The sequence below is a fragment of the Paenirhizobium cremeum genome, assembly GCF_022884085.1.
In the GTDB taxonomy this organism is placed as follows: domain Bacteria; phylum Pseudomonadota; class Alphaproteobacteria; order Rhizobiales; family Rhizobiaceae; genus Allorhizobium; species Allorhizobium cremeum.
Genome location: NZ_JAGGCS010000003.1, coordinates 272957 through 329074 on the forward strand (window position 1 = coordinate 272957; position 56118 = coordinate 329074).

Annotated in this window: 54 protein-coding genes and 1 pseudogene (1 of these 55 running past the window's edge); 37 read left to right on the plus strand and 18 right to left on the minus strand. The window is 60.9% G+C overall.

The features are described 5' to 3' along the window. Nucleotide 1 precedes the first annotated feature (1 nt). The 10 genes and pseudogenes from pdhA (at nt 2) to J5N58_RS07880 (ending at nt 8740) form a co-directional block, all read left to right on the plus strand. Nucleotides 2-1048, plus strand: a complete 1047-nt coding sequence (gene pdhA, locus J5N58_RS07835; protein WP_112830090.1) for a pyruvate dehydrogenase (acetyl-transferring) E1 component subunit alpha — start codon at nt 2-4, stop codon at nt 1046-1048. A 19-nt stretch (nt 1049-1067) separates the two neighbouring features. Next, on the plus strand, nt 1068-2459 hold the full coding sequence (locus tag J5N58_RS07840; protein ID WP_113442829.1) for a pyruvate dehydrogenase complex E1 component subunit beta: 1392 nt from the start codon (nt 1068-1070) through the stop codon (nt 2457-2459). A 15-nt stretch (nt 2460-2474) separates the two neighbouring features. Then, nucleotides 2475-3821 (plus strand): pyruvate dehydrogenase complex dihydrolipoamide acetyltransferase, encoded by a 1347-nt coding sequence (locus J5N58_RS07845; RefSeq protein ID WP_244710349.1) that lies wholly within the window; start codon nt 2475-2477, stop codon nt 3819-3821. Nucleotides 3822-3836: 15 nt separating this feature from the next. After that, the gene (locus J5N58_RS07850; protein WP_112830087.1) at nt 3837-4475 is read left to right on the plus strand and encodes an SGNH/GDSL hydrolase family protein; all 639 of its coding nucleotides are present in this window, start codon (nt 3837-3839) and stop codon (nt 4473-4475) included. 91 nt (nt 4476-4566) lie between these two features. Next, nucleotides 4567-4806 (plus strand): HP1242/YdcH family protein, encoded by a 240-nt coding sequence (locus J5N58_RS07855; RefSeq protein WP_112830086.1) that lies wholly within the window; start codon nt 4567-4569, stop codon nt 4804-4806. 77 nt (nt 4807-4883) lie between these two features. Then, nucleotides 4884-6329 carry a dihydrolipoyl dehydrogenase gene (gene lpdA, locus J5N58_RS07860; RefSeq protein ID WP_113442827.1) on the plus strand — a complete coding sequence of 482 codons (1446 nt, stop codon included), beginning with the start codon at nt 4884-4886 and terminating at the stop codon, nt 6327-6329. A gap of 65 nt (nt 6330-6394) precedes the next feature. Next, on the plus strand, nt 6395-6649 hold the full coding sequence (locus J5N58_RS07865; protein ID WP_112830084.1) for a GlsB/YeaQ/YmgE family stress response membrane protein: 255 nt from the start codon (nt 6395-6397) through the stop codon (nt 6647-6649). A gap of 40 nt (nt 6650-6689) precedes the next feature. Next, a complete protein-coding gene (lipA, locus tag J5N58_RS07870) occupies nt 6690-7658 on the plus strand; it encodes a lipoyl synthase (RefSeq protein WP_113339523.1) in 969 nt (322 codons plus the stop codon). Between the two features lie 53 nt (nt 7659-7711). After that, nucleotides 7712-8281, plus strand: a pseudogene (locus J5N58_RS07875) (P-loop NTPase family protein). A gap of 9 nt (nt 8282-8290) precedes the next feature. Continuing rightward, on the plus strand, nt 8291-8740 hold the full coding sequence (locus J5N58_RS07880; protein ID WP_113339521.1) for a type II toxin-antitoxin system RatA family toxin: 450 nt from the start codon (nt 8291-8293) through the stop codon (nt 8738-8740). 104 nt (nt 8741-8844) lie between these two features. On the opposite strand, the gene J5N58_RS07885 is transcribed toward J5N58_RS07880, so the two are convergent. Next, nucleotides 8845-9342, minus strand: coding sequence for a CinA family protein (locus J5N58_RS07885; protein ID WP_113485949.1), 498 nt, complete (start codon nt 9340-9342; stop codon nt 8845-8847). Beyond that, nucleotides 9339-10547, minus strand: coding sequence for a bifunctional 2-C-methyl-D-erythritol 4-phosphate cytidylyltransferase/2-C-methyl-D-erythritol 2,4-cyclodiphosphate synthase (locus J5N58_RS07890; RefSeq protein ID WP_244710351.1), 1209 nt, complete (start codon nt 10545-10547; stop codon nt 9339-9341). Before J5N58_RS07890 ends, J5N58_RS07885 begins: the two co-directional genes overlap by 4 nt. 165 nt (nt 10548-10712) lie before the next feature. Here J5N58_RS07890 and dusB point away from each other — a divergent pair, with 165 nt between their 5' ends. The 9 genes from dusB to hflX all read left to right on the plus strand — a co-directional run bounded on the left by dusB (nt 10713) and on the right by hflX (nt 22218). After that, nucleotides 10713-11738, plus strand: a complete 1026-nt coding sequence (gene dusB, locus J5N58_RS07895) for a tRNA dihydrouridine synthase DusB (RefSeq protein WP_113442823.1) — start codon at nt 10713-10715, stop codon at nt 11736-11738. Beyond that, a complete protein-coding gene (locus J5N58_RS07900; protein WP_112830077.1) occupies nt 11735-12868 on the plus strand; it encodes a two-component system sensor histidine kinase NtrB in 1134 nt (377 codons plus the stop codon). The genes dusB and J5N58_RS07900 overlap by 4 nt, the downstream gene beginning before the upstream one ends. Next, entirely contained in the window at nt 12868-14319 is a 1452-nt protein-coding gene (gene ntrC, locus J5N58_RS07905) for a nitrogen regulation protein NR(I) (RefSeq protein ID WP_113425780.1), read from the plus strand. Before J5N58_RS07900 ends, ntrC begins: the two co-directional genes overlap by 1 nt. Before the next feature lie 191 nt (nt 14320-14510). Beyond that, nucleotides 14511-16781 (plus strand): sensor histidine kinase NtrY-like, encoded by a 2271-nt coding sequence (locus J5N58_RS07910; RefSeq protein ID WP_113339516.1) that lies wholly within the window; start codon nt 14511-14513, stop codon nt 16779-16781. Then, nucleotides 16771-18135: a nitrogen assimilation response regulator NtrX gene (gene ntrX / locus J5N58_RS07915; RefSeq protein ID WP_112830074.1), complete on the plus strand. Its 1365-nt coding sequence runs from the start codon at nt 16771-16773 to the stop codon at nt 18133-18135. Before J5N58_RS07910 ends, ntrX begins: the two co-directional genes overlap by 11 nt. Before the next feature lie 59 nt (nt 18136-18194). Next, on the plus strand, nt 18195-19571 hold the full coding sequence (trkA, locus tag J5N58_RS07920) for a Trk system potassium transporter TrkA (protein WP_112830073.1): 1377 nt from the start codon (nt 18195-18197) through the stop codon (nt 19569-19571). Between the two features lie 30 nt (nt 19572-19601). Then, complete coding sequence (locus J5N58_RS07925) at nt 19602-20465, plus strand: D-amino-acid transaminase (protein ID WP_113339515.1); 864 nt, start codon at nt 19602-19604, stop codon at nt 20463-20465. Nucleotides 20466-20570: 105 nt separating this feature from the next. Then, nucleotides 20571-20822 (plus strand): RNA chaperone Hfq, encoded by a 252-nt coding sequence (hfq, locus tag J5N58_RS07930; RefSeq protein WP_099057781.1) that lies wholly within the window; start codon nt 20571-20573, stop codon nt 20820-20822. Next, the gene (gene hflX / locus J5N58_RS07935; protein WP_244710475.1) at nt 20818-22218 is read left to right on the plus strand and encodes a GTPase HflX; all 1401 of its coding nucleotides are present in this window, start codon (nt 20818-20820) and stop codon (nt 22216-22218) included. Before hfq ends, hflX begins: the two co-directional genes overlap by 5 nt. A gap of 30 nt (nt 22219-22248) precedes the next feature. Here hflX and mazG read toward each other — a convergent pair whose 3' ends face one another. Next, nucleotides 22249-23085, minus strand: a complete 837-nt coding sequence (gene mazG / locus J5N58_RS07940; RefSeq protein ID WP_112830070.1) for a nucleoside triphosphate pyrophosphohydrolase — start codon at nt 23083-23085, stop codon at nt 22249-22251. A gap of 17 nt (nt 23086-23102) precedes the next feature. Beyond that, nucleotides 23103-23684: a deaminase gene (locus J5N58_RS07945; RefSeq protein ID WP_112830069.1), complete on the minus strand. Its 582-nt coding sequence runs from the start codon at nt 23682-23684 to the stop codon at nt 23103-23105. A 275-nt stretch (nt 23685-23959) separates the two neighbouring features. Between J5N58_RS07945 and cysG the strand changes: the two genes are divergently transcribed. From cysG to J5N58_RS07970, 5 genes are all read left to right on the plus strand, one after another. Then, nucleotides 23960-25399 (plus strand): siroheme synthase CysG, encoded by a 1440-nt coding sequence (gene cysG / locus J5N58_RS07950; RefSeq protein WP_112830068.1) that lies wholly within the window; start codon nt 23960-23962, stop codon nt 25397-25399. Nucleotide 25400: 1 nt separating this feature from the next. Next, nucleotides 25401-25715 (plus strand): DUF2849 domain-containing protein, encoded by a 315-nt coding sequence (locus J5N58_RS07955; protein ID WP_112830067.1) that lies wholly within the window; start codon nt 25401-25403, stop codon nt 25713-25715. A gap of 8 nt (nt 25716-25723) precedes the next feature. Continuing rightward, complete coding sequence (locus J5N58_RS07960; RefSeq protein WP_112830066.1) at nt 25724-27394, plus strand: nitrite/sulfite reductase; 1671 nt, start codon at nt 25724-25726, stop codon at nt 27392-27394. Between the two features lie 10 nt (nt 27395-27404). Next, the gene (locus J5N58_RS07965; protein WP_113339648.1) at nt 27405-27917 is read left to right on the plus strand and encodes a DUF934 domain-containing protein; all 513 of its coding nucleotides are present in this window, start codon (nt 27405-27407) and stop codon (nt 27915-27917) included. A gap of 175 nt (nt 27918-28092) precedes the next feature. After that, on the plus strand, nt 28093-28905 hold the full coding sequence (locus J5N58_RS07970; RefSeq protein WP_112830287.1) for a ferredoxin--NADP reductase: 813 nt from the start codon (nt 28093-28095) through the stop codon (nt 28903-28905). A 62-nt stretch (nt 28906-28967) separates the two neighbouring features. Here the strand turns inward: J5N58_RS07970 and J5N58_RS07975 are convergent, their stop codons facing one another. From J5N58_RS07975 to J5N58_RS07990, 4 genes are all read right to left on the minus strand, one after another. Then, the gene (locus J5N58_RS07975) at nt 28968-29591 is read right to left on the minus strand and encodes a GntR family transcriptional regulator (protein WP_113442820.1); all 624 of its coding nucleotides are present in this window, start codon (nt 29589-29591) and stop codon (nt 28968-28970) included. A gap of 234 nt (nt 29592-29825) precedes the next feature. Further along, nucleotides 29826-30764: a DMT family transporter gene (locus tag J5N58_RS07980; protein ID WP_112830064.1), complete on the minus strand. Its 939-nt coding sequence runs from the start codon at nt 30762-30764 to the stop codon at nt 29826-29828. 57 nt (nt 30765-30821) lie between these two features. Then, complete coding sequence (locus tag J5N58_RS07985; protein WP_113339509.1) at nt 30822-31493, minus strand: DsbA family oxidoreductase; 672 nt, start codon at nt 31491-31493, stop codon at nt 30822-30824. Nucleotides 31494-31604: 111 nt separating this feature from the next. Then, nucleotides 31605-33407, minus strand: a complete 1803-nt coding sequence (locus tag J5N58_RS07990) for an extracellular solute-binding protein (RefSeq protein ID WP_244710354.1) — start codon at nt 33405-33407, stop codon at nt 31605-31607. A gap of 269 nt (nt 33408-33676) precedes the next feature. Between J5N58_RS07990 and J5N58_RS07995 the strand changes: the two genes are divergently transcribed. After that, complete coding sequence (locus J5N58_RS07995) at nt 33677-34312, plus strand: invasion associated locus B family protein (protein WP_112830062.1); 636 nt, start codon at nt 33677-33679, stop codon at nt 34310-34312. Between the two features lie 109 nt (nt 34313-34421). On the opposite strand, the gene hspQ is transcribed toward J5N58_RS07995, so the two are convergent. Both hspQ and J5N58_RS08005 read right to left on the minus strand, forming a co-directional pair. Beyond that, nucleotides 34422-34751 (minus strand): heat shock protein HspQ, encoded by a 330-nt coding sequence (gene hspQ, locus J5N58_RS08000; protein ID WP_112830061.1) that lies wholly within the window; start codon nt 34749-34751, stop codon nt 34422-34424. A gap of 75 nt (nt 34752-34826) precedes the next feature. Further along, a complete protein-coding gene (locus J5N58_RS08005; RefSeq protein WP_244710477.1) occupies nt 34827-35750 on the minus strand; it encodes a DMT family transporter in 924 nt (307 codons plus the stop codon). A 265-nt stretch (nt 35751-36015) separates the two neighbouring features. Between J5N58_RS08005 and J5N58_RS08010 the strand changes: the two genes are divergently transcribed. Both J5N58_RS08010 and J5N58_RS08015 read left to right on the plus strand, forming a co-directional pair. After that, a complete protein-coding gene (locus J5N58_RS08010) occupies nt 36016-37074 on the plus strand; it encodes a coiled-coil domain-containing protein (protein WP_244710356.1) in 1059 nt (352 codons plus the stop codon). A 17-nt stretch (nt 37075-37091) separates the two neighbouring features. Beyond that, complete coding sequence (locus tag J5N58_RS08015; RefSeq protein WP_244710358.1) at nt 37092-38132, plus strand: TAXI family TRAP transporter solute-binding subunit; 1041 nt, start codon at nt 37092-37094, stop codon at nt 38130-38132. Nucleotides 38133-38259: 127 nt separating this feature from the next. On the opposite strand, the gene glnA is transcribed toward J5N58_RS08015, so the two are convergent. Continuing rightward, nucleotides 38260-39669 carry a type I glutamate--ammonia ligase gene (gene glnA, locus J5N58_RS08020; protein ID WP_112830058.1) on the minus strand — a complete coding sequence of 470 codons (1410 nt, stop codon included), beginning with the start codon at nt 39667-39669 and terminating at the stop codon, nt 38260-38262. Between the two features lie 59 nt (nt 39670-39728). Further along, nucleotides 39729-40067, minus strand: coding sequence for a P-II family nitrogen regulator (locus J5N58_RS08025; protein ID WP_006727717.1), 339 nt, complete (start codon nt 40065-40067; stop codon nt 39729-39731). A 347-nt stretch (nt 40068-40414) separates the two neighbouring features. Here J5N58_RS08025 and J5N58_RS08030 point away from each other — a divergent pair, with 347 nt between their 5' ends. Continuing rightward, nucleotides 40415-41905: an NAD(P)H-hydrate dehydratase gene (locus J5N58_RS08030; protein ID WP_244710360.1), complete on the plus strand. Its 1491-nt coding sequence runs from the start codon at nt 40415-40417 to the stop codon at nt 41903-41905. Here the strand turns inward: J5N58_RS08030 and J5N58_RS08035 are convergent. From J5N58_RS08035 to uvrA, 3 genes are all read right to left on the minus strand, one after another. Further along, nucleotides 41846-43528 carry a Na/Pi cotransporter family protein gene (locus J5N58_RS08035; RefSeq protein WP_244710362.1) on the minus strand — a complete coding sequence of 561 codons (1683 nt, stop codon included), beginning with the start codon at nt 43526-43528 and terminating at the stop codon, nt 41846-41848. The genes J5N58_RS08030 and J5N58_RS08035 overlap by 60 nt on opposite strands. 162 nt (nt 43529-43690) lie before the next feature. Then, on the minus strand, nt 43691-44491 hold the full coding sequence (locus tag J5N58_RS08040; protein ID WP_113425792.1) for a DUF72 domain-containing protein: 801 nt from the start codon (nt 44489-44491) through the stop codon (nt 43691-43693). A gap of 23 nt (nt 44492-44514) precedes the next feature. Then, on the minus strand, nt 44515-47436 hold the full coding sequence (uvrA, locus tag J5N58_RS08045) for an excinuclease ABC subunit UvrA (protein WP_244710364.1): 2922 nt from the start codon (nt 47434-47436) through the stop codon (nt 44515-44517). 263 nt (nt 47437-47699) lie between these two features. Between uvrA and J5N58_RS08050 the strand changes: the two genes are divergently transcribed. Next, nucleotides 47700-48224, plus strand: a complete 525-nt coding sequence (locus J5N58_RS08050) for a single-stranded DNA-binding protein (RefSeq protein WP_244710366.1) — start codon at nt 47700-47702, stop codon at nt 48222-48224. A 441-nt stretch (nt 48225-48665) separates the two neighbouring features. On the opposite strand, the gene J5N58_RS25945 is transcribed toward J5N58_RS08050, so the two are convergent. From J5N58_RS25945 to J5N58_RS08060, 3 genes are all read right to left on the minus strand, one after another. Then, on the minus strand, nt 48666-48800 hold the full coding sequence (locus tag J5N58_RS25945) for a hypothetical protein (protein ID WP_280519998.1): 135 nt from the start codon (nt 48798-48800) through the stop codon (nt 48666-48668). Between the two features lie 60 nt (nt 48801-48860). After that, complete coding sequence (locus J5N58_RS08055) at nt 48861-49010, minus strand: hypothetical protein (RefSeq protein ID WP_244710368.1); 150 nt, start codon at nt 49008-49010, stop codon at nt 48861-48863. An 80-nt stretch (nt 49011-49090) separates the two neighbouring features. After that, nucleotides 49091-49264 carry a hypothetical protein gene (locus tag J5N58_RS08060; RefSeq protein ID WP_244710371.1) on the minus strand — a complete coding sequence of 58 codons (174 nt, stop codon included), beginning with the start codon at nt 49262-49264 and terminating at the stop codon, nt 49091-49093. 200 nt (nt 49265-49464) lie between these two features. Here J5N58_RS08060 and coaD point away from each other — a divergent pair, with 200 nt between their 5' ends. From coaD to hpaI, 8 genes are all read left to right on the plus strand, one after another. After that, the gene (gene coaD / locus J5N58_RS08065; protein WP_112830284.1) at nt 49465-49959 is read left to right on the plus strand and encodes a pantetheine-phosphate adenylyltransferase; all 495 of its coding nucleotides are present in this window, start codon (nt 49465-49467) and stop codon (nt 49957-49959) included. 31 nt (nt 49960-49990) lie between these two features. Continuing rightward, nucleotides 49991-50560, plus strand: a complete 570-nt coding sequence (locus tag J5N58_RS08070) for a peptidylprolyl isomerase (RefSeq protein ID WP_113467299.1) — start codon at nt 49991-49993, stop codon at nt 50558-50560. A gap of 30 nt (nt 50561-50590) precedes the next feature. Continuing rightward, on the plus strand, nt 50591-51100 hold the full coding sequence (locus tag J5N58_RS08075) for a peptidylprolyl isomerase (protein ID WP_112830051.1): 510 nt from the start codon (nt 50591-50593) through the stop codon (nt 51098-51100). Nucleotides 51101-51175: 75 nt separating this feature from the next. Further along, nucleotides 51176-52261: a tRNA preQ1(34) S-adenosylmethionine ribosyltransferase-isomerase QueA gene (gene queA / locus J5N58_RS08080; protein ID WP_113442815.1), complete on the plus strand. Its 1086-nt coding sequence runs from the start codon at nt 51176-51178 to the stop codon at nt 52259-52261. Between the two features lie 4 nt (nt 52262-52265). After that, nucleotides 52266-53396, plus strand: coding sequence for a tRNA guanosine(34) transglycosylase Tgt (gene tgt, locus J5N58_RS08085; RefSeq protein ID WP_113442814.1), 1131 nt, complete (start codon nt 52266-52268; stop codon nt 53394-53396). Between the two features lie 129 nt (nt 53397-53525). Further along, nucleotides 53526-54743, plus strand: a complete 1218-nt coding sequence (locus J5N58_RS08090) for an MFS transporter (RefSeq protein WP_244710373.1) — start codon at nt 53526-53528, stop codon at nt 54741-54743. After that, nucleotides 54740-55303, plus strand: a complete 564-nt coding sequence (gene recX / locus J5N58_RS08095; RefSeq protein ID WP_113442812.1) for a recombination regulator RecX — start codon at nt 54740-54742, stop codon at nt 55301-55303. The genes J5N58_RS08090 and recX overlap by 4 nt, the downstream gene beginning before the upstream one ends. A 99-nt stretch (nt 55304-55402) precedes the next feature. Next, nucleotides 55403-56118 carry the 5' portion of a 4-hydroxy-2-oxoheptanedioate aldolase gene (gene hpaI / locus J5N58_RS08100; RefSeq protein WP_113339495.1) on the plus strand. The gene runs 91 nt beyond the window's last position, so 716 of the gene's 807 nt are visible here — the first part of the coding sequence; the start codon lies at nt 55403-55405; its stop codon lies off the right edge, out of view.

Below are 56118 nucleotides of genomic sequence, written 5' to 3' on the forward strand. Positions count from 1 at the left end.
AATGGCGCCGCGCAAATCCGCGACTGCTACCAGCCGCAAGGCCACGGCCAAGCCTGCCAAGAAGGATTTCACCGAAGGGGCGATTGCCGAATTCGACCGCGAGACGGAACTTAAGGCCTATCGCGAAATGCTTCTGATCCGCCGCTTCGAGGAAAAGGCCGGCCAGCTCTATGGCATGGGCTTCATCGGTGGTTTCTGTCACCTTTACATCGGCCAGGAAGCTGTTGTCGTCGGCATGCAGATGGCGCTCAAGGATGGTGACCAGGTCATTACCGGCTATCGCGATCACGGCCATATGCTGGCCTGCGGCATGAGCGCCCGCGGTGTCATGGCCGAGCTGACCGGTCGTCGTGGCGGTCTCTCCAAGGGCAAGGGCGGCTCGATGCACATGTTCTCCAAGGAGAAGAACTTCTACGGAGGCCACGGCATCGTTGGCGCGCAGGTATCGCTTGGCACCGGTCTCGCTTTTGCCAATCGCTACCGTGACAATGGTCTCGTGTCCGTTGCCTATTTCGGCGATGGCGCAGCCAACCAGGGGCAGGTCTACGAAAGCTTCAACATGGCGGAGCTCTGGAAGCTGCCGGTGATCTACGTGATCGAGAACAACCGCTACGCCATGGGGACCTCGGTTTCCCGCGCGTCCGCCCAGACAAATTTCTCTCAGCGCGGCGTGTCCTTCAATATTCCCGGCATTCAGGTCGATGGCATGGATGTTCGCGCCGTGCGCGCTGCAGGTGAGCAGGCTGCCGAATACTGCCGTTCCGGCAAGGGCCCGGTCATCCTTGAGATGCTGACCTATCGCTACCGCGGCCACTCCATGTCCGACCCGGCCAAGTATCGCTCCAAGGATGAAGTGCAGAAGATGCGATCCGAGCACGACCCGATCGAGCAGGTCCGCAATCGCCTGCTGGAAAAGGGCTGGGCAAGCGAAGAAGAGCTGAAGCAGATCGACAAGGATGTTCGCGACATCGTCGCCGACAGCGCCGATTTCGCTCAGGCCGATCCAGAGCCGGATGCATCCGAGCTCTACACCGATATCCTGTTGTAAGTTGGGGGAGGGTAAGCCCATGCCAATCGATATTCTCATGCCCGCCCTTTCTCCGACCATGGAAGAGGGTACCCTCTCCAAGTGGGTCAAGAAGGAAGGCGATGCCGTGAAGTCCGGCGATGTGATCGCCGAAATTGAAACCGACAAGGCCACCATGGAAGTGGAGGCGGTCGACGAGGGTGTGCTCGGCAAGCTTCTGGTTGCCGCCGGCACGGAAAACGTCAAGGTCAACACGCCGATCGCGGTTCTGTTGCAGGAAGGCGAGACCGCATCCGACATCGGGACCGAAAAGCCGGCCGCTCTGCCGAAGGCGGACGCTGCTCCGGCTCCCGCCGCTGTCGAAGCCGAAAAGCCGGCTGCTTCCGCGTCAGTTCCGGCTGCGCTCGTTGCAACCGTCGCCGCCGATCCGGATATCCCGGCCGGCACCGAAATGGTGACGATGACCGTTCGTGAAGCGCTTCGCGAAGCCATGGCCGAGGAAATGCGCGCCAATCCGGACGTCTTCGTCATGGGTGAGGAAGTCGCCGAGTATCAGGGCGCCTACAAGATCACGCAGGGCCTTCTGCAGGAATTCGGTCCGAAGCGCGTGGTTGACACCCCGATCACCGAGCACGGCTTTGCCGGCGTCGGCGTCGGTGCTGCCATGGCGGGCCTTCGCCCGATCGTTGAGTTCATGACCTTCAACTTCGCAATGCAGGCGATCGACCAGATCATCAACTCCGCCGCCAAGACGCTCTACATGTCCGGTGGTCAGATGGGTGCGCCGATTGTCTTCCGCGGCCCGAACGGCGCTGCGGCCCGCGTTGCGGCCCAGCACAGCCAGGACTATGCGGCCTGGTACAGCCATATCCCGGGCCTCAAGGTCATCCAGCCCTACACGGCTGCCGATGCCAAGGGTCTGCTGAAGGCTGCCATCCGCGATCCGAACCCGGTGATCTTCCTCGAAAACGAAATCCTCTACGGTCATTCCTTCGAGGTGCCGAAGCTCGATGATTTCGTCTTGCCGATCGGCAAAGCGCGTATCCACAAGGCCGGTACCGACGCGACCGTCGTGTCTTGGGGTATCGGCATGACCTATGCCACCAAGGCCGTCGAGGAACTGTCCAAGGAAGGCATCGACGTCGAGCTGATCGACCTTCGCACCATCCGTCCGATGGACATTCCGACCGTGCTCGAATCCGTCAGGAAGACCGGCCGTCTCGTCACCGTTGAAGAAGGCTATCCGCAGTCGTCGGTCGGCACCGAAATCGCCACCCGCGTCATGCAGCAGGCCTTCGACTACCTCGATGCGCCGATCCTGACGATTGCCGGCAAGGACGTGCCGATGCCTTACGCGGCAAACCTCGAAAAGCTGGCGCTGCCGAATGTCGGCGAAGTCGTCCAGGCGGTGAAAACCGTCTGCTACAAGTAACGGGAGGGTAGTAACATGCCGATCAACATCACGATGCCGGCACTCTCCCCGACCATGGAAGAGGGCAATCTCGCCAAGTGGCTCGTCAAGGAAGGCGACCAGATCAAGTCTGGCGATGTGATCGCCGAGATCGAGACCGACAAGGCGACCATGGAAGTGGAAGCCGTTGACGAGGGCACGCTTGCGAAGATCCTCGTTCCGGCCGGAACCGAAGGCGTCAAGGTCAATACCCTGATCGCCGTTCTCGCCGCTGAAGGCGAGGATGTTCAGGCAGCGGCTGCCGGCGGCGCTGCCCCGGCTCCGGCCGCGAAGGCTGAGGCCGCACCCGCTGCCCAGCCCGCTCCGGCTGCCGCAGCGCCTGTTGCTGCCGCGTCTCCGGTGGCTGCTGCACCGGCAAAGTCGGATGGCAATCGCGTCTTCGCTTCGCCGCTGGCCCGTCGTCTGGCTAGGGAAGCCGGTCTCGACCTTTCCGTCGTTTCCGGCACCGGCCCGCATGGCCGCGTCGTCAAGAGCGACATCGAGAAGGCTGTTGCTTCCGGCGGTGCAAAGGCTGCACCGGCACCGGCTGCTGCCGCATCGGCCGCCGCTCCGGCTCCTGCCCTTGCCAAGGGTGCGGGCGACGACGCCGTGCTCAAGCTGTTCGAGCAGGGTTCCTACGAAGTTCTGCCGCATGACGGCATGCGCAAGACAATCGCCTCGCGCCTTTTGGAATCGCACCAGACCGTTCCGTCCTACTTCGTCTCGATGGAGTGCGAGATCGACGCACTCTTGAAGCTGCGCGCCGACATCAACGCGTCTGCCCCGACGGTGAAGACGGAGAAGGGCGAAGTTCCGACTTTCAAGCTGTCGGTCAACGACTTCATCATCAAGGCGATGGCGCTTGCACTCCGCGACGTTCCGGCGGCAAACGCTTCCTGGACCTCGACGGCACGCCTCCTGCACAAGCATTCGGATGTCGGTGTGGCGGTTGCCATTCCGGACGGCCTCATCACGCCGATCATCCGCAAGGCCGAGCAGAAGACGTTGTCCGTCATCTCCAACGAGATGAAGGATCTTGCCAAGCGTGCCCGTGACAAGAAGCTGAAACCGGACGAATACCAGGGGGGTACCACTGCGGTGTCCAACCTCGGCATGTTCGGCGTGTCGAACTTCACCTCGATCATCAATCCGCCGCATGCTTCGATCGTCTCGATCGGCGCCGGCATTGAAAAGCCGGTGGTAAAGAACGGCGAAATCAAGATCGGCACGGTCATGACGGCGACCTTTGCCTTCGATCACCGCGTCATCGATGGAGCGCTCGGCGCCGAACTCGCTTCGGCCTTCAAGCGCTATATCGAAAGCCCCATGGGAATGCTGGTCTGACCGGAGAGCGGTTCGATGAAATCCGTTCTCTGCTACGGCGACAGCCTGACCTGGGGATACGATCCGGAAAGCATAGGCCGACATGCCTATGAGGATCGTTGGCCGAGCGTACTGCAAAGTGCGCTCGGAACCGGGGTCAGCGTCATCGCCGAGGGGTTGAACGGGCGAACCACCGCCTATGACGATCATCTCGCCGACTGCGAACGCAACGGCGCGAAACTTTTGCCGAGCGTGTTGGAGACGCACAAGCCGCTGGATCTCGTGATCCTCATGCTCGGAACCAACGACATGAAGCAGGCCATAGCCGGCACGGCGATTGCGGCTTCCAAGGGTATCGACAGATTGATCCGGCAGATCAGGCTGCACGATTGGGGTTTCGATTTCGATGGACCCGATGTGCTGGTAGTTTCGCCGCCGCCGATCTGCGAAACCGCAAACGTTTCCTTCTCTGCCATGTTCAAGGGCGCGTTGGACGAATCGGCCATGCTGGCGAGCCTTTATCGGGATCTTGCCGATGAGAACGGTTGTGGTTTCTTTGATGCCGGTCTCGTGGCGAGGACGACGCCGCTTGATGGAATTCATCTCGATGCGGCGAATACGCGCGCCATCGGGCGAGGTCTCGAGCCGGTCGTGCGCATGATGTTGGGTTTGTAATTTCGATCCGAAAAAAATTGATCAGGATCAAGGAGAAAGACGACCGGGTCACTAGGCTTTGGATATCGACCGACAAAAGAGGAGATATCGAATGTCGAACACCCCGCACGAAATCCAGGACGAGTTTCCGGAATACACGGAGAAGATGCATGCGCTCAAAGCAGGCAATGAGCACTTCGCCAAGCTTCTGGAAGACTATCGCGAGGTGAACCGTGCGATCCATCGCGCCGAGACCGAGGTCGAGCCGGTTGGCGATGTGCAGATGGAAACGATGCGCAAGCAGCGCATGGTTCTGAAGGATGAAATCTACGGGATGCTGACCAAGGCCTGATCGGGCTGGTCTCATCCCTCGGAAGGGCTCCGTCGCAGGATGGAGCCCGCTCCGGACAAAAAGGGAGATGAAGACCAGTGTCCAACGCCTATGACGTCATCATTATCGGCTCCGGCCCCGGCGGTTACATTGCCGCAATCCGTGCTGCCCAGCTTGGCCTGAAGACCGCCATCGTTGAGCGCGAACATCTGGCCGGTATCTGCTCCAACTGGGGCTGCATTCCCACCAAGGCCCTGCTGCGTTCGGCCGAAATCCTGCATTACGCCCAGCATCCGGGTGAATACGGCATCAAGGTCGAGGGTGCCGTCACGCCGGACCTGAAGGCGATCGTCGCCCGCTCGCGCGGCATCGCGCAGCGCATGAACGGTGGCGTCGGCTTCCTGATGAAGAAAAACAAGGTCGACATCATCTGGGGCGAGGCGAAGCTCACCAAGCCCGGCGAGATCGTCGTTTCCAAGACCACCAAGGCGATCCAGCAGCCGCAGGCTCCGCTTCCGAAGAACGTGCTGCCGGAAGGCACCTACACCGCCAAGCACATTGTCGTCGCCACCGGCGCGCGTCCGCGTGCGCTTCCCGGAATCGAGCCGGATGGCAAGTTGATCTGGACCTATTTCGAGGCGATGAAGCCGGAGGAAATGCCGAAGTCGCTGCTCGTGATGGGCTCCGGCGCCATCGGCATCGAATTCGCCTCCTTCTACCGCACCATGGGTGTCGATGTGACCGTCGTCGAGGTCATGAGCCAGGTCATGCCGGTCGAGGACGCCGAAATCTCTGCGCTGGCGAGGAAGCAGTTCGAGAAGCAGGGCATGAAGATCCTGCTGGAGGCCAAGGTCGCAAAGGTCGAGAAGGGCGCAAACTCCATCACCGCCCATGTCCAGAAGAAGGACGGCTCGATCGAAAAGATCACCGCCGACCGGATGATCTCGGCTGTCGGCGTTCAGGCCAATATCGAAAACATCGGCCTTGAGGCGCTCGGCGTGAAGACCGATCGCGGCTTCATCGCCATCGACGGCTACGGCCGCACCAATGTTCCGGGCATCTACGCGATCGGCGACGTTGCCGGCCCGCCGATGCTCGCCCACAAGGCCGAGCACGAAGCCGTCATCTGCATCGAAAAGATCGCGGGCCTTCCGAATGTCCATCCGATGGACAAGGCCAAGATCCCGGGCTGCACCTATTGCCACCCGCAGGTGGCTTCCGTGGGCCTGACCGAGGCCAAGGCGAAGGAACAGGGCCGCGATATCCGCGTCGGCCGCTTCCCCTTCGTCGCCAACGGCAAGGCGATTGCGCTCGGCGAAGACCAGGGTCTGGTCAAGACCATATTCGACAAGAAAACCGGAGAGCTTCTGGGTGCGCATATGGTGGGCGCGGAAGTGACCGAACTCATCCAGGGCTTCGTGGTGGCGATGAACCTCGAAACCACCGAGGAAGAATTGATGCACACCATTTTCCCGCATCCGACCATTTCGGAAACGCTGAAGGAAAGCGTTCTGGACGCCTATGGCCGCGCGTTGAACGCCTGAGCCTGTTGTGATGTTCTATGCCGCGGCCTATATAGGCCGCGGATATCCCATGGAAGGATGTGGCAATGGCAGGCTTTGAAATCGGCTGGTTCCTGATGCTGATCGTCGGCGGTCTCGCCGGCTGGTTGGCGGGCAAGTTCATGGATGTACGCTTCGGCGTGCTGATGAACATCATTATCGGCATCGTCGGTGCGGCCATCGCATCCGCCGTTTTCCGCCGTTTCGGGATCTTTGTGGAAGGCGACTGGCTCGGTTATCTCATCACCAGCTTTGTCGGTGCCTGCTTATTGCTCTTCGTCGTCAAGCTGGTGCGACGTTAAACTCATTCGCCGCAAAGGCCGCGGCAAGGAAGGCTGAACCATGGTCACCATCCTCGACAGGACCCATCCGGAGGAGAAGCGAGTCCGTCACCCGGAAAAAGCCCACCGCCCCGATACGGAGGTGATGCGCAAGCCGGAATGGATCCGCGTCAAGGCTCCGACCTCGAAAGGCTATGCGGAGACGCGCGATCTCGTGCGCAGCCACAAGCTGGTGACGGTCTGCGAGGAAGCCGGATGCCCGAACATCGGTGAATGCTGGGACAAGAAGCACGCCACCTTTATGATTATGGGCGAGATCTGTACGCGCGCCTGTGCCTTCTGCAACGTGGCGACCGGCAAACCGAACGCGCTCGATCCCGACGAGCCGGAAAACGTCGCGAAGGCGGTAAAGCAGATGGGCCTGTCCCATGTCGTCATCACCTCGGTGGACCGTGACGATCTGGAAGACGGAGGCGCCGAGCACTTCGAGAAGGTGATTTGGGCGATCCGCGCCGCTTCGCCCGAGACGACCATCGAGATCCTGACGCCGGATTTCCTGAAGAAGCCGGGCGCTCTGGAACGTGTCGTCGCTGCCAAGCCCGACGTCTTCAACCACAATCTGGAGACGGTTCCGGGCAACTATCTGACCGTTCGTCCAGGCGCCCGCTATTTCCATTCGGTGCGGCTCCTGCAGCGCGTCAAGGAACTGGACCCGACCATGTTCACCAAGTCCGGTATCATGGTCGGCCTGGGCGAGGAGCGGAACGAAGTCCTCCAGCTGATGGACGATCTCAGGTCCGCCGATGTCGATTTCCTGACCATCGGCCAGTATCTGCAGCCGACCCGCAAGCACCATCAGGTCATGAGTTTCGTCACTCCCGACGAGTTCAAGTCCTACGAGACGGTTGCCTATGCCAAGGGCTTCCTGATGGTGTCGGCAAGCCCGCTCACGCGTTCGTCGCACCACGCCGGCGACGACTTCGCGCGGCTGAAGGCCAATCGTGAAAAGCTGCGCGGTGGCCGCATGTAGAATCCTCTTCACGTTTCGGCGGTAGGCCTTAACCTCCTCCGGGAGGGAATCAGATGCCGAATTTCGTGGAGATAGAGGATGCGGTGGCAGCCTTGCGGCTGGCGCGACGGGTCATGGTCGTCGGCTGTTCCGGCGGCGGCAAGAGCACATTGTCGTAGAAACTCGCAGCGCATTTTGGCCTGCTCTACATTTCCATGGACAAGGAGTTCTTCTGGCTTCCGGGCTGGATCGGGCGGCCGCGCCAGGAACAGCGGGCGATGATCGCGCAAGCGGCCGAGGGTGAGCGCTGGATCATGGATGGCAGCAATCCTTCCAGCTTCGATCTGCGCGTGCCGCGCAGCGACCTGATAATCTGGGTGCGCATGCCCAGGCGGTTGTCGTTATGGGGCGTGATGGCTCGCGCGCTCAAGACCTACGGCCGTACGCGTCCGGATATGGCGCCGGGATGTCCGGAGAGATTGCCTGACCGCGAATTCATCCGCTATATCTGGAACTTCGAGAAGGTGCATGCGCCGCTCTTCCTGCAAAACTTCGATCTCCATGGCCCGAATGTACCGGTCTTGGTGCTAAAATCCCGCTCAGACACCCGACGCCTTCTTGATCTTGCCGGCGTACCGGCTTAACTCCAGCCCATGCCACAGTTCGAGACCCGCCGTATCGTAAAGCACTCGCCGGACCGCATGTACGACCTCGTCGCCGACGTCGAGCGCTATCCCGAATTCCTGCCGCTCTGCGAGGGACTGGCGATCCGTTCCCGCCGTGAGCGTGACGGCAAGGAACTTTTGGTGGCCGACATGACCGTCGGTTACAAGGCGATCCGCGAGACATTTACAACCCAGGTTCTTCTCGTTCCCGCCGAGCGGGTGATCGACGTGAAGTATATCGAGGGACCCTTCCGGTATCTCGACAATCGCTGGCGTTTCGAACCGGCTGACGACGGAGGCTGTTCCGTCAACTTCTTCATCGACTACGAGTTCAAGAACCGCATTCTCGGTGCCCTGATGGGCTCGATGTTCGATCGGGCCTTTCGCATGTTCGCCGAAGCCTTCGAAGCCCGGGCCGACAAGATCTACGCCGTTTGACGCCCCTCAGGGCGTTCTCGCGCTCCGTCGTTCACGGCTTCCTGTGTCGATTGTCCCGGATGCGTTCATCATCGACAGGAAGATCTTTTGGCCTGCCGTCCGTGTCAGCCGGCGACCGCGACAAGCAGTTCGAAGGCCGTTCGAACCGTGGCAAGCCGTATTTCCGTGCGGCCGATATCGCCGTAACGCATCTCGCGATGGACCAGCAGCCCCGTCTGGTTCTTGGCCGCCAGATGCACGAGGCCGACCGGCTTGTCCGCCGTGCCGCCGCTCGGTCCGGCAATACCCGTAACGGCGACCGCAATATTGGCCCCCGAGCGTCGCAGGGCGCCGTCCACCATCTGCAGCGCCGTCTCGCGCGACACCGCGCCGAAACGTGACAGGACTTCCGGGGATACGCCGAGCATGTCGGTTTTCGCCTGATTGGAATAGGTGACGAAACCGCGGTCGACGACTGTCGAGGAGCCGGATACCTCCGTGAGGGCGCCGGCGATCAGCCCGCCCGTGCAGGATTCGGCTGTCGCAAGCGTCAGTCCCCGCGCCGAGAAATCGCCGATGAGGCGCGTGGCTGAAACTTCGATATCGTCGGGAAAGATCGTCATTTCGACTTTTCCCCGTAGACCACCGTTGCCGTGGCGATGGCGGCAATGCCTTCGCCGCGTCCAACGAAGCCGATCTTCTCGTTCGTTGTCGCCTTGACGGAACAACGTTCAAGCGAGATCCCCAGCATCTCCGAGAGCTTCTCGCGCATGGACTGCCTGTGCGGACCGACCTTGGGGGCTTCGGCAATGAGGGAGATATCGGCGTTCATGATCGTTCCGCCGTTCTCGCGAACGATGCGGGCCGCATGCTCCAGAAAGATCCGCGATGGCGCGCCCTTCCACTGGGGATCGGATGGCGGAAAGTGATCGCCGATATCGCCGGCCCCACAGGTGGCGAGCAATGCATCCGTCAGCGCATGCAGCGCCACGTCGGCATCGGAATGGCCCTTGAGCTTCTGGTCGTGCGGGATGAAGACGCCGCAGAGCGTCACCCCGTCGCCGGGCTCAAGTTGATGCACATCGTATCCGTTGCCGGTTCGAACGTCGGGCAGGGCACTCGAAAGCCTCGCATCGGCCATGGCGATATCCCTTTTCACGGTGAGTTTGACATTGTCGGGAGAGCCTTCCGCCAGAAGGACGGGGATGCCGGCCCATTCCGCGATCGAGGCGTCGTCGGTAAAATCGCTGCGTCCGTCTGCGGCCGCCCTCTCATGGGCGTCGAGAATCAGAGGTAGCGCGAAGGCCTGGGGAGTCTGGGCGGCAAAAAGACCTGCGCGGGAGACGGTTTCGACGACATGTTTGTCGGCACTGCCCCGCTTCAAGGTGTCGGTGACAGGCATGACCGGCAACACGCCGCTCTCTCCGGAATCGAGCAGGGTCGCCACACGGTTGAGAAGCGCATCGTCCAAAAATGGGCGTACCGCATCGTGGATCATCACGTGACTGGCCTGAAGTTCGGAGAGGGCGCGCAGGCCCGCCAGCACGGATTGCTGACGGGTGGCTCCGCCTGTCACCGCGTGGACGGTTTCTCCCTTGCGAAGAGAAAGTCGCACGTTTTCAAAGAGTTCCTGGTCATCCGGATGGATGACGGCAATGATGGGACCCGATCTCTCCCAGGAAAGGAATTTTTCCAGCGTATGGGCTATGACCGGCCTGCCGCCGATCCTGCGATATTGTTTCGGCCCCTCGACCGAGGCGCCAGCCCGTTCGCCGCGTCCCGCTGCCACGACAATGATACCGATAGAGGCAACTTCGCGTTGTTGCATTGCAGCGACCGACCTGTGTAAAAGAAGAACGACACAAAAAATTCGCAAGCGTGGTCTATCGGCTGGCCTTCGTTTTTTCCAGCATTTGCCCGAATTTTTATCGCGGCCCCACGGATTTCTCTTGGCAAGCGCGCAAACTCTGTCTAAAAATAGTGCAAATTCGAAGTGTGCCCGAAAGATAGTCATTTGAGTTCTGTTGCGCTGCATACGCCATTCGAGATCGGGTCGGTCGCGATACGCAATCGCGTGATTCTGGCTCCGATGTCCGGCGTCAGCGATCTGCCTTTTCGCCAGCTGGCATGGCGAAGCGGGGCGGGGCTCGTCGTGACCGAGATGGTGGCGAGTCGCGAACTTGCCCACAACGCAGCCGAATCCTGGTCACGCCTTCAAGGCGCCGATATCGATCCGCACATGGTTCAGCTTGCCGGTCGTGAAGCCTACTGGATGGGCGAGGCGGCCCGCATCGCCGAAGCCAATGGCGCCGACATCATCGATATCAATATGGGTTGCCCGGCCAAGAAGGTGACGGGCGGATATTCCGGTTCGGCATTGATGCGCGATCCGGATCACGCCCTGTCGCTGGTAGAGGCGACGGTGAGGGCGGTCAGGGTTCCTGTGACGTTGAAGATGCGGTTGGGCTGGGACAAAAATTCCATCAACGCGCCCGAGATCGCCCGCAGGGCGGAGGATATCGGCGTGAGGATGATTACCGTGCATGGCCGGACGCGCATGCAGTTCTACGAAGGCAGGGCCGATTGGGATGCGATAGCGCGGGTACGCGAGGTCGTATCTGTTCCTCTGGTGGCCAATGGCGATGTGGAGACGCGCGCGGATGCCTTGGAAATCCTGCGCCGGTCCGGAGCGGATGCGGTGATGGTCGGCCGGGCGTGTCAGGGACGGCCCTGGCACGCCGGATGGCTCGCCGGCAATTCCGGCCCGGAGCCTGCCGCCATTCCCGCTATTGTCCGCGAGCACTACGAGGCGATGCTCGTTCATTACGGGCGTGACGTCGGCGTAAGGCATGCACGCAAACACGTCGGTTGGTATATCGAGCGCTTCGCGCCCGGGGTTTCCGCCGCCATCAAGGGAGAAATCATGACGTCGAAGGACGCCGGTTTCGTATCGGAAACGCTTTTCAGCGTGCTGTCCGACGGACTATCCACCTCTGCCCGCCGACAGGAGGCCGCATGAACGCGAACAATGGCGGCAACGGGCTTGCGATGGCCGTGCTCAACGCCATCCAGAATCCCGTCGTGATGGTCGATGCGGAAGGGTTGATCGCCTTCGCCAATTGGGAGGCGGAAGCCTTTTTCGGCGCCAGCGCGGCGCATCTTTCCCGTTATCGGCTTTCCACCTTCATTCCGTTCGGCAGTCCGCTTCTGTCGTTGATCGATCAGGTGCGCGAACGTCGCGCTCCGGTCAACGAGTACCGGGTGGATCTGAGTTCGCCCCGCCTGGGGCAGGACAAGCTGGTGGATCTTTATGTGGCGCCGGTGGTGAACCAGCCCGGAGACGTGGTGATCGTCTTCCAGGAACGCTCCATGGCCGACAAGATCGACCGGCAACTGACCCATCGTGCGGCTGCCCGTTCGGTCACCGGCCTGGCCTCGATGCTCGCGCATGAAATCAAGAACCCGCTGTCCGGCATCCGCGGTGCCGCCCAACTGCTCGAGAGTTCGGTCACCGATGAGGATCGCGCTCTGACCCGGCTGATCTGCGACGAGACGGACCGTATCGTCTCCCTGGTCGACCGCATGGAGGTGTTTTCCGACGAACGGCCTGTCGACCGCGTATCGCTTAACATCCACTCCGTGCTGGACCATGTAAAGGCGATTGCAAGGGCCGGTTTTGCCCGCAATATCCGCATCACCGAAAACTATGACCCGTCATTGCCGCCGGTCTACGCCAATCGGGATCAACTGGTGCAGGTCTTCCTCAATCTCATCAAGAACGCCGCCGAGGCGATCGGAGACCGGCCGGACGGCGAGATTCAGCTCACCACGGCCTATCGGCCCGGTATCCGTCTTTCGGTCGCCGGCTCGCGCGAGAAAATCTCCCTGCCGCTCGAATTCTGTGTGCATGACAACGGCCCCGGCGTGCCGGCGGACCTCTTGCCCCATCTCTTTGACCCTTTCATTACCACCAAGACCAACGGTTCCGGCCTCGGGCTGGCGCTGGTCGCCAAGATCATCGGCGGCCATGGCGGCATCGTGGAATGCGATAGCCAGGCGAACCGTACCACTTTCCGCGTGCTGATGCCCGTTTCCAAGGACATCCCGCTTGATGAAGAAACCCCGGCGAAATCCACAGGAAGTCTCTGATGACTGCAACGATCCTTGTCGCTGATGACGACGCAGCCATTCGCACCGTATTGAACCAGGCCCTGACCCGTGCCGGTTACGAGGTCCGGATCACCTCCAATGCCGCCACCTTGTGGCGTTGGGTGTCCGCAGGCGAGGGAGATCTTGTCGTAACCGACGTCGTAATGCCCGACGAGAATGCTTTCGACCTTCTGCCGCGCATCAAGAAGGCGCGCCCGGACCTGCCTGTGCTGGTGATGAGTGCCCAGAACACCTTCATGACGGCCATCAAGGCCTCGGAAAAAGGTGCCTATGACTACCTGCCGAAGCCCTTCGATCTGACGGAACTGATCGCCATCATCGGCCGGGCGCTGGCCGAACCGAAGAAGAAACCGGCCCGCCTCGACGACGATATGCAGGACGGCATGCCGCTGGTCGGCCGGTCAGCCGCCATGCAGGAAATCTACCGCGTTCTCGCGCGCCTGATGCAAACCGACCTGACGCTGATGATTACCGGTGAATCCGGTACCGGCAAGGAACTTGTCGCGCGGGCGCTTCATGACTACGGCAAGCGCCGCAACGGTCCCTTCGTCGCCATCAATATGGCTGCGATCCCGCGGGATCTCATCGAATCGGAACTGTTCGGCCATGAAAAGGGCGCCTTTACGGGCGCGCAGACGCGCTCGACCGGCCGTTTCGAACAGGCCGAGGGCGGCACGCTTTTCCTCGACGAAATCGGCGACATGCCGATGGATGCGCAGACCCGTCTTCTGCGTGTCCTGCAGCAGGGCGAATACACGACGGTCGGCGGACGTACGCCGATCCGCACCGATGTCCGGATCGTCGCCGCGACCAACAAGGACCTGAAGCATTCCATCAATCAGGGCCTCTTCCGCGAGGACCTCTATTATCGCCTGAACGTGGTGCCGCTGCGCCTGCCCCCCCTTCGTGACCGCGCGGAGGATATTCCCGATCTGGTGCGCCACTTCATTCAGCAGGGCGAAAAGGAAGGGCTCGATTCCAAGCGATTCGACAACGAGGCGCTGGAAGTGATGAAGGCCTATGCCTGGCCGGGCAACGTGCGCGAACTCGAAAACGTCGTTCGCCGTCTCATGGCACTTTACCCGCAGGACGTGATTTCGCGCGAGATCGTCGAGCAGGAACTGCGGTCCGATATCGCCGACAGCCCGATCGCCAAGGTCGGCGTGCCCGCCGGTTCCATGACGATTTCGCAAGCCGTCGAGGAGAACATGCGAAGTTATTTCGCAAGCTTCGGTGACGCTTTGCCGCCTTCCGGCCTCTATGAGCGCGTGCTCACCGAGATGGAATATCCCCTGATTCTTGCAGCACTCACAGCAACGCGCGGCAATCAGATCAAGGCCGCCGATCTTCTCGGACTGAACCGCAATACGTTGCGCAAGAAGATCAGGGAACTGGGGGTCTCGGTCTATCGCAGTTCCCGCTCGGCTTGACAAAGCTGCAAGGCCCGTTGCAATTTCGCCACATTGCGTTGCTCAAAAGTCACGAAGCCTCGGCGTGCTCCGGTCCTGCCGGTTTGACAGGGTCGGGATATCGGGGCGACGCGATGAGGTGATCGGCCTTTCCGGGCCGGTCCGAGGCGCAGCATCGATTTGGGCTCTGCAGGCAGGGCGCGGGAGTTTTCATGGTCGGTCGAATGGCCGCGTCCGTAACGGAGAACGACGCCGCGACGGCGCATGAGCGTCGGGCGTCCTTTGCCTTGCCGGGCCTCGTGGTTGCCGGCGGGGCGCTGGCCTGCGCCGTGTTCACGCTACCCGTTCTGCTGGGTCTGACGCCCATCGAGCCGACCTCCGAGGTTCTGATTGCCTCGGCGATTGTCAATTCGCTTTTCATCGTCGGTCTGATGTTTCTCATCGGCCGCGAGGTGACGCGGCTCTTTAAAGCCCGTACGCGCGGCCGCGCCGCAGCCCGCCTTCATGTCCGCATCGTGGTGCTGTTCTCGATCGTTGCCATCACGCCGGCGATTCTCGTCGCGATATTCGCGAGTATCACGCTGAACGTTGGCCTCGATCGCTGGTTTTCGCTACGAACCCAGTCGATCGTCTCGTCGTCGATGAACGTCGCCCAGGCCTACATGCTGGAAAACGCCAGCTACCTTCAGGGCCAGACCATTTCGATGGCCAACGACCTGGAGCGCAATCGCGCCCTCTATTATCTGGACCGAACCGGCTTCGTTCAGCTTCTGACACGGCAGACGAAGGGGCGGGGAATGCTGGGCGCCTTCCTCGTTCGCCAGGACGGTTCGGCGATCACGCAGGCCGATATTGCCACCGACAAGCCGCTGCCGGCCATTCCGAAGGACGCCCTGGAAAGTGCGGCTGCGGGTCAGCCGACGCTCATCCCGCCGGGCGTCACCAACCTCGTCGGTGCGATCATCAAGCTCGAATCGATTTCCGGCACCTTCCTCTACACGATCCGCGCGGTTGATCCGAAGGTCATGTCGGCGATGCGGCTGATGGAAGAAAACACCGCCGAATACAAGGCGATGGAGGATGGCCGCACCACGCTGCAGATCGCCTTCGCCATTCTTTATCTCGGTTTCGCGCTGATCGTGCTGCTCGCAGCAATCTGGACGGCGATTGCCGTTGCCGACCGCATCGTCCGGCCGATCCGGCTGTTGATCGGGGCGGCCGACAACGTCGCTTCGGGCAATATGAACGTGATCGTTCCGGTTCGCTCCGCAGACGGCGACGTCGGCAGTCTGTCGCGAACCTTCAACAAGATGATTACCCAGATCCGCAGCCAGCGTGACGAAATCCTGGAGGCCAAGGACGAGGTGGACGACCGCCGGCGTTTCATCGAGGCCGTGCTCTCGGGCGTGACGGCGGCGGTCATCGGTGTCGAGGACAACGGCGTCATCACCATCGTCAATCCCTCCGCCGAATATTTCCTGGCAACGGCTTCCGAGGAGTTGATCGGTCAGAAGCTGAGCCTGGTTGCGCCAGAGGTGGACCGGGTCTTGGCGGAAGCCGCCGTTCGCCATCGCGGCGAATATCGCGAGCAGATCAATCTGATGCGGGGCGGCAAGGAACGGACGCTGAACGTTCAGGTCACGCGCGAGGAAACCCGCGGGTCCGAGGATTCCTACGTCATCACGCTCGACGATATCACCGATCTCGTTATCGCCCAGCGTTCCACCGCATGGGCCGATGTGGCGCGCCGCATCGCGCATGAAATCAAGAACCCGCTCACCCCGATCCAGCTCTCCGCCGAACGCCTGAAGCGGCGCTACGGCAAGCAGATTGCCGAAGACGATCGCGCCGTCTTCGACCAGTGCACGGATACCATCGTCCGGCAGGTGGAGGATATCGGGCGCATGGTTGACGAGTTTTCCGCCTTTGCCCGCATGCCGAAGCCAGCCAAGCAGAGTTCCGATCTTCGAGACGTCCTGCGCGACGCCGTCTTCTTGCGCGAGATGGGCACCCACGGTATCCGGTTCATCCGCGAATTCGGCGATGAGCCACTGCAGGGCAGCTTCGATGCCAGGATGCTGGCGCAGGCCGTCGGCAATCTCATCAAGAATGCCGTCGAGGCGATTGAGGCCGTGCCGAGCGAGGACCTGCCGGATGGCGGCAAGATCATGGTGCGCTCGTCTTTCGATCACCAACAGGACCGTTTCGTTGTCGACGTGATCGACAATGGCCGCGGCCTTCCGGTGGAAAACCGGCACCGCATTCTCGAGCCTTACATGACGATGCGCGAGAAGGGCACAGGCCTCGGCCTCGCCATCGTCAAGAAGATTATTGAAGAACATGGCGGTCAGTTGGAGCTGCATGACGCTCCCGCCGATTTCGACCGGGGTAGGGGCGCGATGATCCGCATCCTTCTGCCGCGGCTCGAAGCGACGACCGCCATGGACAATGAAAGCGATAAGGAAAAGGTCTATGGCCTCTGATATTCTGGTAGTCGACGACGAAGAGGATATCCGCGAAATCGTATCCGGCATCCTCAGCGACGAAGGGCATGAAACCCGCACCGCCCACGATGCCGACAGCGCACTGGCCGCGATTTCCGACCGTGTGCCGCGCCTTGTCTTCCTCGACATCTGGATGCAGGGCAGTCGGCTGGACGGCCTGTCTCTTCTGGACGAGATCAAGACACGGCATCCGGATCTTCCCGTCGTGATGATTTCCGGTCACGGCAATATCGAGACTGCCGTTTCCGCGATCAAACGCGGTGCGTTCGACTTCATCGAAAAACCGTTCAAGGCGGACCGGTTGATCCTGATCGCGGAGCGGGCGCTGGAAAACTCCAAGCTCAAGCGCGAGGTCTCCGAACTGAAGAAGCGCACGGGCGATGCGGTCGAACTGATCGGCACCTCCGTCGCGGTCTCGCAGCTTCGCCAGACCATCGAGAAGGTGGCGCCGACCAATAGCCGCATCATGATCTTCGGCCCCTCCGGCTCCGGCAAGGAACTGGTCGCGCGCATGATCCATAAACGCTCCAGCCGTGCGGGCGGCCCTTTCGTGACGCTGAATGCAGCGGCGATCACGCCGGACCGCATGGAAATCGCACTCTTCGGAACCGAGGGCACGCCGGGCCAGCCGCGCCGCATCGGCGCGCTGGAGGAGGCGCATCGCGGCATCCTCTATCTTGACGAGATCGGCGAAATGCCGCGCGAGACCCAGAATAAGATTCTCCGGGTTCTGGTCGAGCAGCAGTTCGAGCGGGTCGGTGGCTCCAAGCGGGTCAAGGTCGATGTTCGCATCATCTCGTCCTCGGCCTACAACCTCGAGGGCATGATCGCCGAGGGCCGCTTCAGGGAGGATCTTTTCCACCGGCTTGCCGTTGTGCCGATCAAGGTTCCGGCCCTGGCGGAGAGGCGGGAGGACATTCCCTTCCTGGTCGATATGTTCATGCGCCAGATATCGGAACAGGCCGGCATTCGCCAGCGGCGGATCGGCGAAGACGCCATGGCCGTCCTGCAGGCCAACGACTGGCCCGGCAATATCCGGCAGCTTCGCAACAATATCGAACGGCTGATGATTCTCGTGCAGGGGGACAGCCCCGACACGCCGATCTCCGCCGAGATGCTGCCGCAGGATCTCTCCGATATGCTGCCCAAGGTTTCGGCGCGCAACGATACCCACATCATGACGCTGCCCTTGCGGGAGGCGCGCGAGATGTTCGAGCGCGACTACCTGATCGCGCAGATCAACCGCTTTGGCGGCAATATTTCGCGTACGGCCGAATTCGTGGGCATGGAGCGGTCGGCGCTTCATCGCAAACTGAAGTCGCTCGGCGTATAAGACATGCGGCGGGCGGTTCCGGCGGATTTCCCGCACATCCGATCGCTTGAAGGGGCATCATGAAGGTCATCATCTGCGGGGCGGGACAGGTCGGCTACGGCATCGCTGAGCGACTGTCCCAGGAGGACAACGACGTCTCCGTCATCGACACCTCCGCGTCGCTGGTCACGCATATCACCGAGACGCTGGATGTCCGCGGCTATGTCGGCCACGGCGCCCATCCGGACATGCTGGCAAGGGCCGGCGCCGACCAGGCCGACATGATTATCGCGGTCACGCTTTACGACGAGGTGAACATCGTCGCTTGCGAGGTCGCGCATGCGCTCTTCAACGTGCCGACGAAGATTGCCCGCATCCGGGCGCAGAACTACATGCAGCCGGAATATGCGGATCTCTTCAGCCGCAAGCACATCTCGATCGACGTGACGATTTCTCCCGAGATCGAGGTCGGCAAGATGGTCCTGCGGCGCATTTCCTTTCCGGGCGCCACCGATATCGTCCGCTTCGCCGACGACCATATCGCCATGGTGGCTATCGAGTGCATGGAGGATTGTCCGGTCCTCAACACGCCGCTGCACCAGTTGAGCCAGCTGTTTCCCGATCTGATGGCAACTGTCACCGCGATCTACCGCAATGGCAGGCTGCAGGTTGCACAGTCGAACGATCAGTTGCTCGTCGGCGACCTTGCCTATGTCATTTGCCAGCGCGACCATACGCGCCGGACGCTCAGCCTGTTTGGGCACGAGGAACAGGAGGCAGGCCGCATCGTCATCGCGGGCGGGGGCAATATCGGCCACTACGTCGCCCGCACCATCGAGCAGATGCAGCCCAGGACGAGGATCAAGATCCTCGAAAACGATCGTGACCGCGCGCTGGCCATATCCGAGCAGTTGAAGAATACGATCGTTCTTCACGGGTCCGCCCTCGATCAGGCCATTCTCCAGCAGGCCGATATCCAGGATGCCGATCTGATGGTGACCCTCACCAACAGCGACCAGGTCAATATCCTCGGAGCCGCCATGGCCAAGCGCATGGGCTGCCGCTCCAGCATGGCGCTTATCAACAATCCGGGGTTCCAGGAACTGGTTGCCGGCATCGGGATCGACGCCCACATCAATCCACGGGCGGTGACGATCTCTCGCGTCCTCCAGCATGTCCGTAAGGGACGCATTCGTTCCGTCTATGCCGTGCAGAAGGGCATGGCGGAAGTGATCGAAGCGGAGGCGCTCGAAACGTCGCCTCTGGTGGGGCGCCCTTTCCGCGATCTCGACCTCCCGCCGGGCCTGAGAATTGGAGCGATCTATCGCGACAAGGCGGTGATCCGGCCCAACGGAGACACAAGGATCAAGGCAAAGGACAGGGTCGTACTGTTCGCATCCGCCGAAGCCGTACGCGACGTCGAACAGATGTTTCGCGTTTCCATCCAGTACTTCTAATATTCAAGTCTGTTTTTCCGGAAGGCCGCCATGCCGAGAATTGCCTATGTCAACGGTCGCTATGTCCCGCACAGCAAAGCATGCGTTCATATCGAGGACCGCGGTTATCAGTTCGCCGATGGCGTCTATGAGGTCTGCGAAATTCGTCATGGAATGATCGTCGATCTCACGCGGCATCTCGACCGGCTCGACCGGTCGCTTTCCGAGATCGGCATTCGTTTTCCGATGTCCCGTGCAGCCCTGGTGCAGGTCATCCGTGAGGTTGCCCGCCGCAATCACGTGCGCAACGGATTGTTTTATCTGCAGGTGACGCGCGGCGTTGCAAGGCGCGATCACGTCTTCCCGTCGGCCGATACGCCTCCATCGCTGGTGGTGACGGCCAAAAGCACCGATCCGTCGGTCATCGCGCGCAAGAATGCCGCCGGCATCAAGGCGATCACGCTGCCGGACAATCGCTGGGATCGGGTGGATATCAAGACCGTCGGCCTGCTGCCCAACGCGCTCGCCCGCCAGTCGGCGAAGGAGGCCGGTGCGCAGGAGGCGATCTTCGTCGATACCCGCGGCATGGTGACCGAGGGGGCTGCCACCAATGTCTGGATCGTCGATGCCGACGGTCACCTCGTTACCCGCCCGGCGGAACACGGTATCCTGCGCGGTATCACCCGCACAACGCTGATGGACGTGGCCGCGGTTCTGGGAATCTCGATCCGCGAAAGAGAATTTTCGCGCGAGGAAATGCTAGGCGCGCGCGAGGTCTTCATTACGGCAGCGACGAGTATCTGCTTCCCTATCGTCGAAATCGACGGTTTTTCCATCGCAAACGGGCATCCCGGGACGGTTTCGGAGAAAATCCGGAGCGCCTTTTTCGAGATTGCGGAAAAGACGGCGATTTGATACCAACTTCACGGTAAAGGGACAGGGACAGTCCCTACTCGGCTGATAAGCTTGAACAATAATTATACCGGTCAATGAACCGGCAAGAAAGAAAGAAGCGGCGCCATGGCGGAACGTTCTCAGAATCTGCAGGATCTATTTCTCAACACCGTCCGCAAGCAGAAGATTTCGTTGACCATTTTCCTGATCAATGGCGTCAAGCTGACGGGCGTGGTGACCTCCTTCGACAATTTCTGCGTTCTGCTGCGTCGTGACGGCCATTCGCAACTGGTCTATAAGCACGCCATTTCGACCATCATGCCGGGTCAGCCCATGCAGATGTTCGAAAGCGAAGACAACGCTTCGTCACAGGATTGAAGCCATAACCACTCGCGACACGAAAAACGACTCGATCATCCCGGACGATGAAAAGCACCGGGATGACATGTGTGCCGTGGTCATCCTTCCCGTTCTCAAGCAGGCGCGGAGCGGGGCAGGCGGCGACACAGCGGCTCCCACGCGTTCCAACGAAAGCCGGCTTGAGGAGGCGATCGGCCTTGCACGGGCCATCGACCTGACGATCGCCGAAGGCATCATCGTGCCCGTCAACCAGCCACGCCCGGCGACGCTTCTCGGAACCGGCAAGATCGAGGAAGTCTCGGCGCTTCTCGATGAGCACAATGCCGGCCTCGTGATTGTGGATCATCCCCTGACGCCGGTGCAGCAGCGCAATCTCGAAAAAGAATGGCGCGCCAAGGTCATCGACCGCACCGGCCTCATTCTGGAAATCTTCGGCCGCCGCGCTTCCACCAAGGAGGGCACGCTTCAGGTCGAACTCGCCCATCTTAACTACCAGAAGGGCCGTCTGGTCCGAAGCTGGACCCACCTTGAGCGCCAGCGCGGTGGTGCGGGTTTCATGGGCGGTCCGGGTGAAACCCAGATCGAAGCCGACCGCCGGCTGCTGCAGGACCGTATCGTCCGGCTCGAGCGCGAACTGGAACAGGTCGTTCGCACGCGCCAGCTTCATCGTGCCAAGCGCCGCAAGGTGCCGCATCCGATCGTGGCGCTGGTCGGCTACACCAACGCCGGCAAATCGACGCTGTTCAACCGTATCACCGGCGCGGGCGTTCTGGCCGAGGACATGCTGTTTGCGACGCTCGATCCGACGCTTCGCCGCATGAAGCTACCGCATGGCCGCACCGTCATCTTGTCCGATACGGTCGGTTTCATCTCCGACCTGCCGACCCATCTGGTTGCCGCCTTCCGCGCTACGCTCGAAGAGGTGCTTGAAGCGGACCTGATCCTGCATGTGCGCGACATGTCCGATCCGGACAACCCGGCTCAGGCCAGCGACGTGCTACGCATCCTCGATGATCTCGGCATTGACGAGAAGGAGAGGGCGGAGCGCATCATCGAGGTCTGGAACAAGATCGACCGCCTCGATCCCGAAAGCCATGACGCGATCCTGCAGAAGGCGCAGAGCCGGGACAACGTCATTCCCGCCTCAGCCATCTCCGGCGAAGGCGTCGACCGTCTGATGGACGTGATTTCCGAACGCCTTTCGGGTGTCCTGACGGAAACGACAGTCGTCGTTCCGGCGGACAAGCATGCGCTGATTTCCTGGGCCTATGAAAATGCCATCGTCGACAATCGCGAAGACCACGAAGACGGCACCGTCAGTCTCGACCTGCGCCTTACGGAACATCAGGCGCTGGAACTGGAGCGCAAGCTCGGCGGCGGCCCGAAGCGGGAAAAGGAAGACTGGGAGCGTTGAGGCGGCACTCTGCAGGTGCGTATTTGAGCGTCAGTCGAGTTGCCGCTCGATCGCCTTCGCCGCCTGCCAGAGTTCTTCCATACGCTCCAGAGTGGCATCCTCCAGTGTTTCAGAATTCTCTTTAAGAGAATTTTCTATATAACTGAAACGGCGACGGAACTTGGTATTCGTTCCACGCAGTGCCTGTTCCGGATCGGCATCCACATGGCGTCCGATGTTGACGAGGGCGAAGATCAGGTCGCCGAGTTCGTCGGTGATCTTTTCCGGCTTTCCCTCCGCCAGCGCCTCGCGCAGTTCGGCGATTTCCTCCTCGATCTTGTCGAGGATCGGTTCCGGTTCCGACCAGTCGAAGCCGACCTTGGCCGCGCGTTCCTGCAGCTTCAACGCTTCGGTGAGTGCCGGGAAACTCCTCTGTACGTCGCCGAGATGACCGGCCTTCACGTCGTGTTCGGCCGTGCCGCGCAGCGCTCGCCGTTCGGCTCGTTCACGCTTTTCCTGCCGCTTGATCTCATCCCATTGGGCCTTCACGCTTTCCGGCGTGTCCGCGTCGGAGACGGCGAAGACGTGCGGATGCCGGCGGATCATCTTTCGCGTGATGGCCTCGACCACGTCACCGAACGAGAAAAGGCCTGCCTCTTCACCCATGCGCGCATGGAAAACCACCTGTAGCAACAGGTCGCCCAGTTCCTCGCAGAGATCGTCGGGATCGTTGCGCTCGATGGCGTCGGCAACCTCGTATGCCTCTTCGACCGTATACGGCTTGATGGTCTCGAAGGTCTGCACGATATCCCACGGGCACCCGGTCTCGGGGTCGCGAAGTGCGGCCATGATCTCGATCAGGCGCGAGATGTCCTTGGAGGGTTCCATGCGGTCGTCCTGCCTGCTCAGTTGAGCGGAATGTCGTTGTCCGATTTCCCGGACTGATACTGCCCGGAGAGGCGATCATAGACCGCGCGAATGCGCCTGGACTGTTCCGTCAGGCTCTCCCGTTCCGCCGTGTCCTTTACGGCCACCAGATCCGACAATGCATAGGAGTTCCAGAAGGCGTTCGACTTGCGATAGCCGCCGGGCTCCAGCCCGAAGACCTCCTTGAGGATCTTCAGGTCGTGCGGAATGGCGAAGGCGTCGCGGCTGTCCTCATGGCTGAAGAAGTAATAGAAATTGTCGAAACCGGCCCAGGTGATCGCCGACATGCACATGGTGCAGGGTTCGTGGGTCGAAAGGAAGATAAGATCCTTGGTCGAGGGGCGCTCGCCGAGTTCGTAGAAGCGCTTCAGCGTATGCACTTCCCCGTGCCACAACGGGTTTTCCAGTTCGTTGTTGGTTTCCGCAAGCACCAGCGACAAGTCGGATTTTCTGAGGATCGCCGCACCGAAAACCTTGTTGCCGGCTGCAACGCCGGCCTCCGTTAGTGGAAGGATGTCGTGCTCGATGACATCGAGCAGGCGGGAAGTGATATCCGTCATATATGGCTGTGTCCCAATGGCTTGCTGCGGTGCGATCCTATCTTCGCCCAAAGGGGGTCGAAAGCAAAAACATCGGTTGTCGCCAGCTTTTTTCAGAGATGAAATTCTAATTAACCGATAGAAATTATGGATTTATCACTCCGGTGACTTTTGCTCGCATCTGTCGAAAGCCTAGCAAAGAAATGTGCGGCGCCGAACGGCTGGGGATTTCTGTTTCTTCTATCTCCCGCCCAAAAAGGTGATATTGGCGCTCGCTAGACAACTGGATCGTGACGATGGGTGCAGGCCACAACAAGCTTTCGGTTTTCCCGACCTTCTTCAAGGTCGAGGATGCCGCTGTCGCCGTTTTCGGCGACGGCGCGGAAGCGTTCGCCAAGGCGCGGCTGCTCAACAATACCAGGGCGCGCATCATCGCTCATACTGTCGCTCCGGAAGCTGACTATGCGGATTTCCTGGCGCGGCACGCCATCGAGCGGGTGGCGCGGTCTTTTCATCCCGGACAGGTCGAGGGGGCTGCTCTCGTCTTCGCCGCAACCGGTGACGCCGAGCAGGACCGAAAGATTGTTGTTGCGGCCCGTGCGCGCCGCATCCCGGCCAATGCGGTCGATCAGCCTGAATTCTGCGATTTCTACACGCCCGCCCTGGTCAACCGCGCGCCGATTGCGGTTGCCATTGGAACCGAGGGCGCCGGACCCGTCCTGGCGCAAATGATCCGCGCCGAGATCGACCGACGCCTGCCGCGGTCGCTCGGCCGCCTTGCCCGGTTGGCGGAAGAGTTTCGTGCCAGCGTCGAGCGTAGCGTTCCGCGCGGCACGATGCGGCGCAAGTTCTGGCGGCGGTTCTTCAGCGGCGATGTCGCCGACGCCGTCGGCGAGGGCAACATCGCCGATGCCCGCCGCAATGCGGAACGCTTGATCGCCGCGAGTGGCGGGCGCGAACCGGGTCGTGTATTCCTTGTCGGAGCCGGTCCGGGCGCCGAAGATCTCCTGACGCTGCGCGCGCACAGGCTGCTTATGGAGGCCGATGTCATCGTGCACGATGCGCTGGTGCCCCAGGCGGTCGTCGACATGGGACGGCGAGATGCGGACCGGATTGCCGTCGGCAAGCGCAAGGGATGCCATTCCAAGTCGCAGGAAGAAATCAACGACCTGTTGGTCGAGCTTGGTCGCGAAGGCAAGCGCGTCGTTCGCTTGAAGTCGGGCGATCCGCTGGTCTTCGGTCGTGCCGGCGAGGAGATGGCGGCGCTTCGCGCTGCAGGCGTAGCTTATGAAATCGTGCCGGGGATCACCTCGGCATTTGCTGCGGCTGCTGATTTCGAACTGCCGCTGACGCTTCGCGGGGTTGCTTCCTCGCTGGTCTTCACCACGGGGCATGATCTTCATGGCGAAACGCTGCCCGACTGGGCCCGTCTCGCTCTCTCGGGCGCAACCGTCGCGGTCTATATGGGTCGCAGCGTCGCAGCTTCCGTCGCCACAAGGCTGATGGCGGCAGGTCTTGCCCCGGATACCACCGTTGCTGTCGTCGAAAATGCCGGCCGTGCTCACAGTCGCCTGCTTCACGGCACGCTGGAGGAGTTGCCGGTGCTGGAAGGTCGCGCCGAGTTGACCGGCCCGGTGATGGTCATTATCGGTGACGCCGTCGCCGGCGGCAATTTCTCCCGTTCCGAACCGCTGCGCGGCAAGATCGCCAGCCTTTCCCCCTTCGAGAGGACCTGACATGGCCCAGAAAGTCTTGACCGCCAACCGCCTTGGCGACGGCATCGCCGTTTGGCTCGATGCCAACGGCCAGTGGACGGAAAAACTGCAGGATGCCTTCGTCGCGCGGCATGACGAAGCGATTGCCGCGCTCGAGGAAGCCGGCCGCCAGTCCTTCGCCAGCAATATCGTGCTTGACGTCAATGTCATCGATGTCGAGGAAAAGGATGGTGTGCTCTGGCCGTTGCGCCTGCGCGAACGCATCCGCGCCGAGGGTCCCACCATTGCCTATGCGGACGGCCATGGCCATGCCGATCCCGATTTCATTGCCGCCTGAGGACAGACATGTATCGTTACGATGAATTTGATCACGCTTTCGTTTCTGCTCGTGTCGAGCAGTTTCGCGATCAGGTGCAGCGTCGTCTGAGCGGTGAGATCGCCGAGGATGCCTTCCGTCCGCTGCGCCTGATGAATGGCGTCTACCTGCAGCTTCATGCCTACATGCTGCGCGTTGCCATTCCCTACGGTACGTTGAATTCACGGCAGATGCGCATGCTGGCCCATATCGCCCGCAAGTATGACCGTGGCTACGGCCATTTCACCACGCGGCAGAATATCCAGTATAACTGGCCAAAGCTTTCCGATACGCCCGATATCCTTGCGGATCTCGCAAGCGTCGAGATGCACGCCATCCAGACTTCGGGCAATTGCATTCGCAACGTGACGGCCGACCATTTCGCCGGTGCTGCCGCCGACGAAGTCGCCGATCCGCGTCCCTATGCCGAAATCCTGCGCCAGTGGTCTTCGGTTCATCCCGAATTCTCCTTCCTGCCGCGCAAGTTCAAGATCGCCGTCACCGGTGCGCCGCGCGACCGCGCCGCGATCCAGGTGCACGACATCGGCCTTCACCTGAAGAAGGACGAGGCCGGCAATCTCGGCTTCGCCGTCTATGTCGGGGGCGGGCAGGGCCGCACGCCGCTGATCGCCAAGAAGATCCGTGACTTCCTCCCGGAAGAGGATCTGCTGACCTACGTCACGGCGATCGTTCGCGTCTACAATCTGCATGGACGTCGCGACAACAAGTACAAGGCGCGCATCAAGATCCTTGTTCACGAAACCGGCGTCGAGGAACTGACGCGCCAGGTCGAGGCGGAATTCGACCAGATCCGCGATAGCGAGCTGAAGCTGCCCGACGCCGATATCCGCGCCATCGAAACCTATTTCGCTCCGCCGTCTCTGCCCGATCGGCCGGAGGGCTGGGAAGCGCTGGCGCGCGCGAAAAAGGCCGACGCGGCCTTTGCATCCTGGGCAAGCCAGAATGTCCAACCGCACACCCATCCCGACTATGGCATGGTAACGATCTCGCTGAAGCCCATCGGCGGCACGCCGGGCGATGCATCGGACAGCCAGATGGATGTGGTCGCCGACATTGCCGAACGCTACGCCCAGGACGAGATCCGGGTCAGCCACGAGCAGAACCTCATTCTTCCGCATGTGGCGCTGGCCGATCTCTACAGCGTCTATCAGGCGCTGGAGGCATCCGGTCTCGCGACCGCCAATGCCGGCCTCATCACCGACATCATCGCATGTCCCGGCCTTGACTATTGCGCGCTGGCCAATGCACGTTCCATTCCGGTTGCGCAGGAGATTTCAAGGCGTTTCGGCTCTCCGGCCCGCCAGGCCGAGATCGGCGAGCTCAAGATCAAGATCTCCGGCTGCATCAATGCCTGCGGACATCACCATGTCGGGCATATCGGATTGCTCGGCGTCGAGAAGAAGGGTGCGGAACTCTATCAGATCACGCTTGGCGGTTCCGGCGATGAGAACACGTCGATCGGCGAGATCATCGGCCGCGGTTTCGAACCGGACAGGGTGACGGATGCTGTAGAGACGATCGTCGATACCTATCTCGGCCTGCGCCTCGATCCGAAGGAAACCTTCCTCGAAGCCTATCGCCGGGTCGGTCCGAAGCCTTTCAAGGATGCCCTTTACGGCGAAGCAGCCGAAGCCGCCTGAGGAATATGAAATGAGCAAGATCTGGAAGGAAACCGGTTTCGACGAAAACGACCGCTGGGTGATCGAGACCGAGGAGCGCAAGGCTGGAGACGGCGAGCGCCCCGTGCTTGGCCTCGAAGCGCTGATCGCGGCCGCCGACGAGACCAATGAGGGCGGTTTCGGCGTCCTCGTGGCGCCTGCCGACGACGTGAAGCGGCTGGAGCCTTATCTCGACCGTATCGATCTGATTGCTGTCGCATTTCCGGCGTTCAATGACGGTCGCGGCTTCAGCCATGCGACGTTGCTGCGCCAGAGGCTGGGCTTTGCCGGCGAACTGCGCGCCGTGGGCGATGTCCTGATCGACCAGATACCCTTGATGCTGCGGACCGGTTTCGACAGCTTTGCGGTCACCAATGCCGTGGCGTTGAAGCGGCTGGAAGAGGGGCGCCTGCCGGGGATTGCCCAGCGCTACCAGCCGGCTGCCCGGGCATCGACCGTTGCCGGCGGCTTCAGTTGGCGTCGCCTGGGCACGGCTGGTGCATAAATATAGGAAATAGCCTATGTGATTGGCGCCCGTTTGATGGAAATCAAGGACGCCGCCATGTCCATCAGGCATGGCATCGGTATTGATAGTTCATACCGGTGCAATTGTGGAATGCGACGGTCTGGTTTATAGGCTGTCGCGACTGGATCGAAAGACGGATAGGATCGACAAGCCTATGAATGCTCCTGCCAAGACAGACAACGCCGAACTGATCGTGCCGGAAGGCGTGTATGCCGAGACCGTACTCAGCGTCACGCACTATACCGATCGTCTGTTCCGTTTCCGCATGACCCGTCCGGCCGGCTTCCGTTTCCGCTCTGGCGAGTTTGCCATGATCGGGCTTATGGTGGGCGAGAAGCCGATCTACCGTGCCTATTCGATCGCGAGCCCGGCCTGGGACGAGGAACTGGAGTTCTTCTCGATCAAGGTTCCGGATGGTCCGCTCACCCAGCATCTTCAGCGCATTCAGCCGGGCGACCGGGTTCTGATGCGCAAGAAGCCGACGGGCACGCTGGTGCTCGATGCGCTGACCCCCGGCAAGCGCCTCTATATGTTCTCCACGGGGACCGGTATTGCTCCCTTCGCAAGCCTGATCCGCGATCCGGAGACCTATGAGAAGTTCGAGGAAGTCATCCTCACCCACACCTGCCGTGAGGTTGCCGAACTGAAGTATGGTTTCGATCTGGTCGAGGAGATCAGGAATCATGAATTCCTGAATGAGATCGTCGGCGACAAACTCAAGCACTACGCCACGGTGACGCGTGAGGACTATCCGTTCCAAGGCCGCATAACCGACCTGATGGAGAGCGGCAAACTCTATTCCGATCTTGGCGTACCGCCGCTGGATCCGGCTGTTGATCGCGGAATGATCTGCGGTTCCTCCGCGATGCTGAAAGACACCAAGGCCCTGCTCGAAAAGGCAGGCCTGACCGAAGGCGCCAACAACAAGCCCGCGGAATTCGTTATCGAACGCGCTTTTGTCGGCTGATCGCCGAAAGAGATCGAGGAAAACAACGCCCGGCCATGAGCCGGGCGTTTCGTTTCATGGCGTCAGTTTTCGCTGAGATAATCGATGAGGGCCAGCATTGCGCTTTCCGCCGCATTGCCGTCGCCCTGCTGCACAGCGCGGATGACGGCGACGTGTAGCGACACGGAGCGATCCATCTTGGTGTTGGTGGCTTTGGCGAACCAGAGGCGGCGTGAGTGGGACAGCAGGGGTGCCAGCGCCGAGATCAGGAAACTGTTGGGGCAGGCGTCCTCGATGATTTCGTCGAACTGTTTGTCGGCGGTGAAGAAAGCGTCGAAATCGCCCGCCGCTGCCGCCGCCGTCATCGCCTTGGCGCATTCCACCAGGGAAAGTCGCTGGGCGTCGTCCGCGTGTTCCGTCACGAGCCTTGCGGCATAGGGTTCGAGCCGGCGCCGCACCGCCATGATCGCCTGGTGATCCTCGTTGTGTATTTCCGATATCTGGAGGCCGACCCGCGGCTTCACGACGATCAGACCCTGCCATTCCAGTTTCTGGATGGCCTCCCGCACGGGCGTGCGACCGAAGCCCGACAATTCGATCAACTGCCGCTCGTTCACCAGCGCTCCCGGTGCAAGCTTCAATGTCACGATCTGCTGCTCGAGCGTGAGATAGGCAAGGTGACTTTGCGAGCCGGAAGGTTTCGGCATTTCATCCTCCGCTGATATATCAAATACTGCCATGTCGCAATCGGGACGGCAAGATGTCCTGATATATCAAGGCCATATGGGCACCGTCTTCAACAGCTTCTATCGTATTCCTGAGGCGGTGATGTATCGCTGGAATCCGGGGGTAAGGCGGATTTTAGCCCGGTTTAACGGCCTCTATTGCGGCTCTCCGGCGCAGATAGCCATGTCTGGACCAACGGTCGATCAGCAGACCGCCTATGACGAGGTTTCGTCTTCCGGCTTGATGGCCAGCGCCGCCTGGCTGTTTCCAGCGACCGGCGGCGGCAGGGCGACGCCCCGCGTGCGCTCGCGCGAAAGCGTGAGCAGGCCGGAACCGATGATGAGTACGATGCCGACCAGCATGGGCCCATCGACATGATCGCCGAAGATCAGATAGCCGAAGAGGATCGCCCAGAGCATCTGGCTGTATTGCGTCGGGCCGACGACGGCTGCCGGAGCGTAGAACGCGGCATACATCAAAAGGACATTGCCGAGAGCGCCAAGCAGACCGTAGCCTGCCAGCAGCAGCCATTCCTCGCCGCTTGGCCAGACGAAATAGGGGATCATAGCGATGCCGCAGACGAGGAGGGTCCCGAGCAGCCCTGCACCATAGAGCGAAATGTTCTTCTCCGAGGGCCCGATCGCACGATAGATGACGATGGACAGCGCCCCGCCGAGGCCCGCGAACACCGCGCCGAGATGACCGATGGACAACTCCCGGAAACCTGGGCGCAGAACGACGAGTACGCCCAGAAATCCGATGATGACGGCGCTCCAGCGTTTGATCCCGACAGCTTCCTTCAGGAAGATCACCGACATGATGGTGACGAAGGATGGCAGCAGGAAGATCAGACAGAAGGCTTCCGCCATCGACAGGTGTGTGAAGGCGGTGACACTGCCGATGGTGCCGAGCCCGGACGAGACGAAGCGCAGAAGCCAGAGCGGCCGGTTTGTCGTCTTGACCATATCCAGCCAGTGGTCGTTACGCTTCAGCAGGAAGGGCAGGGCAAAGAGACCGAAACAGGCACCAAAGAAGCCCGATTCGAGCGGCGAAATGCGTCCTTCGATAAGTTTGACGCTGGCATCGCTGACAGCGTACGCAGCAAAGGACGCGAAGGCAATGAGAATGCCTCGAAGAATAAGATCTGGGCGCACGGCGATTGGAGTCCCGGGGGAGGATGCAACCGTGCTTAGGATCGTTCCGGCCGCGCGTCAATTGAGTTTTGCAAGCGCTTCGGATTTCATTCTTGCGATATCGCGCAGGGCATTGGCGAGCACTTCTGGCGTCTGCGCGCCGCTGACCGCATATTGCTGGTCGAAGATAAAGAACGGTACGCCGTTAACGCCCATCTGCCGGGCCGCGTCGATTTCGCCCAGCACCTCCGCCCTGTCTGCATCGCTCGCCAGCAGTTGTGAGATCACGCCGCGGTCGAGGCCGGCCGATTCGGCGATATCGGCCAGGACGACGATGTCGCCGACATTGCGGCCTTCCTCGAAATTGGCTTTGAATAATGCTGAAACAACGCGCTCCTGAACATCACGGCCTTCGACGCCGGCCCAGTGGATCAGACGATGCGCATCGAGCGTGTTCGGGCCAACCTTGATGGCGTCGAAGTCGAAGGCTATGCCGACATCGCGGCCGAGCGCGCGCAGTTGCTCGTGAGCGCGATCCATATTGGCCTTGCCGCCGAGCTTTTTCGCAAGCTCGGCCTGCTGGTCGACGCCTTCCGGCGGATAATCCGGATTGAGCTGATAGGGGCGCCAGTTGATATCGACGCCGATCTCGTCCTGGACCTCGGCGATTGCGAGGTCCAGCCTTGCCTTTCCGAGGAAGCACCAGGGGCAGACAACGTCGGAAACGAGGTCGATGGTAATGCGCTGCATGGTGGTTCCTTTCCGGCGCCATGGGAATGATCGTCGCGAAGTAGGGCCATTCCATGCGCATTTCAACCAGTTACTCAGAGGTAACCAGCTTCCGCGCGGGGAGGGTCTCTCTTACTGCACCCGTGCGTCCCACCATACCGGCAATTGATAGCCATAAAGCGGCGTTTTTTCCGGCCGGCCGATATGCGTCCAGCGGGCGACCCATTGCTCGCCGATGTGGTAGAGCGGAACCACATAATGGCCGGCGACGAGAAGCCTGTCATAGGCCCTGACGGCGGCTCGGAAATCCTCGGCGCTGCGGGCATTGACGAGGGCATCGATCATCCGGTCGATGTCCGGATCGGCAACGCCCGCATAGTTGAAGCTCCCCTGTGCATCGCGCGATGCCGATCCCCATCGGTTGATCTGTTCGGCACCCGGCGACAGCGACGAGGTGTAGGCCTTGACGATCATGTCGTAGTCGAAACTGTTGGAACGTGCCTGGTACTGCGCGTCGTCGACGGTGCGGATCGACATGGCAATGCCGATGAGGGACAGGGCGCGCTGATAGGCGATCGCCATCTTCTCCTGCCCTTCGTTCTGGGTCATCACTTCGAAAGCGAGTTGCCTGCCGGACGCATCCACCATTTTTCCACCCTTGATGGTGTATCCGGCCTTGGCGAGCAGGGTAACCGCCTCGCGCAGGACCTTGCGGTCTGCACCTGAACCGTCGGTCACCGGCATGGCGTATGTTCCGGCAAGAACGGCGGGGTCGATCCGGTCTTTCGCCGGTCCGAGCAGTGCGAGTTCCCGCTCGTCGGCGGCATTGCCGAACGCCCCGAGCGCCGAATTCTGCCAGAAGCTCTGGCTGCGCTTGAAGGAACTGCCATAAAGGTTCTTGTTCACCCATTCGAAGTCGAACGCGACAGAGAGCGCCTCACGCACGTTTTCGTCGGCGAAAAGCGGCCGCCGTGTATTGAAGACGAAGCCGAGCATGCCGGAAGGTAGTCCTGGTTGAAAGGTCTCCTTCACAACGCTGCCGTTTTGCGCTGCAGGAAAATCATAGGCCCGCGTCCAGTGGCCGGAGTCGCCCTCCGGATAGATGTCGATATCGCCTTTTTTGAAGGCTTCGAACAGGGTTGAATCCTGCAGAAAGTAAGTGACGGAGATTTCGTCGTAATTGTCGAAGCCGACCTTCGACGGAAGGTCCTTGCCCCAGTAATTCGGGTCCCGCTCCCAGGTGATCTTCTCGCCGGGCTTGATCGCCTTGATCTTGTAAGGTCCGGAGGCGACCGGAATGGAAAGCGAGCTCTGGTCGAAAGTGGCGACATCGGTCGCATGCTTCGGGAGGATGGGCGACATGGCGATCATCAGCGGCGTTTCGCGATTGGCCTTGTCGTTGAAGGTGAAGCGGACGCTGTTTTCTCCGACCTTCTCCAGCTTGTCGACCACGGCCATGCGCCGGTTATAGGGCGGGCGACCCTTCTCCTGCAGCAGGTTGAAGGAGAAGATCACGTCCTCCGGCGTCACCGGCATGCCGTCGTGCCAGCGGGCCTTGGGATTGAGGTTGAACTGAAGGTAGGTTCGGTCGGCGTCCATCTCGACCGTTTCGGCCAACAGGCCGTAAAGCGAGAAGGGCTCGTCGCTCGAGCGCGTCATCAGCGATTCGTAGAACAGGTTTCCGTATTCGGGATCCCATATGCCCCGCGCCGTGGTCCGCATGCCCTTGAGTACGAAGGGATTGAGACTGTCGAAGGTTCCGACGACGCCGTAATTGATCTTGCCGCCCTTTTTCACCTGCGCGTTGGCATAGGGAAAATTCTGGTAGCCGGCGCTTAGCGCCGGTTCGCCGTGCATTGCTATGCCATGGACCGGTTCGGCCTGTGCCAGGCCGCAAAAGGGGAGAAAAATCAGACCGAATATCAGACGACGCACGCCGTTTCCTCTTTGCCGTAATCGAAGAATCTGCCGAAAACTACCATGAACACCACAAAACCAACACACCGGGCCCTGAAAATGGCATCAGGCTGCGGAGTGGGCCCAAAGAAGGACTGGATATTCCGCATCGCGCGATGTAACAGGTGGTCGCGACAACCAAGGTCATGTATTTGCCTCATTTGAACGACAGTTGACGGGCAGCACGGACTAGGGAGTACGCGGCGGGTCGCGGGCTCGATACCGGTTTTCAGGAGACGGATTAGGTTATGATGTTCAAAGCAAGCAAAGTTACGCGGACGGCTCTGTCTGCTCTGGTTCTGACGCTTGGCGCAGCTACGGTTCCGGCCGTCTCGCTTGCCCAGGAAGCCGCAGCTCCGGCAGCACCGTCCAGGTGGTTCAAGACCTGTACGAAGCAGGAGGAAGCGGATGTCTGCGTCGTCCAGAACCAGCAGACCGCCCAGAACGGCCAGCTCATCACCGCTGTCGGCCTGATCTCGATCGAAGGCAAGGTCAACCGCAAGCTCCTGCAGGTCACCGTTCCGTCGGCACGACTGATCCCGCCGGGCATCATGATGCAGATCGACGGCGCCAAGGGCACCAAGCTCGACTACACGGTTTGCCTGCCGGATCGCTGCACCGCTGAAATCCCGCTGACGGACGCTCTGATCGCGAGCCTGAAGAAAGGCAACGAAGTTGTCTTCACCTCGATCAATTTCCGCCGCGCACCGAACCCGATCAAGATCGCGCTCGAAGGCTTTACCGGCGCCTATGATGGCGAGGCCATGACCCAGTCGCAGGCCGAAGAGCGCCAGCGCCTGCTGCAGGAAGCCATGCAGAAGAAGCAGGAAGAGCGGAACAAGGCGATCAACGACGCCCAGAACGCCGCCAAGCAGGGCCAGTAAGCTAAAGCTTTGCTGGCTTCGGAATAAAAAAAGGCCCGCGCAAGCGGGCCTTTCGTTTTATGGGTTCTAACCCAGGGGCTTGTCGCCGGAACTGCCGATTAACATATCGTCAATGGGCGAAGTTCTGACGGGGACGATAGCGTCCGGCTCGTTCCTGAACGAAGATCTGCTGCACATGTGGGTTGCGCAACGGTTCGTCGCTGGTGTCGCGCTCCAGGTTCTGTTCCGAAACATAAGCGACATATTCGGTGTCGGCGTTTTCCGCGAGCAGGTGGTAGAAGGGTTGATCCTTGCTCGGGCGCACTTCCGCTGGAATGGCGTTCCACCATTCCTCGGTATTGGCAAACTCCGGATCCACATCGAACACGACGCCGCGGAACGGAAAGACCTTGTGACGGACAACTTCCCCGATACCGAATTTAGCGTTTCGTTGTTTCATGGCTCCACTTCCTTTCCATTAATATCTGGGGAGAAATGGAGTGAAGATCAAGCCCCTGGCGTATGGCGCCGGGCGTCAGGCGGATTTGCCGATGGCGGTACGTCGCGGCGCGGTTGCAAGGATCACGCCGCCCATCACCAGCACGATGCCGACCGCGTGATAGCGTTCGAAGGTCTCTCCCAGGAAGACGACGGCCATCAGGATAGACATCGGCGGCATCAGGTAGAGCGTGATGCCAGCGACCGCCGGACCGAACACGCGAACGGTATGGGTGAAGCAGTAGAAGGCGGCGAGCGAGGCGAAGGCGATGATGCCGGCGAGCTTGGTCCAGTCGCTCGCGCTGTCCGGCAGAAGCCCGCCGTTGACAACTTCGTAAAGAGCGGGTGGCGCCAGCACCAGCGCGCCGGACAACGCCAGGAGACCGAACAACGGCAGGGACGGCATGGCTTTCGCAGCCGGATGGCGCAGCAGAAGGGAATAGATCGCGAATGCGACCGCCGCGACCAGTATACCGAGATCGCCGATATTGAAGCTGAAGTGACGCAATGCGTCTACGTCGCCTTTCAACACGATCACTGACACACCCGCAAAGGCGATCAGCATCCCGACGAACTCCCCCTGACGCATCCGGCGGCCATGAAGGAGCCATTGCAGCAGGATGATGAAGAGTGACGACGTGGTATAGATCAGCGTCGCATTCGAGGCCGTCGTGAGTGTCAGGGCCCAGTAGACGAAGCCGCCGCAGATACCCATGCCCAGAAAGCCGAGGACCAGCCACAGCCGTCTGTTCGCGCGCACGAAGGCGAGGCAGAGATCGCGCTCCGCATAGACGAACGGAAAGATGATGGCCGCCGAGCCCGCCCACCGCAGGAAGGCGGTCGTGAAGGGCGCGATTTCACCCGTAATGCCGCGCCCGAAGATCAGGTTGGTCGAGAAGAATATCGGCGTCAGCAGAAAGAGAACCCAGTCGAATGGTCTCGCTGCGGGCACTTCGGACATGGACATGATTGGCACCGGGTGGAAGATCTGGCGGGGCGGAATTGCGGTTGCGCAGAAAGGAACGGTTTGGAGACTACAAAGCCTGTATCGAGTTGGAAAGCGGCGACTGGCGGCAATTTCACCCAGGCGGGCAAAGCTTGCGTGGGTCGGAAATTCACGCTACCCAACTGGCAATGTACCGGTTTTGAGCCTCGTTCGGATGCCGTAGCGGCGGGCATGGCTATTTGGAGCCGGCGGACAGAACCATTGCCGAACGGGAGATGTCGTGAGCAATCAGTGGGGCAGGGACAGGCAGCCTGTTGCGGCGCGCGGTGGATCGGCTGCCCCTGTCATTCTTGCCCTGGCGCTGGGTCTCGCGATCGGCGGTGCGGCAGGTTATGGTTATCTGCGCTACCTCTCCGGAGACACCGCATCCCGGCTGGCCGCAGCCGAGCAACGCAATATGGCGCTCTCCGGCGACCTTGCGGATATCAGGCAGAAGTTGCAGCAGGCCCTCGCTGCCGGGGAGAAGTCGGAAAACGCCATCGGCCCCGCCGATGGCGAGGCTGCCGAACTGCAGAAGAAGGTCGATCTCCAGCGATCCGAACTCGACGCCATGACCGACGAGTTGGCGAGGATCAGCGACGCCTTGCAGGCGGAAAAGGACCGCGCGGCCTCTTTATCGGCTGCGCTCGGCGAGGAACGGACGAAGAGCCTTACACAGGCCGCCGCTGTCGCAGAGGCGCAGAAGAATGCTGCGGACGCCAAGGCCCGGGCTGATGCCGAGATAGCCGATCTCCAGGCCCGCCTGAGCAAGCGGGAAAACGATACCAGCCGTGATCTTGTCCGCTTGCAGCAAGAGGAAATTCCACGCTTGAACCGGCAGATTGCCGAGTTGACGGCGCAAGCGACAGCAAGCGGGGCAAATGCAGCCAGAGCCTTGTCGCAACAGCAGATGCTGGAAAAGTCACTCGCCTCTGCCGAGGCCGAACTTACCCGCCTGCGCGCCGAACTTGGCGATGAACGGCGGAAGAATGCGATGCTTGCCGGTGAGATCGAACGGCTGAAACGGGAAACGTCGGTTGTGCCGGTTGAGAAACCTCAATCGCCCTCGGCTGCGACGGCCAGGCCGGAAGCGGCAGAAGGGGCGCGTGATCCGGATCTCGTCGAGGCAATTCTTGCGGACACGCCCGGCGTCGATCGGCTGACGCCCGCGGACAGGATACGTCTTCGCGACATGCTGGTTTCCGGCCAATGCGTAACAACCGCGCTTCGGGCGGTCTTTCCAAGCGTTCCGGTCGTTACGCTTCGAGACCTGATGCGCGATCTGAAGAGCAACTGCTGAACGGAGGAACTTCGCCCATGACATCGAGACTGCGTGCGATTCTTGCTGCCGTGGCGATATCGCTGACAACGAGCATGGCCTCGGCCGACAGCTTCGAGCGGAACATCATGACGGGCGGGCCGAGCGGCACCTATATTCGCATTGGCCGCGACATCGCCGGCCTCGGCGCAAGCTGCGGCTTGAAACTCAATGTCGTCGAGAGCGCCGGTTCGCTGGAGAATTTCGTCGGCGTCCGCAACCGTCGCAACACCCAGTTCGGCATCGTTCAGAGCGATGTTCTGGAGTATTTGAAGACCTTCGAAGCCAATGACCCCGAGGTGCAGCAGGCCGTGCGCGGCGTGCGCATCATGTTCCCTCTTTATAACGAGGAGGTCCATGTTCTCGCCAGAACGGATATCGCCGAACTCAAGGGGCTGGCCGGCCGCAAGATCGCCATCGGAAAGCCGGACAGCGGCACCTACCTGACCGCAACGCTGATGCTCGATATCCTGCAGGTGAAGGCGGCCGAACGGTTGACCATCAATCCCGACGAGGCGCTGCCGAAGCTGCTCGCCGGTGAGATCGACGCATTCTTTTATGTTGCCGGTGTGCCGGCGCAGCTTTTCATCAATGCCAACATCGACGCCGGCAAGTTCCATCTTCTGCCGATCAAGGATGCGCCGCTGCTCGCGACCTATACGCCGGTCACCGTTCCCGCCGCCACCTATGGCTTTCAACAGCAGCCGGTCGATCTGGTTGCGGTCAAGGCCGTGCTGATGACCTACGACTACGATCCGAAGAAGAACGCCTACCATCGCGACAGTTGCCGCTCCGTGTCCGATTTCTCGAACCTCATCCTGAACGGCCTGCCGAAACTGGAGAAGACCGGGCATCCGAAATGGAAGTCGGTTGACCTGACGGCGCTGCCGCCGGGCTGGCAGGTCGGAAGCTGCGTCAAGGTCGGTATGGCTCTCGACTACAAGCCCAATTGCTCCGCCCCGGCAGAAGCGGCTCCGAAGGCTCCGGATGCCAATGAGGAGTATCTCAATCTCCTCAAGCAGCGTCTTAAAAAGCAATAATAACCAATAGTGATTACTGCAAAATAGTTATATTTTCTCTTCGATCATGAAAAAGGCGGCGGTTCGAATGAGCCGCCGCCTTTTCCTTGCGGGCTGCCGGTCCGCATTGCGCAGACCCGCGAAGATATCAGACCGAATAGTACATGTCGTACTCGACCGGATGCGGGGTCATTTCGAACCGCATGACTTCCTGCATCTTCAGTTCGATGAAGGCATCGATCTGGTCGTCGTCGAAGACGCCGCCAGCGGTCAGGAACTTGCGATCCTTGTCGAGGCTTTCCAGCGCTTCGCGGAGCGAACCGCAAACCGTCGGGATCTTCTTCAGTTCTTTCGGCGGCAGGTCGTAGAGATCCTTGTCCATGGCCTTGCCCGGATGGATCTTGTTCTTGATGCCGTCAAGGCCGGCCATCAGCATGGCCGCGAAACCGAGATAGGGGTTGGCGGTCGGGTCGGGGAAGCGGACTTCGACACGCTTTGCCTTCGGGTTCGAGCCGAACGGAATACGGCAGGAAGCGGAGCGGTTGCGAGCCGAATAGGCGAGCAGGACCGGAGCTTCATAGCCCGGGACCAGACGCTTGTAGGAGTTGGTCGAGGGGTTGGTGAAAGCGTTGATGGCCTTGGCATGTTTGATGATGCCGCCGATGTAATAGAGGCAGGTTTCCGACAGGCCGGCATATTCGTCGCCGGCGAAGGTCGGCTTGCCGTCCTTCCAGATCGACTGGTGCACATGCATGCCCGAGCCGTTGTCGCCGAAGATCGGCTTCGGCATGAAGGTTGCGGTCTTGCCATAGGCGTTTGCGACCTGATGCACCACATACTTGTAGATCTGCATCTTGTCGGCATTGCGCACCAGCGTGTCGAACTTGATGCCGAGTTCGTGCTGGGCTGCTGCCACTTCATGGTGATGCTTCTCGACGACGACGCCCATTTCCGCGAGCACGGTCAGCATTTCCGAACGCATGTCCTGGCAGCTGTCGATCGGCGGAACCGGGAAGTAGCCGCCCTTGACGCGCGGACGGTGGCCGAGATTGCCGGTTTCGTAGTCAGTGTCGTCGTTCGACGGCAATTCGGTCGAATCCAGCTTGAAGCCGGTATTGTAGGGATCGGCCTTGTACTTGACGTCATCGAAGATGAAGAATTCGGCTTCCGGGCCGACGAAGACGGTGTCGCCGATGCCCGAGGCCTTCAGATAGGCTTCGGCCTTCTTGGCGGTGCCGCGCGGATCGCGGTTATAGGCTTCGCCGGATACCGGGTCGAGAATGTCGCAGATGATGACCATCGTCGACTGGGCGAAGAAAGGGTCCATGTGAACCGTTTCCGGATCCGGCATGAGCACCATGTCGGACTCGTTGATCGCCTTCCAGCCGCCAATCGAGGAACCGTCGAACATGACGCCGTCCGCGAACATGTCCTCGTCGACGCACGCCACGTCCATCGTCACATGCTGCAGCTTGCCCTTCGGGTCGGTAAAGCGCAGGTCTACGAACTTGACGTCGTTGTCCTTGATTTGCTTGAGAATGTCATTTGCGGTCGTCATTTTTCGAATTCCTTGAGTGAGATGACGATATTAGGCCCCGGCCCGCAGGCGAGGGGCTATCAGATGGCGTCGATACCGGTTTCACCGGTACGGATGCGCACCACTTCCTCCACGTTGGAAACGAAGATCTTTCCGTCTCCAATTCGGCCGGTCTGGGCCGCGTTTCGAATTGCATCGATCACGGCTTCTACGTTTTCGTCGGCCAGTACAACTTCGACCTTCACCTTCGGCAGGAAGTCCACGACATATTCCGCACCCCGGTAGAGTTCCGTATGGCCCTTCTGCCGGCCGAAACCCTTGGCTTCCGTTACGGTAATACCCTGTAGGCCGACCTCCTGAAGCGCTTCCTTGACTTCGTCGAGCTTGAAAGGCTTGATGATCGCTTCGATCTTTTTCATGAGAAAATTTCTCTCCGCTTCCCTCATTAAAGCAGGCGACTCCCGCTCGCCCAGCCTGATGCACGTAACGTGCCAGTTTGGCCAGCGAATTTGGGAAAATCTCCCATTTTCCTGCGCTCCGGAGCCAAATCTTGCGCAATGTGGGGCAAAATACCAGCCCAATCGCATGGAATTCTGCTATTTTCCTTCGGAATTTTGGTCGCAGCCGCGAGCGTCGAAAATTCTCTGATGATTAAAGATGCAGTTCTGATTGAGTAATAAATAATCAATTGAACAAAATATACGCAATTGCTTTGCGGTTGATTGATATGGTTTTCCGGATGCGTGGAATCTGCTTTGATATTTGCATGGAAAATGAGCGCTATAGAAGCCTTTTGACGCCTGCCGCCATGGGCCGTGTCGATGCCGCGGCTGCTGCCTCGGGCATCGTTTCCTTTGGTCTGATGGAAAAGGCGGGCCATGCGGTCGCCGCAGCCGCCCTCAAGCTTTATCCGGGGGCGCTTCGCTTCGCGGTCCTGTGCGGGCCGGGAAACAACGGCGGCGATGGTTACGTCGCCGCTCGTGCCTTGCGGGAGGCCGGCGCCGACGTCGAACTTTATCACCTTGGCGACCCGGCACGTCTGAGGGGCGATGCGGCGACGGCGCATGCGCTTTGTCCGATAAAGGGATCGCCTCTGCATGCCTATGCCCCGACCGTGGGCGATGTCGTCATCGATGCCGTCTTCGGAGCGGGACTTGCGCGCGACGTGCCGCAGGAGGTTGCCAGTGTGATCGCTGCCGTCGGCAACGCAGGCGTTCCCGTGCTCGCCGTCGATCTTCCCTCGGGTCTCGACGGGCGAACCGGCCGGGTGCTGGGGGCGGCCTTCCGCGCGGATCACACCGTGACATTCATGACGCGGAAGCCGGGGCACGTCCTCCTGCCCGGACGGCAGCTGTGCGGCCGCGTCGAGGTCCATGACATCGGTATCCCCTGGCGCATCGTCATGCAGCAGGCCGGGCAGGCATCCATGAACGCTCCGGCGGCCTGGGCTGCGGCCCTGCCGACCCTTTCGGCGGAGGCCCACAAGTTCCGCCGGGGACATCTCACGGTTTTTTCCGGCTCCGCAACCGCGACCGGGGCCGCACGGCTCTCGGCGGAGGCGGGTTTGAGAAGCGGAGCAGGGCTGACGGTCCTGGCATCCCCTGCCGATGCGCTGAATGCGAATGCGACCCATACGACGGCTGTCATGGTAAACCAGGTGGAGGATGAGGCCGATCTGGCGGACTATCTCTCCGACGAGCGGCGCACCACCTTTGTCCTCGGCCCGGGCTTTGGTGTCAGTAAGAAGACCAGGGCCTTCGCGCTTGCCTTGCGAAACCGCCGGCTGGTTCTCGATGCCGATGGCATCACCGCTTTCCGGGACGAACCACACGCGCTGTTCGAGGCATTCGGCACCGGCGAAACCCGCCTGGTGCTGACGCCGCATGAGGGCGAGTTTGCCCGTCTTTTTCCTGATGTCGCCGCAGACGATGCGCTGAGCAAGATCGACATGACGATTGCCGCGGCAAGACGTGCCAATGCCGCTGTCGTCTACAAGGGGGCGGACACGGTGATTGCCGCGCCCGATGGCCGGGCCCTGGTGAACGAAAACGCGCCCGCATGGCTAGCCACCGCCGGTTCCGGCGACGTGCTGGCAGGCATCATCGGCGGATTGCTGGCCCAGAGCATGCCGGCGTTCGAAGCCGCGGCCGCAGGTGTGTGGCTGCATGGCGAGGCCGGCGCGCGGCTCGGCGAGGGGCTAACGGCTGACGACCTCGCCGCCGCCATCCGGCCTTTGTCTCAGCCGGCTGTCCCGTAAAAGGCCCTTCTGCTCCAGCAGCGGATAAGCGATCGAGGCAAACAACGAGTTGATTTCCTTGAGGTCCCGCATGGTGTCGATGTGCAGGGAACTCGATTCGAAACTGGCGGCATTGCCGCTGCGCAGGCGCTGAAGATGCTGTTCCTCGCTGGTCCGGACAAGATTGCGCACGGCCTCCTTGCGATCCACGAGCTGGCGTGCGTGTTCGATGTCCCTGTTGACCAGCAGATTGAAGGCGAGGCGGGCGTTCTTCAGGACCTCGATGTGCATGGCCGACAGCTCTGCCCATCCTTCGCCGGAAAAGACGGTATCGCGGTCATATTTCTTGCGGGCGCGGATCAGCATGTTCTGCGAGATGATGTCTGCCGCCTGTTCGATCTTGATCGTCGCGCCGAGCAGGGTTTGACATTGCGCTGCCGACTGCTCGTCGAGCGCCGTCTGGGAGATGCGCGCGAGATAGAATTTGATATCGCGGTGGATAGCATCGATCTCGTCGTCGAGCGCCTCTATCCGCTGCATCTTCTTCGTATCCCAATGTTCATAGAGATCGAAGATCCAGTTCAGCATGATTTCTGTCTTCTCGCAGACCGTAAGCACTTCGCGTGTCGCATTGCTGATGGCTTGCCGTGGATTGGAAAGATCGGCCGGATTGAGTGCCGAGAGCCGTGTGTGCTCGCCACCCTCGACAGCCGGCGCCGCAAGCAGTCGTTCCAGCAAGCGGGCCACGATACCGCTGAACGGAAGTCCGAAGAGGAGGACGGCGGCATTGATGGCGAGATGTGTGTAAACCACCGCATCGCCAGGCTGGCTGGCAAGCTGTTCCGGATGGAGCACGAAGAGGAATTGCAGGGCGAGCGCCACCAGCGTGCCAAGGCCGCGGATCACGACGTTTCCGAGCGGCACGACGCGTGCGTTGCCCTCGGCATTTTTCGTGAGGATGGCGCCGATCACCGCCGCGCCGAAATTGGCGCCAAGCACGAGCGGCACGATAAGCATCGGTGGAAGCAGATGCTTATCGGCCAGCGAAGCAAACAGCAGGATTGTCGCCACACTGGAGTGAAAGGCCCAGGCAAGCAGCGCGGCCAGAAGGAAAGCGGTGATCCAGTCCCTCGACAGATAGTTGAAGACGATCGGCAGGATCTCGCTGCCGCGCAGCGGGTCGGACGCTTCGCCGATCAACCGAAGCGAAAGAAGCAGCAGGCCGAGCCCGAACAGGATGCGGCCTGCCTGTCGCCAGTCCCGCGCCTCGGAGGCTCGAAAGGCGATGGTTCCGGTCAAAAGCAGGACTGGAATCAGCAACGACAGGTCGTAGCGCAGGATCCTGACGACGAAGGCCGAGCCGAGATCCGCTCCGAGCAGCGTGGCGATGCCGATGGCCGATGTCACATAGCCGCCGGCAACGAAGGAGGAGATGATCAGTGCGACCGCGGTTGCGCTCTGCAGCGCAATAGCGAAGAAGAAGCCGGCGACGCTCGCCGTGACGGGATTTCCGAGCGCAAGCCGCAATTTCTCCTTGAGAACATTGCCATAGGCCCGTTCGATCCCGGTCCGGACCATGCGGGTCGCCCAAAGGAGCAGCGCGACCGCGCCGGCAAGATTGATGAAAACGGCAATACCCGACATGACACCTCGACGACGGAAGCTGCAGGCGACCATTATTGCCGCCCGCCGGCCAAAGAGGGGGAGTTTCAACCCTTCTCAGGCGAATGTGATCGCCCCTGCGACCGAACCTAGTCCAGATTCGTCATTGTCACAATTTGCCGCCGATTGGTGGTCTTGCAGGCTTCAATCCACCTTGGATTGAAGAAGGCGCGCGCCGTTCGGCGCATTCACCTTGCCGCCGGTAATGAAGAAGGCGAACACGTCTCTCGGTTTTTTCTCGACGGCTTTTTCCGGAGCGATCACCGGCAGGTCGTCGGGAACGCCGCCCGCCGCATAGGTCTTGAACCGTTTTGCCCATTCGCCGATTTCCGTCTCGGGATAACAGCTCGTCGTCTCGTCTGTTCCCTTCTGCAGCCGTGAATAGACGAAATCCGCGGTGACATCCGCAAACATGGGATAATCGTGATGGTCGGCGCAGACGGCGGCAACCCCGTATTTCGCCAGCAGATCCACAAATTCCGGCGTGCAAAAGCTGTCGTGGCGCGGTTCCACCACATGGCGTAGCGCGATGCCGTCGAGCGTCTTGGGCAGGAGTGCGAGAAAAGCCTCGAAATCCTCGGGCTCGAACTTTTTCGTACCCATGAACTGCCAGAGGATCGGTCCGAGATGCTTGCCGAGTTCGGCAATCCCCTGGGTCAGGAACTTCTCGATCGACGGCCCGGCTTCCGCCAGCACCTTGCGATTGGTGCAGAAGCGGCTGGCCTTCAGCGAGAAGACGAAATCCTCCGGCACCTCCGAAGCCCATTTCGCGAAGGTCGCGGGCTTTTGGCTGGAATAATAGGTGCCGTTCACCTCGATCGCCTTCAACTGGCGGCTCGCGAATTCGAGTTGCCGCTTCTTGGCGAGATCGGACGGATAAAATGTGCCTTCCCAGGGATCGAAGGTCCAGCCGCCGATCCCGGTGCGGATTGTGCCTGCCGACATGCGCGTCCTCCTCCCGGGTTTCCTTATTCCGCCGCCTGGCGCTTTTTCACCGGCCGACGCTCCAGCAGTTCCTTGAGGAACTGGCCGGTATAGGATTTCTCCGCCCTCACCACGTCTTCAGGCGTACCTTCGGCAACGATCGTACCGCCGCCGTCGCCGCCTTCGGGACCGAAATCGATGATCCAGTCGGCTGTCTTGATGACCTCGAGATTATGCTCGATGACCACCACGGAATTGCCCTGGTTTACCAGTTCCTGCAGCATTTCCAGAAGCTTGGCGACATCATGGAAATGCAGGCCGGTGGTCGGTTCGTCGAGGATATAGAGGGTGCGGCCGGTCGAGCGCTTCGACAGTTCCTTGGCGAGCTTGACGCGCTGCGCCTCGCCGCCGGAAAGCGTGTTCGCCTGCTGTCCGACCTTGATGTAGCCGAGGCCGACATCGAAGAGCGCCTGCAGCTTGTCGCGTACCGCCGGAACGGCGGAGAAGAATTCGACGCCTTCCTCAACCGTCATGTCGAGCACGTCGGCAATCGACTTACCCTTGAACAACACGTCGAGGGTTTCGCGATTGTAGCGCTTGCCGTGGCAGACGTCGCAGGTGACGTAGACGTCGGGCAGGAAGTGCATTTCGATCTTGATGACGCCGTCGCCCTGGCAGGCCTCGCAGCGGCCGCCCTTGACGTTGAACGAGAAACGGCCCGGTTGGTAGCCGCGCGCCTTTGCCTCGGGAAGGCCGGCGAACCAGTCGCGGATGGGCGTGAAGGCGCCGGTATAGGTCGCCGGGTTCGATCGCGGGGTGCGTCCGATCGGCGACTGGTCGATATCGATCACCTTGTCGATGAATTCGAAGCCGTCGATCCGTTCGTGCTCGGCCGGGTTTTCGCGCGCGCCCATAACGCGGCGGGCCGCCGCCTTGTAAAGTGTCTCGATCAGGAAGGTGGATTTGCCGCCCCCCGATACGCCTGTCACCGCGGTGAAGACGCCGAGCGGAATGGCGGCGGTCACGTTCTTGAGGTTGTTGCCGCGCGCTCCGACCACCTTGATCTGCTGGCCCTTCTTCGGCTTGCGCCGCTTTTCGGGCACAGCAACCCCGAGCTCGCCGGTGAGGTACTTGCCCGTCAGGGATTTTGGATTGGCCATGATCTCCGAGGGTGGCCCTTCGGCCACGACCTGGCCCCCATGAATGCCGGCGGCCGGTCCGATATCGACGACATAGTCCGCCGTCAGGATCGCATCCTCGTCATGCTCGACGACAATCACCGTATTACCGATGTCGCGCAGATGCTTCAGCGTGTCGAGCAGGCGCGCATTGTCGCGCTGATGAAGGCCGATCGAGGGTTCGTCGAGCACGTAGAGAACGCCTGTAAGCCCCGAGCCTATCTGCGATGCGAGCCGGATGCGTTGGCTCTCGCCACCCGACAACGTGCCGGAATTACGCGACAGGCTCAGATAGTCGAGGCCCACATCGTTCAGGAAACGCAGCCGTTCGCGGATTTCCTTGAGGATACGCACCGCAATTTCATTCTGTTTGTCGGTCAGCCTCGCGGGAAGTGCCTCGAACCAGCTTCCGGCAACCCGGATCGACATGTCGGTCACCTGACCGATATGCAGGCTATTGATCTTCACCGCCAGCGCTTCCGGCTTTAACCGGAAACCGGCGCAGGCCGGGCAGGGGGCGGCGGACATGAAGCGCTCGATCTCCTCGCGCGCCCAGGCGCTGTCGGTTTCCTTCCAGCGGCGCTCGAGATTGGGAACGATGCCCTCGAAGGTTTTCGTTGTCGAATAGGAACGCGCGCCGTCGGCGTAGTGGAACTCGATCTTCTCGTCGGTGCCGTGAAGAATGGCCTTCTGCGCCGCTTCGCTGAGGTCGGACCATTTGCTGGAGAGCTTGAAGCCGTAAGCCTTGCCCAGCGCCTCGAGCGTCTGGTTGTAGTAGGGCGAAGACGACTTGGCCCAGGGGGCGATCGCCCCATCGTTGAGACGCCGGTTGATTTCCGGCACGATCAGCGCTTCGTCGATCTTCTGCTGCGAACCCAGGCCGTCGCAGGTCGGGCAGGCGCCGAAGGGGTTGTTGAAGGAAAAGAGCCTCGGCTCGATTTCCGGTATGGTGAAGCCGGAAACGGGGCAGGCGAACTTCTCCGAGAACAGAACCCGTTCATGGGTTTCGTTCAGCGATTTGTTGGCCGAGCCGCCCGCCGCGGTTTCCTCCGCCGGCAGCGGCTTGTCGGCGAATTCAGCCACTGCCAGCCCGTCCGCGAGCTTGAGGCAGGTCTCCAGGCTGTCGGCGAGGCGGGCGGCGATATCGGTCCGGACAACGACACGGTCGACCACCACGTCGATGTCGTGCTTGTATTTCTTGTCGAGCGCCGGAACATCGGCGATTTCATAGAATTGCCCGTCGACCTTGACGCGCTGGAAACCCTTCTTCATCAGTTCGGCGAGTTCCTTCTTGTACTCGCCCTTGCGGCCGCGGATCATCGGCGCCAGTATATAAAGTCGGGTGCCTTCTTCGAAGGCGATGATGCGATCGACCATCTGCGATACGGTCTGGCTCTCGATCGGCAGGCCGGTCGCCGGCGAATAGGGAACCCCGACACGCGCGAAGAGAAGGCGCATGTAGTCGTAGATCTCGGTCACCGTGCCGACCGTCGAGCGCGGATTGCGCGAGGTCGTCTTCTGCTCGATGGAGATTGCGGGTGAAAGGCCGTCGATCTGGTCGACATCCGGCTTCTGCATCATCTCGAGGAACTGGCGCGCATAAGCCGAAAGGCTCTCGACATAGCGGCGTTGTCCCTCCGCATAGATGGTATCGAAGGCAAGCGAGGACTTGCCCGAACCGGAAAGGCCGGTCATGACGATCAGGCTGTTGCGCGGGAGATCGAGGTCGATCCCCTTCAGATTGTGTTCGCGCGCGCCGCGGATGGAGATGCTCTTCAGTTCGCTCATGGACAAGGCTCGGATGGAGAAGGGTGTCTCGGGAGGAGAACAGTCCTTATTTAGTGATCTGTCGGCCCCTGTCGAGGCGGAAGGATGCTTTGTTGGCCGGAATGCGATTCTATTGACAGCATCTTAGTCGATCATTAGAACAAATAAAGAACATTTTCGCTGTGGATTACAGAGGATCACGGCCCATTCCGGCGGGCGGATGGGATAAGGTGAAAATTGAATAGGTTTTAGGGCGCCGCTTTGGCGGCAGCAAGGTGAGTAATATGGCTGGTAGCGTCAACAAGGTAATATTGATCGGCAATCTCGGGGCCGACCCGGAAATCCGCCGTACCCAGGACGGTCGACCGATTGCCAACCTGCGCATCGCGACGTCGGAAAGCTGGCGTGACCGCAACACCGGCGAGCGCAAGGAAAAGACCGAATGGCACACGGTGGTGATCTTCAACGAAGGTCTCTGCAAGGTTGCCGAGCAATATCTGCGCAAGGGCTCGACGGTCTATGTCGAAGGTCAGCTCCAGACCCGCAAGTGGCAGGACCAGAGCGGCCAGGATCGCTATTCGACCGAAGTGGTGCTCCAGGGCTTCAATTCGAACCTGACCATGCTCGGCGGCCGCGGCGAAGGCGGCGGGCAGGGCGCTGCCCGCGGCGGCGACTTCGGCGGCGGCTATGGCGACGACTACGGCTCCCCCGCCCCCTCGCGCGGCGGCCCCTCCGGCAACCGCGGCGGATCGAACGCCCCCTCCGGCGGCGGTTTCTCCCGCGACATGGACGACGACATTCCGTTCTGAGAATGTCTGGAGCCGGTCGCGACAACGTCAACATGACCCAGCGGCGTGATGCACCGCTTCGGCAGTCTTGTGCATGGAAGGCCGGAACATTGGATATGTTGTTCCGGGTTTGATTGTGTTGAGGGGTACTCTACCGTCGAGACACTCGTAAAGGCGTCTCGTCTTCCCTGAGCCGAACTCGCTTTTGTAACAAAGCAGAACCTCTGTGCGTTCGGGATTTCATCGAACCGTTGAGAGAGCAAAGCAAAGGCTGGATCCGAAAAGCTTGCTCTCCTGCCTGATGCGCAGGAAGATCATTATTATCAACGCCGGAATGCAAACTCATAGAGCAACGGTGCTTGACGCTTAACACCGTTGCTTTTTCCTTGGAGGTCTTTGAAACTCTTCGCGCCGCTCGTGTGGATCCGACGGCTCAGGGAGCGCGAGATTTACGCGCTCAGCTCAGAACGCCCTGTGGCGTTCGATCAATGCCTTGTAATCGTCGCTTTCACGCCGAAGGGCGGTAACTGTCGAAGCGACCGAGGCAACGAACATGCCGCTGATCAAGGCGGCAAGAACTGTCAGCGTTATGAACATGATCTTCCTTTCTTTTCTCTGCGGCGGTTGAACGTTTAACGCGAATGTTCCAGTTTCGGATCAATGCCCGAAGCTGTGGTAACGCGCGGTCATCGGCGGACCGAACTGCGCCTGGCTGCTGTCGGCCATGTAGAAGGTCATGGAGGTGGCAACCATTGCCGTCATCATCAACATCCAGACCACATTGATCAGTGTTACTTTGTCGGGCATAGTCGTTATCCTTTCGAAACCGGCAGATTTGCCGTGACAATGCGCTGGCGGAATATCGGTTCCGTAGCGACTGGTTAGTGTTAATAGAGAGGTGCGTCTGAAACGCGCCTTAACGGCTCGTTCATCTGGCGTTCATCTTCGTTGCAGCGCCGCGACGAGGTCTCGCCGGTCGCCAGAAAGGCGCGAAGAGCGAGAACTGCCATTTCCAGCAGGTAGGAGGTGGCGATTGCGAGGAAAGTCACGACAGCGAGCATGGAAAAGGGACCTCAGATGGCTGGTTCCTGTGAACCAGTATCGCCATCATGCTCCCGTCCGGCTGAAGCCGCCTTGAATGCCGCATTCAGCGGCTGTTCATCTTCGCGACCTGTTTCCGAAGCTCGGGGAGCCGCGGCCAAATCACTTGCGGCGGGCGCTCTTCCGTGACAAAAGGCGTCGAGACAATGATCGGGCTGCCATGACGACCGCTTTTTATCCAGGTTCCTTCGATCCGATGACCAATGGTCACCTCGACGTGCTGGTCCAGTCGCTGAACGTCGTGTCGAAAGTGATCGTCGCAATCGGCATTCATCCCGGTAAGACGCCGCTGTTCAGCTATGATGAACGGGCCGAGCTGATCCGTCGTTCCCTGACGGATGCGTTGCCGGATCGGGCGGCGGATATCGATGTCGTCTCTTTCGACGGTCTCGCGGTGGACGCGGCGCGGCGCAACGGTGCCACCCTGCTTGTCCGCGGCCTGCGCGACGGCACCGATCTCGACTATGAAATGCAGATGGCCGGCATGAATTATCAGATGGCACCGGACCTGCAGACAATTTTCCTGCCTGCCGGGACGGCTTCCCGGCCCATTACCGCCACATTGGTTCGCCAGATCGCCGCCATGGGTGGCGATGTCAGCGCTTTCGTGCCGCCGGCAGTTTTGGCTGCCCTGAAATCGAAGCTCGGGCGCTGAGGCCCCTCTTGTTTTAGTCTGTGGAGTGACCATGAAACTCTTTCGTATTGCCGCCGCGCTCGTCGTGGCCTTCGCGACCGCTAGCGCGGTGAAAGCTGCTTCCAGCGACGATTATCTGACCATTCAGTTGAAGGACGGTCCGGTCGTCATCGAACTTCTTCCGGACGTCGCGCCGAAGCATGTCGCGCAGATCAAGGAACTCGCGAAGAAGGGCGAATACGACAATGTCGCCTTCCATCGGGTCATCGACGGCTTCATGGCCCAGACCGGCGACGTTCAGTTCGGCGACATGAACGATGGTTATGACGCAAGCCGCGCAGGCACGGGCGGTTCCAGCCTGCCGGATCTGCCGGCCGAGTTCTCCAGCGTTCCCTTCGAACGCGGCACCGTCGGCATGGCGCGCGCGCAGGACCCGAATTCCGCCAATTCGCAGTTCTTCATCATGTTCGCCGATGGCGGCTTCCTGAACGGCCAGTACACGGTCGTCGGCAAGGTCGTGGCGGGCATGGAATACGTCGACAAGATCAAGCGCGGTCAGGGCGGAAACGGCGAAGTCTCCGATCCGGATCGCATGATCAAGGTAACTGTCGGCAGAAACTGAGGGCCGAGGCCCACAACAGGGAGTAAATCAATGGCCGAGATCAAGGATCCGGAAAACACCATCATCATGGAAACCACGAAGGGTCGCGTCGTGATTTCCCTTTTCCCGGACTTGGCTCCCGGCCACGTCGCGCGGATCAAGGAACTGGCGCGCGAGGCCGCCTATGACGGTGTTGTCTTCCACCGCGTCATCGAGGACTTCATGGCCCAGACGGGCGACGTGCAGTTCGGCAAGCAGGGCTCGGACAGCTTCAACCCGGCTCGCGCCGGCATGGGCGGCTCCCAGAAGCCCGACCTGAAGGCCGAGTTCTCCGCCACCCCGCACGTGCGCGGCACCTGCTCGATGGCCCGTTCGCAGAACCCGAACTCCGCCAACTCGCAGTTCTTCATCTGCTTTACCGATGCCCCCTGGCTGAACAAGCAGTATTCGGTCTGGGGCCAGGTCATCGAAGGCATGGACGTCATCGATCAGATCAAGCGCGGCGAGCCGGTGCGCGATCCCGACTCCATCGTTTCGATGAAGGTTGCCGCCGACGCCTGATCGTCGGGAAAATCGGAGCCCGCCTCGGCGCTTTGCGCCCGGGCGGGTTTTCGCGTTTGATGAAATAGTGTTGCCATGCGTGTAGACGAATTCGACTTCGACCTTCCGGAAGAGAGTATTGCGCTGAGGCCCGCAAGCCCGCGCGATCATGCGCGCCTGCTGGTCGTGCGTCCCGATGGCGTTCCCATCTTGGAAGACCGGAACGTTTATGATCTCGACTCCTTCCTGAAACCCGGCGACGCGCTGGTCTTCAACGATACCAAGGTCATACCGGCGCAGCTCGAAGGCGTTCGTTTGCGGGAAGGGGCGGAGCGCACGCCCGTTTCCTGCACCCTGCACATGCGCGTTGCCGCCAACCGCTGGCGGGCGTTTGCCCGTCCCGGCAAGCGCATCAAGGCCGGGGACCGCATCGAGTTCGGACACAACGGCGAAACCTGCCTGCTCGGTACGCTCGCCGCGACAGTCTCGGAGAAGGGCGAGGCGGGCGAAATCGAGCTGGCCTTCGATCTGTCGGGTCCCGATCTCGACCAGGCGATTGCGGCGGTCGGTCATATTCCGCTGCCGCCCTATATCGCCGCCAAGCGGCCGGAAGACAGCCAGGACCGCAAGGACTATCAGACCATCTATGCGCGGGAAGAAGGTGCGGTGGCGGCACCCACCGCGGGTCTCCATTTCACGCCGGAACTGTTCGAGAAGCTCGATGCCGCGGGCATTGAACGGCATTTCGTCACGCTGCATGTCGGCGCCGGCACCTTCCTGCCGGTCAAGGCAGACGACACCGCCGACCACAAGATGCATCACGAGATCGGCCATGTGCCGGCGAGGACCGCCTCCGCGCTGAATGCGGTCCGGCAACGCGGCGGGCGCATCGTTTGCGTCGGCACGACGTCGCTGCGGCTCCTGGAAAGCGCTGCGACAGAAGCGGGCGAGGTGCGTGCCTGGTCCGGCGCGACCGATATCTTCATCACGCCGGGCTATCGTTTCCGCGCCGTCGATGTCCTGATGACGAATTTTCACCTGCCGCGTTCGACGCTGTTCATGCTGGTTTCCGCCTTTGCCGGGCTCGACACCATGCGGGCGGCTTATGCCCATGCCATCGAAACCGGCTACCGTTTCTATTCCTACGGCGATTCCAGCCTGCTGTTCCGGAAAGACCCCTGAACCGATGCACGAGAAGTTCCAGTTCACCCTCAAAGCCACGTCCGGCAAGGCGCGCCTCGGCGAGATATCCATGCCGCGCGGTGTGATCCGCACGCCTGCCTTCATGCCGGTCGGCACGGTCGGCACCGTCAAGGCCATGTATCTCGATCAGGTCAGGGAAGGGGGCGCCGACATCATTCTCGGCAACACCTACCATCTGATGCTCAGGCCGGGTCCCGAGCGGGTCGCCCGGCTCGGCGGCCTGCATGAACTGATCCGCTGGCCGCACCCCATCCTGACCGATAGCGGCGGTTTTCAGGTCATGTCGCTGTCGGGGCTTCGCAAACTCGACGAACAGGGCGTCACCTTCAAGAGCCATGTCGACGGCTCGATCCATCACATGTCGCCGGAACGTTCGATCGAGATCCAGGGCCTGCTGGACAGCGACATCCAGATGCAGCTCGATGAATGCGTCGCGCTCCCGGCCGAGCCCAAGGAAATCGAGCGCGCCATGGAGATGTCTCTGCGTTGGGCCGAGCGCTGCCGCGTCGCCTTCGGCGAGCAGCCGGGCAAGGCGATGTTCGGCATTGTCCAAGGTGGCGACGTTCCGGAACTACGCATCCGTTCGGCGGAAGGGTTGAGAGAGCTCGATCTCAAGGGTTATGCCGTCGGCGGTCTCGCGGTCGGCGAGCCGCAGGACGTCATGCTTGAGATGCTCGACATCACCCTGCCGGTGCTCCCCACGGAAAAGCCTCGTTACCTGATGGGCGTCGGCACCCCGGACGACATTCTGAAATCCGTGGCGCACGGCATCGACATGTTCGACTGCGTGATGCCGACCCGTTCCGGCCGCCACGGTCTTGCCTTCACCCGGCGCGGCAAGGTCAATATCCGCAACGCCCGCCACGCCGAGGACATGCGGCCGCTGGACGAGGAATCGAACTGCCCGGCGTCCCGCGATTATTCCCGTGCCTATCTTCACCACCTCATCCGCTCCAACGAGGCGCTTGGCGGCATGCTGCTGTCGTGGAACAATCTCTCCTATTATCAGGAGTTGATGCAGGGCATCCGCAAATCGATCGAAGAGGGCCGTTTTGCGGATTTCATGTCGGAGACCATGGAAATGTGGGCCAGGGGCGATATAGAGGCCCGCTGAGCGCGCTTTCGGAAAAGCGATTGACGGCCCTGGCGTTCCAGCCGCAGGGCGTGACGGGTTCCGGCACGGCTTCTCACGGAAATGCCGGGCCTGCGGGGGCTTGCCCGCGACCGCGCTTTGTGCGACGCAATGCAGAAACATTCGGTCTCCGACTTTCTGCATTCCGGTCCTCCCTCCATGCCTATTCTTGCGCCTCCGGCGCTGATCTTCTTTTGTAATTCGGTCCTTTTCATTTCGCTGTTCACCCGCCTTCCGAATATCCAGGCGGCGATGCAGGTGAACAAGGCGACGCTCGGCCTTGCCCTTCTCGGCGGTGCGCTCGGCACCGTTCTTGCTCTGCCCATTGCCGGCAGGGTCAACAACCGGTTTTCGCCGCGGCGCACCGCCGCGCTCAGTCTGATGATCCTCAGCGTCGTCACGCCGCTGCTGGCGATGGTGCCCTATGCCGGTTTCGTTGTCTGCTTCGTCTTCTTCGCGTTCATCCGCACCATGCTCGACGTTGCGCAGAACATGATCTCGACCGGCATCGAGCAATCGAGCGGTGTCAAGGTCATCTCCCGCAGCCACGGCTTCTGGTCCGTCGGCCTGATTCTGGGAACGATGGCGTCAGGCTGGGCGGCGGGGCAGGGCATGACACCCTTTGCCCATCTGGCCGTAATCGGCTTGCTGGTCTTCGCCTGCGCGCTCATCGTATTGCGGATCACGCCGGACGCGATGAGCGCGCAGGCGAAATCGGGTAGCGCGGCGCCGGTCTTCATCCGGCCGACCCGCGCCATCCTTCTGGTCGCGCTGATGCTGTTCGGTCTGGCCATCATCGAGGGCGCGATCTATGACTGGGGCATGTTTCTGATCCGCGAACGCGTGACGACCGACCCGGCAAGGGCAGGGCTTCTCTTTGCCTTCTTCACCATTGGCATGGGGGCCACCCGTCTTGCGGGCGACTGGCTGCGCGGGATCTTCCGGCCCTCGTTGCTGTTGCGCGCTTCGGCCGTTCTCGTCGCCGTGGGGCTCGGCATTATCCTCAACTTTGAAAATGAGTGGCTGGCGGCGATTGCGCTGGCTTTGATCGGTTGCGGTGTTGCCTTCAATTATCCTTTGGCGGTCTCCACTGTCATCTCTATGCGCAGCGTGAATTCCCCGGCGGAGAACCTTGCAGCACTGTCCATGGTGATGCTGGTTGCGACCATCGGCGTTCCGCCTTTGCTCGGCAGTATCGCCGAACTTTATGGCATCTCGACCAGCTTCGTGGCGATCCTGCCGCTGACGCTGCTGGCCTTCCTGATGGCGCCCGTGTCGGAGGGACGCGGGCTGCGGGAAGACGGCAATATCGGACAAGAGGCCCGATGAGCGGCACGGACGACGAGCAGACGGAAATGACGGAGCCGACCCCGCGCATGCTGGCCTGGGTGAAGAATTCCGCTGCTTATCGTTTGTCGCGCAAGATGATGACCGAGCACGAGCTTTCCACCGCGATTGCCCGCAAGGCGCGTCAGAAGTTCGAGGGCATTTCCGAAGCGCAGATCAAGGCGCTGTCGCTTGCCGCCGTGGAATTCGGCCGGCAGATACGCGCGCTGGACGATCTATCCTATGCCGAGGTAAGGGTGCGTTCCTCGACTGCTGCCGGTAAGTCGCGGCGTATCATTGCGCGCAAGCTCGCGGAAAAAGGCGTCGACCGCCAGATCATCGATAATGCGCTGGTCGATACGGATGATTTCCGCGCAGCGCTTGTCTTCGCGCGCAAGCGCGCGTTCGGCCCGTTTCGTCGTGTCGAGTTCGACGAGAAGCGCAAGGCCAAGGAACTCTCGGCTTTCGCGCGCAACGGCTTCAGTTTCGAATTCGGCAGCAGGATCATGGGAATGTCGCACGAGGAGGCTGAGGACTTCCTGGCAGAGTGGACCTCGGCCTGAATTCGCAGGCTGGTGTTCGTTTCCCCGAATAGGAACCGTGACGGGAAAGGTGTAGACCGTCTTCGGGCCGATGCGACAACCAGATTCGAGGATATTCCCATGCCTGCGCCGAAAAATCATTTCAAACAGGCTCTTAAGGAAAAGCGCACGCAGATCGGTTTCTGGCAGGCGCTTGCCAATCCCTATACCGTGGAGATATCCGCAGGCGTCGGTTACGACTGGCTTCTGATCGATGGAGAACACGCTCCCAACGATATCCCGACGATGGTCGCGCAATTGCAGGCGATGAAGGGGTCGAAAAGCCACGCGGTAATCCGCCCGCCGATCGGCGAAACCTGGATCATCAAGCAGTTGCTCGATATCGGCGCCCAGAGCCTGCTGGTGCCCATGGTGCACGGCAGGGAACAGGCGGAGGCGATGGTACGGGCGGTCCGCTATCCGCCCCACGGGGTACGCGGTGTCGGCGCGGCGATCGCCCGTGCCTCGGATTTCAACCGCATCGAAGACTACGTTCAGACCGCCAATGACGAGATCTGCCTTCTGCTGCAGGTCGAGAGCCGCGCCGGCCTTGCCGCGCTTGACGACATTGCCTCGACCGAAGGCGTGGACGGTGTCTTCATCGGTCCGGCCGATCTGGCCGCAGACCTCGGATATCTCGGCAATCCCGGTGCGCCGGAGGTGCAGGAGGAGGTCGAGAAAGCGATCCTGAAGATCCAATCGCACGGCAAGGCCGCCGGCATCCTCATCGGCGATCTGGCGCTGTCGAAGCGTTACGTCGAACTCGGCGCGACCTTCGTCGCCATCGGCAACGACGT

What these genes read in the sequence shown, in the direction of transcription:
- pdhA (WP_112830090.1), top strand. Translation starts at nt 2, where the DNA reads ATGGCGCCGCGCAAATCCGCGACTGCTACCAGCCGCAAGGCCACGGCC.
- J5N58_RS07840 (WP_113442829.1), top strand. Translation starts at nt 1,068, where the DNA reads ATGCCAATCGATATTCTCATGCCCGCCCTTTCTCCGACCATGGAAGAG.
- J5N58_RS07845 (WP_244710349.1), top strand. Translation starts at nt 2,475, where the DNA reads ATGCCGATCAACATCACGATGCCGGCACTCTCCCCGACCATGGAAGAG.
- J5N58_RS07850 (WP_112830087.1), top strand. Translation starts at nt 3,837, where the DNA reads ATGAAATCCGTTCTCTGCTACGGCGACAGCCTGACCTGGGGATACGAT.
- J5N58_RS07855 (WP_112830086.1), top strand. Translation starts at nt 4,567, where the DNA reads ATGTCGAACACCCCGCACGAAATCCAGGACGAGTTTCCGGAATACACG.
- J5N58_RS07865 (WP_112830084.1), top strand. Translation starts at nt 6,395, where the DNA reads ATGGCAGGCTTTGAAATCGGCTGGTTCCTGATGCTGATCGTCGGCGGT.
- lipA (WP_113339523.1), top strand. Translation starts at nt 6,690, where the DNA reads ATGGTCACCATCCTCGACAGGACCCATCCGGAGGAGAAGCGAGTCCGT.
- J5N58_RS07880 (WP_113339521.1), top strand. Translation starts at nt 8,291, where the DNA reads ATGCCACAGTTCGAGACCCGCCGTATCGTAAAGCACTCGCCGGACCGC.
- J5N58_RS07885 (WP_113485949.1), bottom strand. Translation starts at nt 9,342, where the DNA reads ATGACGATCTTTCCCGACGATATCGAAGTTTCAGCCACGCGCCTCATC.
- J5N58_RS07890 (WP_244710351.1), bottom strand. Translation starts at nt 10,547, where the DNA reads ATGCAACAACGCGAAGTTGCCTCTATCGGTATCATTGTCGTGGCAGCG.
- J5N58_RS07900 (WP_112830077.1), top strand. Translation starts at nt 11,735, where the DNA reads ATGAACGCGAACAATGGCGGCAACGGGCTTGCGATGGCCGTGCTCAAC.
- ntrC (WP_113425780.1), top strand. Translation starts at nt 12,868, where the DNA reads ATGACTGCAACGATCCTTGTCGCTGATGACGACGCAGCCATTCGCACC.
- J5N58_RS07910 (WP_113339516.1), top strand. Translation starts at nt 14,511, where the DNA reads ATGGTCGGTCGAATGGCCGCGTCCGTAACGGAGAACGACGCCGCGACG.
- ntrX (WP_112830074.1), top strand. Translation starts at nt 16,771, where the DNA reads ATGGCCTCTGATATTCTGGTAGTCGACGACGAAGAGGATATCCGCGAA.
- trkA (WP_112830073.1), top strand. Translation starts at nt 18,195, where the DNA reads ATGAAGGTCATCATCTGCGGGGCGGGACAGGTCGGCTACGGCATCGCT.
- J5N58_RS07925 (WP_113339515.1), top strand. Translation starts at nt 19,602, where the DNA reads ATGCCGAGAATTGCCTATGTCAACGGTCGCTATGTCCCGCACAGCAAA.
- hfq (WP_099057781.1), top strand. Translation starts at nt 20,571, where the DNA reads ATGGCGGAACGTTCTCAGAATCTGCAGGATCTATTTCTCAACACCGTC.
- mazG (WP_112830070.1), bottom strand. Translation starts at nt 23,085, where the DNA reads ATGGAACCCTCCAAGGACATCTCGCGCCTGATCGAGATCATGGCCGCA.
- J5N58_RS07945 (WP_112830069.1), bottom strand. Translation starts at nt 23,684, where the DNA reads ATGACGGATATCACTTCCCGCCTGCTCGATGTCATCGAGCACGACATC.
- cysG (WP_112830068.1), top strand. Translation starts at nt 23,960, where the DNA reads ATGGGTGCAGGCCACAACAAGCTTTCGGTTTTCCCGACCTTCTTCAAG.
- J5N58_RS07955 (WP_112830067.1), top strand. Translation starts at nt 25,401, where the DNA reads ATGGCCCAGAAAGTCTTGACCGCCAACCGCCTTGGCGACGGCATCGCC.
- J5N58_RS07960 (WP_112830066.1), top strand. Translation starts at nt 25,724, where the DNA reads ATGTATCGTTACGATGAATTTGATCACGCTTTCGTTTCTGCTCGTGTC.
- J5N58_RS07965 (WP_113339648.1), top strand. Translation starts at nt 27,405, where the DNA reads ATGAGCAAGATCTGGAAGGAAACCGGTTTCGACGAAAACGACCGCTGG.
- J5N58_RS07970 (WP_112830287.1), top strand. Translation starts at nt 28,093, where the DNA reads ATGAATGCTCCTGCCAAGACAGACAACGCCGAACTGATCGTGCCGGAA.
- J5N58_RS07975 (WP_113442820.1), bottom strand. Translation starts at nt 29,591, where the DNA reads ATGCCGAAACCTTCCGGCTCGCAAAGTCACCTTGCCTATCTCACGCTC.
- J5N58_RS07985 (WP_113339509.1), bottom strand. Translation starts at nt 31,493, where the DNA reads ATGCAGCGCATTACCATCGACCTCGTTTCCGACGTTGTCTGCCCCTGG.
- J5N58_RS07995 (WP_112830062.1), top strand. Translation starts at nt 33,677, where the DNA reads ATGATGTTCAAAGCAAGCAAAGTTACGCGGACGGCTCTGTCTGCTCTG.
- hspQ (WP_112830061.1), bottom strand. Translation starts at nt 34,751, where the DNA reads ATGAAACAACGAAACGCTAAATTCGGTATCGGGGAAGTTGTCCGTCAC.
- J5N58_RS08005 (WP_244710477.1), bottom strand. Translation starts at nt 35,750, where the DNA reads ATGTCCGAAGTGCCCGCAGCGAGACCATTCGACTGGGTTCTCTTTCTG.
- J5N58_RS08015 (WP_244710358.1), top strand. Translation starts at nt 37,092, where the DNA reads ATGACATCGAGACTGCGTGCGATTCTTGCTGCCGTGGCGATATCGCTG.
- glnA (WP_112830058.1), bottom strand. Translation starts at nt 39,669, where the DNA reads ATGACGACCGCAAATGACATTCTCAAGCAAATCAAGGACAACGACGTC.
- J5N58_RS08025 (WP_006727717.1), bottom strand. Translation starts at nt 40,067, where the DNA reads ATGAAAAAGATCGAAGCGATCATCAAGCCTTTCAAGCTCGACGAAGTC.
- J5N58_RS08030 (WP_244710360.1), top strand. Translation starts at nt 40,415, where the DNA reads ATGGAAAATGAGCGCTATAGAAGCCTTTTGACGCCTGCCGCCATGGGC.
- J5N58_RS08035 (WP_244710362.1), bottom strand. Translation starts at nt 43,528, where the DNA reads ATGTCGGGTATTGCCGTTTTCATCAATCTTGCCGGCGCGGTCGCGCTG.
- J5N58_RS08040 (WP_113425792.1), bottom strand. Translation starts at nt 44,491, where the DNA reads ATGTCGGCAGGCACAATCCGCACCGGGATCGGCGGCTGGACCTTCGAT.
- uvrA (WP_244710364.1), bottom strand. Translation starts at nt 47,436, where the DNA reads ATGAGCGAACTGAAGAGCATCTCCATCCGCGGCGCGCGCGAACACAAT.
- J5N58_RS08050 (WP_244710366.1), top strand. Translation starts at nt 47,700, where the DNA reads ATGGCTGGTAGCGTCAACAAGGTAATATTGATCGGCAATCTCGGGGCC.
- J5N58_RS25945 (WP_280519998.1), bottom strand. Translation starts at nt 48,800, where the DNA reads ATGTTCATAACGCTGACAGTTCTTGCCGCCTTGATCAGCGGCATGTTC.
- J5N58_RS08055 (WP_244710368.1), bottom strand. Translation starts at nt 49,010, where the DNA reads ATGCCCGACAAAGTAACACTGATCAATGTGGTCTGGATGTTGATGATG.
- J5N58_RS08060 (WP_244710371.1), bottom strand. Translation starts at nt 49,264, where the DNA reads ATGCTCGCTGTCGTGACTTTCCTCGCAATCGCCACCTCCTACCTGCTG.
- coaD (WP_112830284.1), top strand. Translation starts at nt 49,465, where the DNA reads ATGACGACCGCTTTTTATCCAGGTTCCTTCGATCCGATGACCAATGGT.
- J5N58_RS08070 (WP_113467299.1), top strand. Translation starts at nt 49,991, where the DNA reads ATGAAACTCTTTCGTATTGCCGCCGCGCTCGTCGTGGCCTTCGCGACC.
- J5N58_RS08075 (WP_112830051.1), top strand. Translation starts at nt 50,591, where the DNA reads ATGGCCGAGATCAAGGATCCGGAAAACACCATCATCATGGAAACCACG.
- queA (WP_113442815.1), top strand. Translation starts at nt 51,176, where the DNA reads ATGCGTGTAGACGAATTCGACTTCGACCTTCCGGAAGAGAGTATTGCG.
- tgt (WP_113442814.1), top strand. Translation starts at nt 52,266, where the DNA reads ATGCACGAGAAGTTCCAGTTCACCCTCAAAGCCACGTCCGGCAAGGCG.
- J5N58_RS08090 (WP_244710373.1), top strand. Translation starts at nt 53,526, where the DNA reads ATGCAGAAACATTCGGTCTCCGACTTTCTGCATTCCGGTCCTCCCTCC.
- recX (WP_113442812.1), top strand. Translation starts at nt 54,740, where the DNA reads ATGAGCGGCACGGACGACGAGCAGACGGAAATGACGGAGCCGACCCCG.